This window comes from Mycobacterium sp. IDUB_5 (genome assembly GCF_055419565.1).
Genome location: NZ_JBVAXX010000003.1, coordinates 56,442 through 114,112, shown reverse-complemented (window position 1 = coordinate 114,112; position 57,671 = coordinate 56,442). Strand labels below are relative to the sequence as shown.

The window sequence follows — 57,671 nt, the reverse complement described above, 5'->3', positions numbered from 1 at the left end:
ACGACGGTGGCCCGGTTGCTGGCACTGTTGGCCGAGCAAGCCGCACTCGAGGGGCGGCCGCAGCTGCGTATCGCGCTCGCGGCACCCACGGGGAAGGCGGCGGCGCGCCTGCTCGAGGCGGTGCGTTCAGAGCTCTCGGCTCTGGATGCGTCCGACCGCGACCGGCTGCCTGCCCTGACGGCGTCGACGCTGCACCGACTGCTGCGGCCGCGACCCGACAGCGCCTCGCGGTTTCGGCATCACCGGGAGAACCGGTTGCCTCACGACGTGATCGTCGTCGACGAGACGTCGATGGTGTCGCTGACGCTGATGGCGCGCCTTCTGGAGGCGGTGCGTCCCGACAGCCGCCTGGTACTCGCCGGGGACCCGGATCAGCTCGCCTCGGTGGAGGCGGGTGCGGTGCTCGCCGATCTGGTCGACGGTCTCGGTGCGCGCACCGACGTGCGGATCGCGGCGCTGCACACGTCGCACCGATTCGGTGTCCGCATCGGAGCGCTGGCGGCGGCGATCCGCGACGGCGACGCCGACGGCGTGCTGGAGGTGCTGCGCGACGGCGGTGAGCACGTGGAGTGGATCGATCACGAGGAGCCGGGTGATCAGCTGCGGCCGGTCCTGCTTCCCCCGGCACTGCGGCTGCGCGAGGCGGCGATCCTCGGTGATGCGCGGGCTGCGCTCCAGACGCTCGACGAGCATCGCCTGCTGTGCGCTCACCGCCGCGGACCGTTCGGCATCGCGCACTGGAACCGTCAGGTCGAGCGGTGGCTGACCGACGCGACCGGTGAGCCGATCTGGGCGGATTGGTATGCCGGGCGGCCGGTCCTGGTGACCGCCAACGACTACGGCCGCAAGCTCTACAACGGCGACACCGGCGTCGCGATCATGCGCGGAGACGGCTTGCGCGTGGTGATCGGCGAGCAGGAGTTCGCCGCCGGCCGCCTCGCCGAGGTCGACACCATGCACGCGATGACGATCCACAAGAGCCAGGGCAGCCAGGCCGACGAGGTCACGGTGATGCTGCCGCCGCAGGAGTCGCGGCTGCTGACCCGCGAGCTGTTCTACACCGCCGTGACGCGGGCCAAGAAGCGGGTGCGGGTGGTGGGCACCGAGGCGTCGGTGCGCGCCGCGGTCGGCCGGCGCGCTGCGCGCGCATCGGGCCTCGCCCGCCGCCTCGCCTGACGTTCGGCGAGCGCGGCGTTTGCACGCCGCCGCGCCGCCACGACCGTGCATCGGCGCGCGCTCGCACCCCGCCAGCGCGCGCTTTCTGCCACCAACCGGGCAATTTCTGCCAGGTGAAATGAACCCCGCCTCACAGCCGTTTGACAGGTCAGATCACCAAGATCACCACAAACGAAGAAGGCCGGAAATGAAGAAGTTCACCGTCACCACAGCCGCCGTAGCCGCGCTCACTGCCGGCATCCTCGGACTGGCCTCGCCCGCGCAGGCCGCTCCGACCGGTGGCAACGCCGCCGACACCATCAGTTCGTTGGAGGCTCAGGGGCTTCGGGTCGTCGTGACCCGCCAATCCAGCACACCGCTGGACAAGGCGTCGGTCGTGTCCGTCACCCGCGGTCCCGCCATCCCGCAGAGCGTGCCGTTCGCCACCTCTCAGGGCGACAACAGCCGCACGGTCCGCAGCCAGACCGTCTACGTCACGGTCAAGTAGTGCGAATCAGAAAGGGGCGCCTCTCGAACCAGAGGCGCCCCTTTCTCGTGTAGAGGGTGGCACGAATCCGCAATGCACGAACCACCTGAAAAGAGCACTCTGATGATCCGACCTTCTTTCTTGGCCGCCGGGACCGCTGCAGTCGCAGCGGCACTGAGCCTCGCCGCACCAGCCGTCGCCGCACCGACCGGAGCAGGCCACGCTGACACCGCAATCACAGCACTCGAGGGCCAAGGCAACCGCGTGATCGTCACCCGCCTGTCGAACGCACCCCTCGACGAGGCGTCGATCGTGTCGATCACCCACGGCCCCGTCGTGCGCCAAGGCGTTCCGTTCGCGACGTCGCAGGGCGACAACTTCCGCTCGATCGCCAACCAGACCGTCTACGTCACCGTCAGGTGATCGGCCAGCCGCTATGATCGGTGGGCCATGCGCGTCGACGGGCGGGACATCGTTGTCTCGGGAGATCTGCTCCAACCACTGACCCGGCGTACCAACGACATTCTGCGGCTCCTGTCGGCCGGGCTCTTCCTGGTGATCGTGGTGACCAGCTCGCTGATCACCCGCTACGAATGGGAAGCGCTGGAACGCTCGATCTCCGAGATCGTCGGCGTCCTGAGCCCCACGCAGTCCAACACCGTCTACCTGGTCTACGGCATCGCGATCGTGGCGCTGCCCTTCATGATCCTGATCGGCCTCGTTCTCGCCCGTCAGTGGAAGCTGCTCGGCGCGTACGCCGCCGCGGGCATCATCGCGATTCTGTCGCTGTCGATCACCGGCAACGGCATCGCCGCGCCGCGTTGGCATTTCGACCTCACCGACCGTCTCGACACCGTGGCGTCGCAATTCCTCGACGACCCACGGTGGATCGCGATGCTGGCCGCCGTGCTGACGGTGTCCGGGCCGTGGTTGCCGGCCCGGTGGCGACGCTGGTGGTGGACGCTGCTGTTGGCGTTCGTACCGATCCACCTCGTGGTCAGCGCGGTGGTGCCGGCCCGGTCACTGCTCGGGTTGTCGGTCGGCTGGTTCGTCGGCGCCCTCGTCGTGCTCGTGGTCGGCACGCCGGCGCTCGAGGTTCCGCTCGACGGTGCGGCACGGGCGATGGCGCGCCGCGGTTTCCGGGTGGCAGCGCTGCGCGTGGTGCGGCCGGCGGGCCGCGGGCCGATGCTGCTGCACGCGACGCAGGACCGCGGCGCCGATCACGCCGACCCCGACGAAGGCATGGCGATCGTCGAGCTCTACGGACCGCATCAGCGCGGCGGCGGCTTCCTGCGGCAGTTCTGGCGCAAGCTGCGGCTGCGCGACAGCGAGACAGCGCCGCTGCAGACGTCGATGCGCCGCGCGATCGAGCATCGGGCGCTGATGGCGATCGCGGTCGGCGATGTCGGGCTGGCCAACACCGCCCCGATCGCGGTGTCGGCACTGGAGCGGGGCTGGACGCTGTATGCGCATCGGCCCGCTCAGGGCACGTCCATCGACGACTGTGCCGACCAGACCCCGGTCGCCCGGTTGTGGGATGCGTTGGCGGTGCTGCACAGTCAGCAGATCTCGCATGGCGATCTGCGGAGCAAGGAAATCACCGTCGCCGATGGCGCGCCCCTGTTCGGCGGGTTCGGCCTCGCCGAGTACGGCGCGTCAGAAGCTCACCTGCACAACGACATCGCCCAACTCCTGGTCACCACCACCGATCTCTACGGCGCCGACAAGGCAGTGGCCGCGGCGATCACGGTTTTCGGCAACGACGCCGTCCTGGCGGCCTCCCGTCGACTCACCAAAGCTGCCATGCACCAACGTATTCGGCAGTCGGTGCGCGATCCGGCGCAGGCGATGGCGAGCGCGCGCGACGAGGTGAAGCGCCAGACCGGAGCCGATCAGATCACCACGGCGACGATCACCCGCTTCACCCGCAGTCAGCTGATCCAGACCGTGCTGCTGGTCGCCCTCGTCTATGTCGCCTACCCGTTCATCAGCTCCGTGCCGGTGTTCTTCGCCGAACTCAGTACGGCGAATTGGTGGTGGGCGGTGCTCGGGCTGACGGTCTCGGCCCTGAAGTACCTCGGAGCGGGAGCGGCTCTCTGGGCCTGCGCCGATGGTCTGGTCAGCTTCCGCAATCTGGCCATCATGCAGGTCGCGAACACGTTCGCGGCGACGACGACTCCCGCCGGTGTGGGTGGGTTGGCGCTGAGCACCCGGTTCCTGCAGAAGGGCGGTCTGGGCGCACTGCGGGCGACGACAGCGGTGGCGCTGCAGCAGTCGGTGCAGGTGCTGACCCATGTGGCTCTGCTGATCGCGTTCAGCGCGGCGGCCGGGGCATCGGCGAATCTGTCCCGGTTCGTGCCCGGCGCCACGGTGCTGTATTTGATCGCGGGGGCGGCGCTCGGGGCGGTCGGAGTGTTCCTGTTCGTGCCGAAGCTCCGGCGCTGGCTGGCCACGGCGGTGCGGCCGCGCCTCAAGGAGGTCGTCGACGATCTCATCGAGTTGGCCCGCGAACCCAAACGGCTCGGACTCATCATCCTCGGTTGTTCCGCAACCACTTTGGGAGCCGCACTGGCGCTGTGGGCGAGCATCGAGGCGTTCGGCGGTGACGCCAGCTTCGTCACTGTCACGATCGTCACGATGGTCGGCGGCACGCTGGCCTCAGCGGCGCCCACCCCCGGTGGTGTCGGCGCTGTCGAGGCGGCCCTGATCGGTGGCCTCGCGGCATTCGGCGTGCCGGCCGCGGTCGCGGTGCCTTCGGTGCTGCTCTACCGCATCCTGACGTGCTGGCTGCCGGTGTTCGTCGGCTGGCCGATCATGCGCTGGCTCACCCGCCGCGACATGATCTGAGCCCACCGACCCCGCGGAACAGCAGCAAGCCACCGCAGAGTCAGAATCGCGATGAGACAAACTGGTGCCCCCGGCGCGCACACCCGGCACCCTTTCGCGGTGACCCGTGTGATCCGCTTCAACGCCTTCGACATGAACTGCGTCGCCCATCAGTCCCCTGGCCTGTGGAAACACCCGGAAGACCAGTCGTGGCGATACAAGGACCTGACCTACTGGACCGAGCTCGCCCGCCTCCTCGAGCGCGGCCGCTTCGACGGGCTGTTCATCGCCGACGTGCTGGGCACCTATGACGTGTACGGCGCCAGTGACGAGGCCGCGATCCGCCAGGCCGCCCAGGTTCCGGTGAACGACCCGCTGCTGCTGGTCTCCGCGATGGCCTACGTCACCGAACACCTCGGCTTCGGCGTCACCACGGGCACCGGCTTCGAGCACCCCTATCCGTTCGCCCGACGCCTGTCCACGCTCGATCACCTCACCGGCGGTCGGGTCGGCTGGAACGTGGTGACGGGGTATCTGCCCGCGGCGGCCCGCAACATGGGTCAGACCGATCAGCCTGCCCACGACGCCCGCTACGACCACGCCGATGAATACCTCGAAGTGCTCTACAAGCTGTGGGAAGGCTCCTGGGAGGACGACGCCGTGGTGCGCGACGCCGCGCGCGGGGTGTTCACCGATCCGGACAAGGTGCACCACATCGGCCATGACGGTGCGCATTTCCGCGTGCCCGGTATCCATCTCAGTGAGCCGTCACCGCAGCGCACGCCGGTCATCTACCAGGCCGGGGCGTCCCCGCGCGGGGTGCGGTTCGCCGCCGAGAACGCCGAAGCGATCTTCACCGCCGCACCCACCAAGGCGATCCTGCGCGACACGGTGTCGACCATCCGGCGTGAACTCGAGATCGCGGGTCGCGACCCGTACTCGGTGAAGATCTTCAACCTGTCGACGATCGTCACCGCCGGCACGGACGAGGAGGCCAACGCGCGCCACGCCGAGTACCTGTCCTACGGCGATCCCGAAGGCGCACTGGTGTTCATGTCGGGGTGGATGGGTGTGGACCTGGCGCGCTACGGGCTCGACGAGCCGGTGGGCAACGTCGACTCGAACGCCATCCTCTCCGCGGTCAAGGCGTTTCAGTCCGCCGATCCCGACGGTCGCGAGTGGGCCGTTCGCGACATCGCGGAGTGGGGCAAGATCGGCGGTATCGGTCCCCGGTTCGTGGGATCGGGCGCACACGTGGCGGATTCACTACAGGAGTGGGTGGAGGAGACCGACGTCGACGGGTTCAACCTGGCCTACGCCGTCACTCCGGGATCGTTCTCCCAGTTCATCGACCACGTCGTACCCATACTGACCGCTCGGGGCGCCTACCAATCGGCGTACACACCGGGGACGCTGCGCCACAAGCTCAACGGCGCCGGTGATCGACTGCCCGCCGAGCACCGCGGCGCCTCTTACCGCGTGGGCGGCGCCCGCTCCACGATCGTCGACCGGCCGTCCACGGTTCCCTCGTCCTCGGCTTCTGTTGCGGCCCAACCCGCACGCGGCCGCTGAAAGGATTCACACCATGTCTCTTCGTCTGCACTGGTTCCTGCCCACCTACGGCGACAGCCGCTTGATCGTCGGCGGCGGCCACGGCACGCCGGCCGGTGCCGCGCACAGCGACCGTGACGCCTCGATCGACTACCTCGCCTCGATCGTGCGGGCCGCCGAATCGTTCGGCTTCACAGGCGCGTTGATCCCGACCGGCGCCTGGTGCGAGGACGCGTTCGTCACCGCGGCATTGCTGGCCCGGGAGACCACGTCGCTGGCGTTCCTGGTCGCGTTCCGGCCGGGGTTGGTCAGTCCGACGTTGTCGGCGCAGATGGCGGCCACGTTCGCCCGCCACGCCCCGGGGCGTCTGTTGCTCAACGTCGTCGTCGGCGGCGAAGCCCACGAGCAGCGGTCGTTCGGCGACTTCCTCGACAAAGACGCCCGCTATCAGCGTTGTGACGAGTTCTTGGAGGTGGTTCGTCGCCTGTGGACCGGGGAGAGGGTGACGTTGGAGGGCGAACACATCCGCGTCGACGATGCCGCGTTGGCGACGCTGCCGGATCCGGTGCCGCCGTTGTACTTCGGGGGCAGCTCCGCGGCGGCGGGTCCCGTGGCCGCCAAGCACGCAGATGTCTACCTCACCTGGGGCGAGCCGCCGGCCGCGGTCGCCGAGAAGATCGACTGGATTCGCAAGCTCGCCGCGGACGAGGGCCGCCCGGTGCGCTTCGGTATCCGCCTGCACACCATCTCGCGCGACACCGCCGACGAGGCGTGGCAGCAGGCCGACCGGTTGGTGGCCGCGCTCGACGAAGAGACGGTGCGCAAGGCTCAGGATGGCCTGCATCGCAGCCAGTCCGAGGGGCAGAAGCGGATGCTGGCGTTGCACGAACAGCGTCGCAGCGACGGAAGCTGGCACGACGCACGGTCTCTGGAAGTGGCGCCGAACCTGTGGGCGGGCGTCGGCCTGGTCCGCGGCGGCGCGGGCACCGCGTTGGTGGGTAGCCACCAGGAGGTCGCCGACCGCATCGCCGAGTACGCGGAGGTGGGGATCGACGAGTTCATCTTCTCGGGTTATCCGCATCTGGAAGAGCTGTACTGGTTCGGCGAGGGCGTGGTGCCGATCCTGCGTGATCGGGGTTTGTTCACGGCAGAAACGAGAAGCACTGCTGCGCCGTCGATTCCGTTCGTAGGGTCGAGCCGGTGATCACCTCCGTCGACGATGTCCTGCCCGTTGCGCGATCGGTGGCCCAGGATGTCGCCGCCGGTGCGGCCGACCGTGACGTTCATCGCCTCCTACCGCACACCGAAATCAAGGCGTTGAAAGATTCCGGTCTGCTGGCCATCACGGTGCCCGAGCGCTGCGGCGGCATCGCAGCCCCGGCGACGGTAGTCGCCGAGGTGTTCCGGATACTCGCCCACGCCGATCCGTCACTGGCTCAGATTCCGCACTCGCACTTCACCTTTCTCGAAGCACTGAGGCTCCAGGGCACCGTCGAACAGCATGAGTTGTTCTTCGGTGAGGTCCTCGCCGGCGCGCTGGTGGCCAACGCACAGAGTGAACGGGGTCCCCATCCCATCGACGTGGATGCGACGACACTGACACCTCGCGCGGATGGGGACTACGTGCTGACGGGCCGCAAGTTCTACAGCACGGGGGCATTGTTCGCCGACTGGGTGGTCGTCCGCGCGTCGTGCAGCGACGGCTCCGGCGAGGTCCCGGTGGCGTCCACGCCGAAGGCGGTCGCGTTCGTGCCGCGCGACGCAACGGGACTGGAGGTCGTCGACGACTGGGACGGCATGGGTCAGCGCACCACGGCATCCGGGACGGTGACGCTCGACGACGTCGTGGTGCCGGCAGCCCACGTCGTACCGTTCAGTGCGATCTTCTCGAAGCCGACGGTGTACGGGGCGCGCGCCCAGTTGTGGCACAGCGCCATCGACGTCGGTATTGCGACCGGCGCACTCGCAGCCGGCGTGCATCAGGCAGGTCGCGCGAGGGCGCATTTCGAGGCGCGGGTACCTGCGGCTGTCGAGGATCCGACGGTGATCAACGCAGCAGGTGAACTCGCCGTCACCGTGCGTTCGGCCCAGGCCTTGCTGTCCGAGGCGGCTCGCCGCGTCGACGAGGCCACGGCGCATCTGACCGAGGAGTCGGCTGCCGAAGCGTCGGTGGCGGTGGCGGCTGCCAAGGTGGGCGCAGTGCGCGCGGCCCTGGCTGCGTCCAACGGTCTGTTCGAATTGGGCGGCACGCGAAGCGCATCCGCATCGGACAACCTGTCGCGGTTCTGGCGCGATGCTCGCACACACACGCTGCATGATCCGACGCGGTGGAAGCTGCAGCACATCGGCCGGTACACCCTGTCGGGCACCCTGCCGCCGCGGCACGGGCAGATCTGAGTCGTTCAGGTGTAGAGCGTGATCGGCTGCACGTCGCCGGTCAAGTAGTGGGCGCCGACTTCGAGCTTCTTGTAGTCGACGGGGTCGTGCAATGAGTGGGTGCGAATGTTGCGCCAGTACAGGTCCAGCCCGACCGAACTGAGCGTCGAGCTGGCGCCAGTGAGCTCGTAGACCCGATGAGCCACCTCGAGCGCGGTCTCGGTCGCCACCACCTTCAGTGCGGCGATGCCGATTTCGACCTCGGTGCGGTCGGCGGCGGTGACGTCGGCGCCGCGCGCGAGCACGGCGTCGAACGCGGTGTTCCACCGGTCGGCGAGTGCCTCGACGGCGGCGGTGCGGGCCAGGAGTTCGCCGAACGTGCGCTGCACGAACGGGTCTCGTGAGTAATGCGGGGCAGAGCTGAGCAGCCATGCGCCGCGGCGCTGCAGAGTGAGCTCGCGGGCCCGCGCGAGGGATCCCTCGGCGATCCCGAGGTACAGGTTGGCGAAGCCGAGCTGCACCCCCGGCGTGACGAGCGTCGAGTACGGTTCCTCCCCCACCTCGCCGAGTACGTCATCCGGGTCGATTCTGACGTCGCTGTACTCGACGCTGCCGCTGGCGGACAGCCGCTGCCCCAGTGCGTCCCAGTCGTCGACGAAGCACACCCCTGGTCGGTCGTGATCGACGACGGATGCCAGCACGGCCGCCCCGGTCGAGGCCATCACCAGTGTGACGTCACCGGTGGCTGCTCCGGTGGCGAATCGCTTGCGGCCGTTGAGGCGGTACCCGTCACCATCGGGGGTGAGAAGCAGGTCGGGGTCGACGGGGTTGACCGCGTCGCCCCACAGCCAACTGTCTCGCGCCGACGCGGTGAACCAGTGGTCCCACCGCGCCGCGTCCCCGAAGAACACGATGCTGGCCTGATTGCAGTAGTGGTAGCTCAAGAGCTGTGCGATCGAACCGTCAGTGCGGGCGAGGCGCCGCACCGCGCGCAGCCCGGTCGACCAGTGCCCTCCTGCCCCACCGAACGAGACCGGGATCAACAGATCAGCCAGGCCTGATTCCTTCAGTAGCTTCAGTTCCGCATCGGGCGGCCGGTTGGCGCGGTCTCGCTCGAGGACGTCGTGAGAAAGGGCCGCCGCAACGTCGTCGGAGACAGCGTCCCAGCGCTCGGTTTCGGCGGGCGACAGCGGTTCGATCCAGGGCGTGCGGGGCATCGCCGACACTGTACGGACATGTGTCGCGATGGTACCGACTTCTGTTCTGGCGGAGTGAAATCGGTGCGCTGCGGTGTAGATGTGTTCGACTGTGCGGTCGTGACAGATATCGCCACCCGCCCCAGGCTCGCGCAGGCCCGCGCCCACTTCGCCGACGTGTTCGCTGAGATCGCCGCGGGGACGCGGGACCGGGAACTGTCCGGCGCTCTGCCGTTCGAGGCCGTTACCCTGCTCAAACACGCCGGATTCGGAACCTTGCGGGTGCCGGTCGAGTTCGGCGGGTGGGGGCTGGACTGGACCGAGATCACGGCACTGTGGATCGACCTCGCCGCGGCCGACGCCAATCTGGCGCAGGCATTGCGCGGTCACTTCGTGCTGGTCGAGGACACCGTGTTCCGGCACCGCCGCGGTGAGGACCAGTCCCGGTGGTTCGCCCGGTTCGTCGAGGGCGAGATCGCGGGGAACGCATGGACGGAGACCGGTCCGACGGCCATGGGCGATGCGCAGACCACGGTCACGCACCGCGACGGCCGTCGCGTGGTGAACGGCCGCAAGTTCTACACGACGGGAACGATCTTCGCGGAATGGGCTGATGTCTACGTCAAGGACGGCGACGGCTGGGCGACCGCGGTCGTGGACACCCGCCAACCCGGCGTGGTGGTCCACGACGACTGGGACGGCTTCGGTCAGCGCGGTACGGGGACCGGCACCACCGAGTTCACCGACGCCGTCGCCGACGACGTCATTCCCTTCGACCGCAGGCATCCCTACCAGACCGGGCTGTATCAACTGAATCTGGTGGCAACGCTGGCCGGCATCACCCGCGCGGTTCTCACTGACGTGACGTTCGAGGTCCAGCAGCGTGATCGCAACTACTCCCACGCCAACGCCGCCCGGGTGCGGGACGACGGGCAGATCCTGGGCAGGGTGGGCGACATCTGGACCGCGGCGTACACCACCGAGGCGGTCGCCCTGAAGCTGGCGGAGGCGATCGACGCAGCCGCGACCGCCGACGACGAGGCGCTGCCTGCGGCCGCCGAACGAACCGAACTCGAGGCGGCCGCTGCGCAATTGACGGCGTCGCGGCTGGCGGTCGAGGCGGCGTCCGACCTCTTCGACACCCTCGGTGCGTCGGCGGCATCGCGCGCCCGCGGGCTGGATCGGCACTGGCGCAACGCCCGCACGGTGGCCTCGCACAACCCGCGGTTGTTCAAGGCGAAGGTGCTGGGCGCCCACGCCGTCAACGGCACTCCCCCGCCATACGCGTGGGGTATCGGCCGCACCCAGCGCGACAGCTAGCCGAGCCGGTCGCCGCTTGCTGTGTCGAACAGATGCACGCGGTCGGCTCGGACGTCCACCGCAACAGTGTCCCCGGGTGCTGGCGCGCCGGGCCACTGCGCCACCGCGGCGGCCTCGACCACCGCTGTCAGGCGGTGCTCTCCCACCCGGACGATCAGAACGTAACGGGGACCGAGTAATTCGACGATTTCCAGCGTTCCGTTGCCGGTTGCGTCCGGGGTGACGGTGAGGTCCTCGGGACGGACGCCGAGTGTGACGGCGGTGTGGTCGGCGCCGGCGACGCGCACGCGCAACCCACCGCCGTCGAAGACACCGTCGCGTACCGCTCCGGGGATGAGGTTGGTGCTCGGCGACCCGATGAAGCCTGCGACGAAGGTGTTGGCCGGCCGCCGGTACAGCTCGGCCGGAGTGCCCGCCTGGACGATACGTCCTGCCCGCAGGACCACGAGCTGGTCGGCGATGGTCATCGCCTCTTCCTGGTCGTGGGTCACGTAGAGCGCGGTGATCCCGGAGTCCTGTTGCAGCCGCCGGATTTCGGACCGCAGCTCGACGCGCAGCTTGGCGTCGAGATTGCTCAGCGGCTCGTCGAACAGGAACAGGGCCGGGGTGCGCACCAGCGCGCGGGCGATCGCCACCCGCTGCTGTTGACCACCGGAGAGCTGGCGGGGTTTGCGCTCGAGCAGCGCGGTGATCCCCACCCGCTTCGCGGCGTGCCGAACACGCTCAGCGGTGGCGTCTTTGGGCACCCCGCTGTTGCGCAGCGGGAAGGCGATGTTGCGCTCGACGCTCAAATGCGGATAGAGCGCATAGTTCTGGAAGACCATCGCCACGTCCCGCTGGGACGGGGATGCGGCGGTGACGTCACGCCCGTCGATGTGCACGGCCCCGGCGTCGGCGGACTCGAGGCCGGCGACGATCCGTAGGGTGGTGGATTTCCCGCATCCCGACGGTCCCACCAGAACGGTCATCGACCCGTCGGGAAGAGACAGGGTGAGCCTGTCGACGACCGTGGTCCGTCCCGACGATGTGTCGAATGTCTTGGTGATGTCGTGGAGTTCGACGGTACTCACTTGGTGGCTCCTGTCGTCAGCCCGCCGACCAGATGACGCTGGGCGGCGAGCGCGAGCACGTAGACCGGCAGGATGCCGAGAAGGCCGGCCGCGGCCTGCTGCCCGAATTGCACGTTTCGGTCGCCCTGGAACAGTGACAGCCCGACGGTCAGGGTCTGACTCTCCTTGGTCACGGCGAGGTACACCGCGAACAGGAAGTCGTTGTAGCTGAGGAAGAACACGACGAGCAGCGCCGCGACCACGCCGGGCAGAAGAAGCGGCACAACGACTTTGCCGAAGGTGGCCGTCGGCCCCAACCCGTCGATCGCGGCGGCCTCGTCGATCTCGACGGGGATGCGGCGCACGAAGCCGTCCAACAACCACGCCGCGACGGGCACTCCGGCGATACCGTTGACCAGGATCAGGCCCCCGACGCTGTTGACCAGACCGACCCAGCGCAGCAGGAAGAACAGCGGGATGATCGCCACGATCGGCGGCGCGCAATAGCTGGCCAGCAAGACGGTGAGCAAGCGCTCGCCGTGCACATGGCGGGCGGTGAAATATGCGGCCGGGGCTGCGATCACGACTGCGAGCAGGGCAGCTCCCACGGCTGAGGACCACGAGTTCTGCAGCATGCTGCCCAGTTCGATGGTGTCGAAGACTTTCACGACGTTGCTCATCGTCCACGCATCCGGCAGCAGGCTCGAATTCAGCACGTCACCGGCAGGTCGCACGGCCAGCGACAGCAGGTAGGCGATGGGCAGCAGTGCAACGATCACGGCGCAGGCCAGCGCGATCCGACGGCTCACCCGTCGGCCTTCACTGCGCGTGCCCGCAGCGTGGTGACCACCGTCGCCACGGCACCGACCACCAGGCCGAACACCAGTGTCTGCGCGGCAGCGGTGCCCATGTCGAAGCTGCCCCGCAGACCGGTCTGGTAGATGACGAACGGAGAGAGCGCGGTGGAGAATCCGGGCCCGCCCGAGGTGATGACGACGATCGAGTCGAACACTTTGTAGCCGATCACGAGTTCGAGCACCGCGACGGCCCACACCGTCGGGCCGATCGCCGGCCAGGTCACGGTCGTGAACGTCCGCCAGCATCCGGCGTTGTCGATGCGGGCCGACTCCAGGAGCTCGGGTCGCACGACACCGAGGGCGGCGAACGAGATGAGGGTCGCGAATGGGGTCCACTGCCAGATGTGGATGACCATCAGCACGATCAGTGCGCCCGCACCGGAGCCCAGCGGGTTGATCCCACCCAGACCGACGGCGGCGAAGATCCCGGCCAATCCTCCACCGACGGGTGCCAGCAACAGCTTCCACGCGACCCCGACCAGCACGGGTGCGGTCACCAGAGGGAGCAGCAGCAGCGCCCCGGTGATCCCGAAGCCGCCGCCGCGGTGGCGCAGCAGCAGCGCAAGGGCAAGTCCGAGGGCGGTGGTGGCTGCGGCGACGACGAGAGCGAACAGCGTCGACTTCCACAGGGACGGGACGAAGGCCGGTGACGCGAACGCCGTCGCGAAGTTGTCCGCACCGGTGAAGCTGCGCAGCGGATGTGCCAGAGACGATTTCGTCAGGGCCAGCCCGATGAGATAGACCGTGGGGTAGACCAGGAACAGCGTCAGTCCGGCGATCGCGGGCGCGGCCAGCCACAGCGGAACGCGCCGTGTCATGTCGCGGCGCTCTCCCATCCACGCTGCGCATTGTCCAGCGACTGCTCGACGGTCTGACTGCCGCTGATCGCCAGCGCGAGCTGATCGACCAGGTCCTGCAACAGTTTCGGCGCACCGGCTTGCTTCGGCCACACCAGCGGATCACCGCCGAGACCCTGCCGGATGGGGGCGATCGCCTTGGTGACGACCTTGGCGTAGCCGTCGGAGTCGAGCACTTCGGTGCGCACGGGATCGATCCCGGCGCCCGCCGTGGAGGACACCACGAGGTTCTGCGGGGCTGCGGTCGCCCAGTTGACGAATGCGGCTGCCGCGTCGGCGTTCTTGGTCGCGGTGGAGATGCCCAGCCCGAAGCCGGCGTCCAACGCGGTGCGGGGCGTGGTGTTGGTGCCTCCGACGGGTAGCGAGACCGCACCCCACTTGCCGGCGATCTTGGAGGCAGTGGGATCCTCGGCCCGCAATGCCATGTCGGTCCAGGTGTCGAGCAGCGCTCCCTGGCCCGTGAGGAACGCGGTGTTGGCCTGGTCGAAGCCGATCTGAAGCGGGGTCGGCAGGGCAGACGGCGCCACGTCGACGAGATGCTTGAGGGCGGCGATCGAGGCGTCGGAGGTCAACGTGGGTTTTCCGTCGGCGTCGACCAGGTTTCCGCCGTAGCCCGTGAGCCGGTTGATGTAGGAGCAGCCGAGGATCATCGGAACCTGTTGGCCAGAAACGATGGCGCCGTATGCCGCACCGCGTGCGTCGGTGGTGATCTTCGCGGCGACCTCGTCGTACTCGTCCCAGGTCGTGGGCGGGGTGACCCCGTAACGATCCAGCAGTTCGGCGTTGTAGAAGAGGATGTGGATGTCACCGTCGTACGGCAGTCCGTACCGTTTGCCGTCGAGCAACGTGTAGGGGTCGTACACCGAGCGCAGGTACCCGTCGACGCCGATCTGTGCCGCGTTGGCGTCGATCCACGGGGTCAGCTCGGTCAGCGCTCCCGCGTCGACGAGATCCCCGAGGCCGAAGTAGAAATAGTCGAAGACATCGAATTCACCGGTGCCGCTTTGTACGTCGAGAATCTGTTTACTGGTCAGCTGATCGTAGGGCGATGCGGTCACCTCGAGCTTTCCACCGGTGGCCGCTGCCCACTTCGGGGCGAGGACGTCCCGGAACGACGTCACGTGCGGTTGGTTGACGAGCAGTTTGAGCGTGACGCCCTCGAAGCGGCCCGACAGCGGCGCGGTGGACGGCAGCGCAGAGCTGGTGCTCGACGATCCGCACGCGGCCAGGGCCGGGGCGAGCACAGCCGCACCGCCGGCGAGGCCGAGCAGTTGCAGCGCACGACGGCGCGAGAAGGCAGGAACGGTCACACCGCGAGACGCTACGAAGACTCGCAGGATCTACGTAAGAGAAAAACTCAGCCCGAATCTTGCCTGCGCAGACTCCAGCGGCGGTTCCTCAGCAGAGGGATCCGGCGAACACCGCTCCGGTCACCAGCGCGACGACGATCGCGACATTGGGCAATCCGCCCGCCAGTGCGAGGACCACTCCCGCGATCCCGGCGATCAACACCGTCGCCATCACGAACCCGATCAGCCAGTTGACGGGGTGAGAGCCGCGCGCAGGCGTCATCTCCTGCGGGACCATTGCGCCCTCGCCGATTCCGGCCATGTTCGTCCTCCTTGTGATGGCAGACACAAATATAACTCCGGAATGACACAAATCACAGCAAGACTGCGCAAACGGCACTATCGAAAGCTGCACTAACAAAAGCGATTAGGCGGCCTAAGCGAGGACGGGCGGTTCGGTAGGTTCGCAGGGGTGCGCCTGCGCAGGCTCGTCCCGATGGCGGCCCTGGCGGCCGTCCTCGTGCAGTGCGCGCCTGCGCCGGCGCCGACGACACCGACACCGACACCGACGACGTCCCGGACCGCCACGACCACACCGACGCCGCAGCCTCAACCGGCGACCGTCACCCCCGTCACCGCCACCGACCTCGGGGCGACCTGGCGCCCGGGCTGCCCGGTGTCTCCCGACCAGCTACGACGCGTCGAGCTCGACCACTGGGGGTCCGACGGCCGCCTCCATCGCGGAGAGCTGGTGGTCGACGCCGCGATCACCGATGCCGTCATCGACGTGTTCGCCCGCCTCGCGGCGCTGCGCTTCCCGATCGAGAAGATGCACAGCCCCAACCGCTATCCCGGCGCCGAGGACGAACTGTCGATGCGTGACAACAACACCTCGGCGTTCAACTGTCGCGGCATTCCCGGGTCCACCAGCTGGTCCTGGCACGCGTATGGCCGGGCGGTCGACATCAATCCGCTCGTCAATCCCTACGTCGATGCCCGCGGCGGTGTCGGTGGCGGTGTCGAACCCGCCACCGGCACACCATGGCTCGATCGCACCCGCCGCGACGCCGGCATGCTCCACGACGGCGACCCGGTCGTCGACGCTTTCGTGACCAGGGGTTGGCGCTGGGGCGGGCACTGGCGCACACCGATCGACTACCAGCACTTCGAGCTCCCACGATGACTCCCCCGCCATGACTTAGGTCACACCTGACCCAGACGGTGAACCCAACCGGCGGCCCCGTCGTGTCCCGTTCAGGCCTTCGATCGGACAGGAGACGACACTGCTGAACCGAATCGCGTCGCTCGCCCTCACCGCCCCGCGCCGGATCGTGGCCGCCGCGGCGGTCCTCACCGCACTGCTCGCACTCGTCGGTGTGCCGGTCGCCGCCCACCTGTCCCCCAGCGGCTTCGCCGACCCGGGTTCCGAGTCGGCTCGGGCGTCGCAGACCCTTGCGGACACCTTTGGTCAGGGCGATGTCGCCATGGTCATCGTGGTGTCCTCGCCCGACGGCATCGACAGCCCGGCCGCACGCCGGACCGGTGAACGCATCGCCGAGGAGGTGAGCCGCGAACCCCACGTCGCGACGGTGTCGTCGGCCTGGAGCGCACCGACCGCCCCGCCGTCGGCTGTGCCGAACGATCAGGCCGGCCTCGTCAACCGCGATCGGACAGCCGGGCTCGTCGTGGTCGGCATCAGCGGGACCGAAGCCGAACAGCAGACCTACGCCACCCAGATCGACAAACAGGTCACCCGCGACGTGCCCGACGGCGTCAGCGTGCGGACCGGCGGCACCGCGATGGTCAACGTCCAGATCACCGAGCATTCACAGCGCGACCTGCTGCTGATGGAGGGGTTGGCGATCCCGCTGAGCTTCCTCGTCCTGGTGTGGGTGTTCGGCGGACTGCTGGCCGCGGCCCTGCCCGTGGCGATCGGGGTGATGGCGATCGTCGGCGCCCTCGCGGTGCTGCGGGCGGTCACCGTCTTCACCGACGTGTCGATCTTCGCGCTGAACCTCGCCACCGCGATGGGCTTGGCGCTCGCCATCGACTACACGCTGCTGATCCTGAGCCGCTACCGCGACGAGCTCGCGACGGGCGCAGATCGGCGGCAGGCCATCCGCACGACGATGGGCACCGCTGGGCGCACGGTGATCTTCTCGGCGACGACGGTCGCGTTGTCGATGTCGGTGATGGTCCTGTTCCCGATGCACTTCCTCAAGTCCTTCGCTTACGCAGGCGTGGCGACGGTTGCGTTCGCCGCGGCATCGGCGGTGATCGTCACCCCGGCCGCGCTGGTGCTGCTCGGCGATCGGCACACCGCCCTGGACGTACGCCGCCTCGTGCGCCGCGTACTGCGCCGCCCAGAGCCTGAGCCCGTCACCGTGGAGCAGCGCTTCTGGTACCGCTGCGCGAAAGCCGTGATGCGCCGCGCCGTGCCTCTCGGACTCGCCGTCGTCCTGCTGCTGGTCGTCGCGGGCCTGCCGTTCCTCGGCGTCCGGTGGGGCTTCCCCGACGACCGCGTGCTCCCCCGGTCCGCGTCGGCCCACCAGGTCGGCGACCAGTTGCGGGACGAATTCGCCGAGAACACCGACACCGCAGTCACGATCGTGCTGCCCGACACTCGCGGACTGGACCCCGCCGAGCTGTCGACGTATGCCACCGACCTGTCCCGCGTGACCGACGTCGTCGCGGTCTCGGCACCCACGGGCACCTACGTCGACGGCCGCCTCGCCGGCCCGCCGTCGGCTCCGACCGGTGAGCGCGACGGAGCCTCCTATCTCACCGTGGCCAGCAGCGCGCCGCTGTTCTCCGACGCCTCGGAGACCCAACTGAACCGGCTGGAAGCGGTACCCGGCCCGGGCGGGCGCGCGGTGGAGATGACCGGTACCGCCGCGGCCAACCGGGACAGTGTCGCCGCCATCACGTCCACCCTGCCGCTGGTGCTCGGCCTCATCGGCGCGATCATGTTCGTGCTGCTGTTCCTGCTCACCGGCAGTCTGGTCGTTCCGCTGAAAGCCCTTGTGCTCAACGTTCTCTCGCTCAGCGCCGCGTTCGGCGCGCTGGTTTGGGTGTTCCAGGACGGTCATCTCGGCGGGCTCGGAACCACGCCGACGGGAACGCTGATCGCGAACATGCCCGTGCTGCTGTTCTGCATCGCATTCGGCCTGTCCATGGACTACGAGGTGTTCCTGGTCGCTCGAATCCGCGAATTCTGGCTGCGCACAGGAGATTCCGATGAATCGGTAGCACTGGGCATCGCCCACACCGGGCGCATCATCACCGCCGCGGCGCTGATCATGTCCATCTCTTTCGCGGCGCTGATCGCCGCAAGCACTTCGGTCATGCGGATGTTCGGTCTCGGACTGACGCTGGCGGTGCTGGCCGACGCGACGCTCGTGCGCATGGTGGCGGTACCCGCCTTCATGCGGTTGATGGGGGGCAGGAACTGGTGGGCCCCACAGTGGCTCAACCGGATTCATCGCCGCCTCGGGTTCACCGAGGCACCGGCGATGCCTTCTCGAGAACACACGGAACGGATATCCCCATGAGCCCTGTCAGTGTCATCGCCGGCGTCGCCGGCGCCCTCCCCGAACACCGCTACAGCCAGCAGGAAGTCACCGAGACCTTCCTCGCGATGCCCGCGTTCGCCGGCTTCGCCGATGTCATCACCGCTCTGCATGAGCACGCCAAGGTGGCCAGCCGGCATTTCGTCCTGCCACTCGAGAGGTACCACGCGCTGCAGGACTTCGGCGAGGCCAATGACATGTACCTCGAGCACGCCGCCGATCTCGCCTGCGAGGCGCTGACCGCAGCGCTCGACGAGGCAGGGCTGCACGCCGCCGATCTGGACATGATCATGACCACCACCGTCACCGGCATCGCGGTGCCCTCCCTGGACGCCCGCATCGCGACGCGGATGGGACTGCGGGCCGATGTGCGCCGTATTCCACTGTTCGGATTGGGTTGCGTCGCAGGGGCGGCCGGCATCGCTCGCATGCACGACTATCTACGCGGCGCGCCCGGCCACACGGCCGCGCTGATCTCCGTCGAGTTGTGCTCCCTGACGTTCCCAGCCGTCGAACCGACGATGGCCAGCCTGGTGGGCAGTGCGCTGTTCGGCGACGGGGCGGCCGCCGTGGTCGCCGTCGGCGAGGAGCGCGCCCGTCGTCTGGACCCGCACGGTCCGGCGGTGATCGACTCGCGCAGCCGGCTGTACCCCGACACGTTGGACACCATGGGCTGGCGGGTGGGAGGAAGCGGGTTGTCGCTCGTGTTGTCGGCGAACCTGCCCGAGCTCATCGACCGCTACCTGGCCGACGATGTGACCGCGTTTCTCGGTGCCCACGATCTCGAGGTCGACGACATCGCGGCGTGGGTGTCACATCCCGGCGGCCCCAAGGTGATCGAAGCCATCACGGACGCTCTCGATCTCGGGCCCGATGCGTTGGAGCTGACGTGGCGCTCGCTGGCCGAGGTGGGCAACCTGTCCTCGTCGTCGGTGCTGCACGTGCTGCGAGACACCATCGCCAAGAAGCCGCCCGCCGGTCGGCCCGGTCTGCTGATGGCGATGGGGCCTGGCTTCTGCGCGGAGTTCGTGCTGCTGGGTTGGCGGTGAGCCGTGCTGGCTTACACCGTTCTGATCGCCGCGGTCGCCCTCGAGCGGATCGCCGAACTGGTTGTTTCACAACGTAATCTGCGGTGGAGCCAGGAACGCGGCGGCGTGGAGTTCGGGGCCCGGCACTACCCGGTGATGGTGGTGTTGCACACCGCTCTGCTTGCCGCCTGCCTCCTCGAGGCGGCGCATCGGGCGTTCCTGCCCGCACTGGGGTGGCCGATGTTCGGCGTGGTGCTGGCCGCGCAGGGGTTGCGATGGTGGTGCATCAGCACCCTCGGTCACCAGTGGAACACCCGGGTGATCGTGGTGCCCGGAGCGGGCCGGGTCACCGGCGGCCCCTACCGGTACCTGTCTCATCCGAACTACGTCGCCGTCGTCGCCGAGGGCATCGCGCTGCCGCTGGTCCACACCGCCTGGCTCACCGCTGTCGTGTTCACCGCGCTGAACGCGGCCCTGCTCCACGCCCGAATCATTTGTGAGAACCAGGCTTTGGAGCGCCTCCCGTGATCGATCTGGCCGTAGTCGGCGGCGGACCCGCGGGGCTGGCCACCGCGCTGGCCGCCGCCCGCCTCGGTCTGGAGACGGTGGTGATGGAACGGCGGCAGGCACCGATCGACAAGGCATGCGGCGAGGGGCTGATGCCGCACACCGTCCGCCATCTCGCCGCGCTCGGTGTCCACCCCGACGGGGTGCCGTTTCGCGGTGTCACCTACCTCGACCCGAATCGTGCGGTAACCGCCACGTTCGCCGCCGGCCCCGGCCTCGGGGTGCGGCGCACGGTGCTGCAGCAGGCGATGCTGGACGCCGCCGTGTCGGCAGGGGTACGGGTCGTCAGCACGACCGCGGACACCATCGAGCAGCACCGAGACAGCGTGTCGGTGAACGGGATTCGAGCCCGCTACCTGGCGGCGGCAGATGGTCTGCACTCGCCGATCCGGGCTCAGCTGGGTCTGCGGCGTCCCGGAGGCGTGCGACGCCGATGGGGACTGACCCGTCATGTCGGCATCGCGCCCTGGACCGACCGCGTCGAGGTGTACTGGGCCGCCGATCCCGACGCCGGGGAGGCCTACGTGACACCGGTCGCCGACGACTGCGTCGGCATCGCGATCCTCACCTCTCGTCGTGGCGGATTCGACGATCACCTCGCGGCGTTTCCTGCTCTGCGCGAACGTGTCTCGGGATCGCCGCACGGTCCCGACCGCGCTGCCGGGCCTCTTCGACAGCGCGTGACCCGCAGAGTGGCCGGCCGGGTGATGCTCGTCGGCGACGCCGCCGGCTACGTCGACGCGCTGACCGGCGAGGGGCTGGGCGTGTCGTTCGCCGCGGCCCGCGCGCTGGCCGGGTGCGTGGCCGCCGACGAACCCGACGCCTATGAACAGCTCTGGCGCCGATCCACCCGCCGCTACCGCCTGATGACGTCGGTGGTGGTGCGGTCGAGCGCATCACCGGTGCGGCGCGCGATCGTGCCGGCGGCGAAGGCGTTGCCGTCGGTGTTCGGCCGGGCGGTCAACCTACTCGCCGAGTAGGACCCCGGCCTCCCGGTACATCGACACCGCGTCGCGTCCGTTGCTCTTGGCGGCATAGAGCGCCTTGTCCGCACGGTCGAGCAGGTCCCGTATCGCCAGGTCTGCATCGGGGTCGGTCTGTCGCCACGGCCGCAGCGTCGCCACCCCGACGCTGATCGTCACGGTGCCCGTCGCAGCTCCGGCATGCGGAATCGCCAGGGAGCGGATGGCCGTCACCAGCCCTTTGGCGAACCCGGCCGGGTCGTCGCACCCCGAGAGCACGACCGCGAATTCCTCGCCCCCGTATCGCGCAGCGACGCACACGCTGGGGTCGGCGAGGTGCGCCAGCACCCCGGCGATGTGCCGCAGGCATTCATCACCGGCCTGGTGACCGTAGAGGTCGTTGAAGGATTTGAAGTGGTCGATGTCGACGAACAACGCCGTCACCTGCTCGCCGGCGGCACTGGCCCGCAGCCAGATCTCACCGGCGCGAACGTCCAACCCCCGGCGATTGGCCAGCCCGGTCAGCGGATCGGTGTTCACCATGTCGGTCAACGACTCCTGCACCTCGCGCTCCAGCGTCACGTCGCGCATGATCGCGGCGGTCAAGCCGTCCGCGGTGCGCCGACTGTGCAAGATGTACCAGCCCCATGATCCGTCGGTGCGCCGGACGCGGAAGGGCTCCGAGGCACTCTGGATCACGGCCGGGAAACCGGCGAGGGCCGCGCGGTCGTCGGGATGGATCTGGCCGAGCCATGCGGACTTGGAAACGGGACCGTCGGGGATCGCGAGGATCTCGTGCCCCTTGCTGGCGCGGTGCAGCACGGCGCCGTCGGAGTCGACGAGGATCACCACGTCGCCGGTCAGGTCGGCGATCAGTTCGTAGGCCTTGTGGCTGACGTCTTCGAGGGCGACCAGCCGCATCCGATCCTCGAGGGCGGCGGCGACGAGCACCAGCATCGTGAACGCGCCGAGGACGAACACCTGCACCGAGATCAACGCCTGACCGGGAGTCTCGATGGACAGCGCGAACGGGCCGTAGCCGGCGAACGTGCCCCCCAGCGCCATCGCCGAACCGACGGCCATCGCGGCGAACGCGGCCGCGATGCCGGATCGGATCAGCACCAGCAGCGCGGGCAGACCGGACAGGAACACCAGCACGAAGCTCGTCATCCTCGCAGACGCCGCGCACAGCCCCACGGTGACCGCGTTCATCGTCGCGAACCATGCCGCGTCGCGCCAGGTGTGCCGGCGTACGTAATGCCGCCACCGGAGCATCAGGGGTACGAGGAACGCGATGCCGACGGCCTCGGTCAGGTACCACGCCATCGCGGCGTGGAGCAGCTGCCCCGGTCCGGTACCGACTTCGCCGTTGATCACCAGCCCGGCCACGCCGATCGGGCTGGCCAGCGCCGGCGCGAGGTAGACGCCGTAGAGCAGGAACCGCTGCCAGCTGCGCAGCGAGTCGCTGTGGCCGGACACCCAGTCCTGGTCGCGATGGAGCATCGCGGCGGCGAACACGACCGCAGCGAGTGTGGACACGACTCCGATCTCCGGGGCGAGCCCGAGTACGAGCCGTGCCGGGATGATCTGGATCGCCAGGAACGCGACCACATAGACCGGCCACTGCCTGCGCGGCGAGGTGAGCAGGGCGACCAGCTGCGGTGCGACCGCGGGCCACACCATCGCGTAGGACCAGCTATCCAGGAAGACCAGCCCGCGGACCGCGAAGCAGGCGACACCGACGGCCAGGGTCCAGCCGATCAGCCGCGGTAACGGGGGCACAGCGGCGGCAGCACGGCGCGTCACCACGGGGTGCGCGCCCATCGCCATCGGAACAGTCAACCGCGTCAATTCCCGGCGCGGCAACGTTTGCGCACAACCTGTTACAGGTCGCGTTCACGATCAGGATTCATTTCCGAAACATGGACCCGCCAGAATGGCGCGGTGACCGACCTCGTGAACGTTCCCACCGATCAATCCGGCCAGGTCAGCGGCGGAGGGCCCGGGCCGACCGGGCAGACCAGGACGGGAATGACCGCTGATGCGCTGCGTGCGGCGGTCACCGACCACCTGGTGTACTCGATCGCCCGCCCGCCGGCGGTGCTGCAGGCCGAGCATTACTACCGTGCGCTGTCGCTGGCTGTGCGCGACCGGATGCAGAAGCGCTGGATGGCGACCACGCAGGACTGGCTGGACCTGTCTTCCAAGGTCACCTGCTACCTGTCGGCAGAGTTCCTGATGGGACCGCAGCTGGGCAACAACCTGCTGAACCTGGGCATCGAGGGTGAGGCGCGACAGGCCATGGCCGACCTCGGCCAGGATCTCGACGAGATCCTCGACTGCGAGGGCGAGCCGGGGCTCGGCAACGGCGGGCTGGGCCGGCTGGCCGCCTGCTATCTGGATTCGCTGGCCACGCTGGAGCGCCCGTCGATCGGCTACGGCATCCGCTACGAGTTCGGCATCTTCACCCAGGAGATCCAGGACGGCTGGCAGATCGAGAAGACCGACAACTGGCTGGTGCACGGCAACCCGTGGGAGATCGACAAGCCGGACGCCAGCTACTTCGTCAACTGGGGTGGACACACGGAGACCTACGAGGATCTGGCCGGCAGGCTGCGGGTGCGGTGGATTCCGCAGCGGGTCCTCAAGGGCGTCTCGTACGACACACCGGTGCAGGGCTACGGGGTCAACACCTGCAACACGTTGACGCTGTGGAGTGCCCGGGCGGTCGAATCGTTCGCCCTCGACGCCTTCAACAGTGGCGACTTCTACAAGGCCGTCGACCAGGAGGTCGTCTCCGAGACGGTCTCCAAGGTGCTCTACCCCAATGACGAGCCGGAGGCCGGTAAGCGGCTGCGCCTGCTGCAGCAGTACTTCTTCGTGACGTGTTCGCTGCAGGACATCCTCAACATCCACCTCGAACGGGCGGGCCTGCCGCTGTCGGCGCTGCCGGACAAGTGGGCGATCCAGCTCAACGACACTCACCCCTCCATCGCGGTGGCCGAGCTGATGCGGCTGCTGATCGACGAGCACCACCTGTCGTGGGAGGACGCGTGGGACCTGACGGTGCGCACATTCGGCTACACCAACCACACCTTGCTGCCCGAGGCGCTGGAGACGTGGTCGCTGCATCTGTTCGGCGAGGCGCTGCCGCGCCACCTCGAGCTGATCTACGAGATCAACGACCGCTTCCTCGCGGAGGTGCGTGACAAGTTCCCCGGTGACGACGAGCGGGTGCGCCGGATGTCGCTGATCGGGGAGGACGGCGGCAAGTCGGTGCGGATGGCACACCTGGCCACCGTCGGCAGCCACGCGATCAACGGCGTTGCCGCGCTGCACTCAGAACTACTGAAAGCCAGTGTGCTGAAAGACTTCTACGAGATGTGGCCGGAGCGCTTCGGCAACGTCACCAACGGCGTCACCCCCAGGCGGTTCCTCGCCCTGTCCAACCCCGGGCTGCGGGGACTGCTCGACGAGGCGATCGGGCCCGGGTGGCTGACGGATCTGGATCGCCTGCACGGCCTGGAGTCGTTCATCGACGATTCGAGCTTCCGGGAACGGTGGCGAGAGGTCAAGCGCGCCAACAAGTCCCGGCTCGCCGAGTACGTGCACTCGACCACGGGCATCGAGCTGGACCCGATGTGGATGTTCGACGTGCAGGTCAAGCGCATCCACGAGTACAAGCGACAGCACTTGATGGTGCTGCACATCGTGGCGCTCTACCACCGGCTGAAGACGAATCCGGGACTGACGATCCCGCCGCGGGTGTTCCTGTTCGGCGGCAAGGCCGCACCCGGCTATTACATGGCCAAGCGGATCATCAAGCTGATCACCGCGGTGGGGGCGACCATCAACAACGATCCCGACGTCAATCGCTACATGAAGGTCGTGTTCCTGCCGAACTTCAACGTCAAGAGCGCGCATCTGGTGTACCCCGCGGCCAACCTGTCCGAGCAGATCTCGACCGCAGGCAAGGAAGCCTCGGGCACAGGCAACATGAAGTTCATGATCAACGGCGCGTTGACCATCGGGACGCTCGACGGCGCGAACGTCGAGATCCGCCAGGAGGCCGGCTCGGAGAACTTTTTCTGCTTCGGGCTCACCGAGGATCAGGTCGTGGCGGTCAAGGCCGAAGGGTATCGGCCGCAGAGCTACGTCGAGCGCGACCCGGAGCTGGCCGCGGTGCTGGAACTGATCGCGGCGGGCACGTTCACCCACGGTGACACCGAGGTGTTGCGCCCCGTCGTCGACAACCTGATCGCCCATGATCCGTTCCTGGTGCTCGCCGACTACCGGGCGTACGTCGACAAGCAGGCCGAGGTGTCGCGCGCATGGCTCGATGACGAGGTGTGGACGCGGATGTCGATTCGCAACACCGCCCGCAGCGGGATGTTCTCCTCCGACCGGGCGATCCGCGAGTACTGCGACGAGATCTGGGGCGTGGGCCCGATGTCGGTCGATCTCTAGCGATTTCGGCGTGTTTGTCGTCGCTCAGCGATCGCAACCACGCCGAAATCACGGCGCGGCGGCCACCCAGCTGTGCGTTCGGCTGCGCGCCACCACGGCACCGTCGTGGATCACGATGCGATCGGCCGGGGCGGTGGCGATCACATCGGGGACGCTCGTGCCGCGCACCGCGAGAAGCTCGGCACGCTTGCCCACCGCAGGACCTGCCTCGGGCAACCCGAGCACCGCGCGCGCCTCGTCGGTCACCATCGTGATCGCCACGTCGGGGTGCACGTGCCCCGCGATGACGGTGAGCATCGCCGTTTCCAGCGCATCGCTTCGTCCCAGCGGATTGAACGGATCGCGCACGTTGTCCGCACCCGCCGCCACCGGGATGCCCGCGTCGCGCAACGCGGCGATCGCGGTGATCCCGCGGGGCGTCGCCGCAGGGTTGTCACGGCCCTGCAGGTACAGATTGGTGATCGGGTTGGCTACGACTCCCAAACCGCTGCAGGCGATCTGCGGAAGCAGGCCGGCGAGCTCGTCGGCAGGCATGGTCCCCAGCCGCGTGCAATGACTCGCGGTCCTGATGCGGTCGGCAGGCCACGTCGCGGCGCGTCGTGCGTAGTCCGCGATGGTGTGATGATCGCCGAACAGGAACTCGTCGGTGTGCAGGTCCGTCCCGACGCCGCGGACCTCGGCGACACCGAGCAGACGGTCCAACTCCGCGTTCGGGTCGGGGGCGCTGTGCGGTGACCCACCGACGAGGTCAGCGCCCGCGTCGAGCGCGCCGTGCAGCAGCTCGACATCCGAGTAGGCCTTGATCAGAGCGACGATCTCAATGTCCATCACCCCGGCCAGCTCGCGCCGCACTGCGTCGACGGCGCGGACGCCCCGCAGCGGATCGTCACCGGCGAGGACGTCGACGTGGGTGCGTACCGCGGTGGTGCCGTTGCGCAGCAGCGCCAGCGCCGCATCCCGGGCGCGCTGCCGAAACGATACTTCGTCGAAGCGCAGCGACCCCTCCTTCCACGTCGCGATCGCGTCGTGCAGATCACCGAGTCTTGGTTGCAACGCATCCCATGAGTGCGCCTTGTCCAGATGCGCATGCGGTTCAGCCGGTGCGGTCATCAGGACGTACCCCCGCAGATCCAGACCGTCGTCGACCCACGGCTCCGCCGGGGTGACGGACGTGACGACGGCGTGCCCGTCGTCTGTGGTTCCGATCCGGACGTCCACCACGGCGCCGTCGACCAGCGTGGCCCCCCGTAGCAGTGAAACAGGTTGTGCGGCAGCGGTCACCGTTCAGATCCGCCGGGTCCGCACGTACAGTCCGGCCACGTGCGCGCACGCCGCGGCCCTCGCGCCTTCGGCGTCACCGGCCTCGATCGCAGCGACGATCCGTTCGTGTTCGCCGACCGCGAGGCGGCGGTTCACATCGGTGGTCCACATGTCGGACCGGTACAGGTGCGACTGCCCGTCGAGGCGAGCGAGGGCGTCGCTGAGCGGTCGGTTGCGTGCGGTGTCCCTGATCAGGGTGTGGAATTCCAGGTCCAGTCTGGCGTCGCGGTGCCTGTCGGGCGCTTCGTCGAGCAGTTCACGCTGCACCTGCACCATCTTGCGAAGCTGCTCGACGACGGCACGGCTGGCGATCAGCGTGGCGTTGCGCGCCGCCAGCCCGTCGAGGACTTCCCGGACATCGAAGACGGACTTGACCGTCTCGTCGTCCAGCAGCGTCACCCGTGCCCCGGCGTTGCGGGTGTGGGTGGCCAGGCCTTCGTAGATCAGCTGTTGCACCGCTTCCCTGACCGGCGTGCGGCTGACGTTGAGCCGGACCGCAAGAGCGGGCACCGATAGCGGGCTACCCGGTTCGAGCTCGCCGCTGAAGATCATCTCCTGCAGAGAGTGGTGCACCGACTCGGTCAGCAGCGCACCGTCGGAGGACGTCATGGTCGTACCCTCCCTACGTCGTCGCGGCGGACACCCGGGCCGCTTCCCGCAGCACCGCGGTGGGTGCCACCCCCGTCCGCAGCCCGGCGACCTTCATCGCGATGTTCTCGGCAACGGTAATCGGTTCGTATCCGATCTCGCCGTCGGCCAGGGTGCCGGGCAGCGCTTCCAGCACCGCGTCGTAGTTGCCGTCGAAGAAGAACGCGGCCGAGCGCCTGCGCTGAATCTGCCCGTCGACCACCGGCGGGTCGACGCGGTGCACCGTCGACATCCACCGGTCGTTGGTCCAGCGGGCCATTGCGTCGCCGAGGTTGATCAGCAGCGCGCCGTCGGCGGGTTGCACGTCGTGCCAGTGGCCGTCGCGGTCGAGTACCTGCAGCCCGGGCACCTGGTCGGCCCACAGGATGGTGAGGATCCCGAAAAAAGTCGGTGTGCGCGCCCATCCCCTGCAACTCACCGGCGACCTCGCTATCGCCCTCGGGGAGTGCGAAGTTGTTCATCTTCAGCACTTCGATCGAGTGGTCGATCATCGGGTCGAAATATCGTGGCGGCAGTGCCAGCGCGTCGGTGAAGGCGGTCATCAACGTCCGGGCCAGCTGTTGCGCCTCGGCGAAGTATCTTTCGATCCGGGGCCGGAATCCGGCAGCGGCGTCCGGCCAGTTGTTGCGCGCGTAGCTGGTTTCGGGCAGATCCAGAGGCAGGAACGCCTCCGCCTCGGCGCCGATCGTGAACGCTTCGTAGTAGTCGTTCATCTGGTTGACCGACACCCCGATGCTCATGCCCAGCGATTCGCTCTTGGGCGGCGAGTATCCGCGGTTGGCCGACGGGTCGCGCCGGTAAGAACTCTTGACCGCCAGCGGCAGTCCGAAGAACTCGTCCAGGGCGGCGGTCAGGCCCTCGATCGCGGCCGCGTCGATGCCGTGTCCGACGATCTGGATGAACCCGACCTCGCGGCATGCGGCGTCCAGCGCGGCGGCCACCGCTGCACAGTCGTGGTCGGTCGCGGCGTCGCCGCCGGCGACGTAGCAGCTGACGTCCAGTACGGGAACGTCGAACATGTTGTCTCCCTTGATTGTCACAGTTGACGGCCGGATTCGTGCCAGCGCCCGACGGCCAGCCGGGTCACCAGGCCCATGGCGGAGAACACGATCACTCCGAACAGCGATGCCAGCACGATCGCCGCGATCAGGTCATCCGACTGCAGTCGGCCGCGGTAGACGTCCAGGAGTGTGCCGATACCGGGCTGTCCTTTCGCGAAGAACATGTCGCCGATGATGGCGCCGACGACCACGAGCCCCGCCGCGGTGCGCACCCCGGTGAGGATGGCGGGCAACGCCGCGCGCAGTTCGAGTTTGACCAGCCGGTCCCAGCGTGACGCCTTCGAGATGGTGAACAGCTCGTGCATCCCCTGATCCACGGATCGAATGCCGAAGTGGGTGTTGGTGATGATCGGGAACACCGCGATCAGGACGCACACCAGCGTGCGCGCCGACATGCCGTAGCCCAGCCAGAGTCCGATGAGCGGGACGATGGCGAGAATCGGAATCACCTGGATGACTACGGCGTACGGGTAGATGATCTTCTCCAGCCATCGCGCCTGGCACATCAGGACGCCGGTGGCGACACCGACGACGACGGCGACGACGAAGCCGACGAGCGTCACCTGCGCGGTGACCGACAGCGCGGCGAGCATGGGTTCGAGGCGGTTCCAGTCGAGCAGCGAGTGGCGCACGACGTCGATGGGTGGCGGCAGCATGAACCGCCGATTCGGTTCCAGCACCAGATAGCTGACTGCCGACCAGGCCGCGAGCCCGACGGCCAGCGACAGCAGCGGATAGAGAACGGCGCTGCGAATGCTGCTGCTGCGCCCAGCGTTTCGGGGAGCAGCAGGCGCGTCTCCGGATGCGCGCCTGGCCGTCAGACGGGCCGGGATGTCGAGTGCTGAGCCCAGGACTGTCACGCCGCCCCCCGGTGCAGGAGTGTCGACACGTCGGCGACGTAGTCGGTGTACCGGGATTCGAACCGCAGGTCCTTCGACCGCGGGTACGGGAAATCGACGTCGACGATGCCGGCGACGCGACCCGGGCGCGGGGTCATCACCACGACTCGGCTGGCCAGATAGACCGCCTCGGAGACCGAGTGGGTGACGATCATCGACGTGAAGCCACGGTGCGCGTACAGACGTTGCAGTTCCACCTGCATGTCGAGGCGTGTCATCTCGTCGAGAGCGCCGAACGGCTCGTCGAAGAGCAGCACGTCCGGCGAGAGCGTCAGCGCACGCGCGATCGAGACACGCATCTTCATGCCGCCGGAGAGGGTTTTCGGCAGTTGGTCGGCGAACTGCTCCAGCCCGACAGCCGAAATGGACTCCATTGCAATCTCTTTCGTCTGGCTGCGATCGGCTCCACCCAGTTCGGCGCACAGCTCGACGTTGGCGCGCACCGAGCGCCATGGCAACAGCGTCGGTTCCTGGAAGATGAAACCGACCGACTCGGTGTTCACGACGACCGATCCGGACGTCGGGTCTTCCAGCCCGGCGGCCATCCGCAGGAGCGTCGACTTGCCGCACCCAGACGGCCCGACGACCGCGACGAACTCGCCGTCGCCGATCGTCAGGTCGGCGTGTTCGATCGCCACGGTGCCGGTGTCGAAACGCTTTGAGACGCCGGCGAAAACGATCGGTGGCGACGGTTGGGCGACGTCCGCCCCGTCACGGGGCAAGGTCTGGGTCGGTTCCACGAGGACTCCCGGGTTGGCCATTCATCTCGACTACATGTAGCAAGAACGTTTTATATGCCGCCTAAGAGTCGATTACATGTATTACGACGACGTTTCGTCGCGTGAACCACGTGTAAGAACTTTTCGAAGTTCTCGGCAAATGTCCAGTTGAGCGCCCCGAGAGCACCGATCTTTGCGGGATCGTCAGGACCGCGGGCGCAGTTTTGTGATTGCATGTAATCACTCAACCGCCGCCCGACGCTCCACGCGGATTGGCGACGCCCGTCCACCCCACGCTATCGAGGAGCCCCATGTTTTCGTCACCCCTGCGGAAGGCGGTCGCCGCCGCAACCTGTGCCGTGGCGCTGAGCGCCTGCGCCTATGGCACCGAGGACACCCGGCCCGAATCCACGCTGGAATCGGCGCCGGAGGGTCAGCAGCTGGCCGGTGTGTGCCCGGCGAACGTCGGCATCCAGCTGCAGTGGCAACCGCAGTCCGACATGGGTGCGCTGTTCACCATGCTGGGCCCGGGATACCGGGTGGACACCGAGGAGAAATCGGTCACCGGGCCGCTGGTGGCGGGCGGTAAGGACACCGGCGTCGACCTCACACTAAAGTCAGGCGGTCCGGCGATCGGATTCCAGTCGGTGCCCTCACAGCTCTACGTCGACGACTCGCTGACCATGGGCGTCGTGCACGGCGACCAGTTGATCGCCGCCGCCGCCGACCAGCCTGTCGTCGGTGTCACCCCGCTGCTGAAGTACAGCCCGGCGATCCTGATGTGGGATCCAGCCAGTCATCCCGAGTGGCAGACGGTCGCCGACATCGGCAAGACCGACGCCACCGTGGTCGTGTCCAAGGACCAGATCTTCCCGCAGTGGATGGTGGCCAAGGGCATGCTGAAGGCCACCCAGATCGACACCAGTTACGACGGCGCGCCGGCGCGGTTCGTCGGCGATCCGACGTTGGCGCAGCAGGGATTCGCCAACTCCGAGCCCTACACCTATGAGCACGACACCCCCGCCTGGAACAAGCCGGTGGCCTACGGATTGATCAAAGACGTCGGCTACGACATCTATGCGTCGAACATGTCGGTGCGCGCCGACAAGCTCGACAGCCTGTCGCCGTGCCTGAAGAAGCTGGTGCCGATCATCCAGCAGGCCGGCGTCGACTACGCGGCGTCACCGGAAGCGGCGAACGCGACGATCGTCGACGTGGTCTCCAAGGACGACACCTACTCGCCGTACTCGGCGGGCGAGGCGGCGTTCAGCGCCGCACTGCTGGTGGAGAAAGGCCTCCTGGCCGCCGAGGACAACGGCGCATTCGGCGTGTACGACGAGGCCCGCGTCGAGCGCAACGTCGAAGACCTCCGTGCAGTGCTGGCGAAGACGGGCAATGTCGTCCCCGCGGGCATGACCGGAGCTGACCTGTTCACCAACCGATTCAGCGATCCGTCGATCGCTGCCAACTGACCGGAGGATCACCGATGTCACACACTGTGGAGTCACACGACACCGCCGCCGACATGACCGAACTGCAGCGGGAACGGGCGATGGGGGCGATGGGCACCGAGAGCGACCGGGAGGTGCGGCGCATATCTCTATCAGACCTGGAATCACGCCGGGACGCTATCGCGGACGAAATATGGAGCGCCGCAACCGATATCGGGTTCTTCCAGGTCGTCGACCACGGCATCGACCTCGAGGTGGTGCGCAGTGCGTTCGCGATGGCCGAGAGGTTCTTCGCACTTCCGGAGGGCGTCAAGGCCCGCAGACCGAAGCGGTTCAACTCGGGCTGGGAACAGCTCACTCAGATCCGGCCGTCGGTGGGGGTGCCCGACCAGAAGGAGTCCTATCAGGTGACGCTGTCCAACATGGACGACCTGTGGCCCACCGACCAGGAGTTGGCCGGCTTCCGGTCCACGATGCTCGATTTCGAGCATCGGTGCTGGAAGCTCGCGATGGAACTCCTGTCGTTGTTCGCGGGCAAGTTGGGTTTCGATCGCGAGTTCTTCACCCGCGCGCATGACCCGGCGTCGCCGACCTACCAGAGCACGCTGCGGCTGCTGCACTACTTCGCGTTGCCGGCCGAGGCGGATCTGACCGGGGTGTGGCGCGCGGGAGCACACACCGACTTCGACTGCCTGACACTGCTCTTCCAGCGCGAGGGGCAGGGCGGGCTGCAGGTCTGCCCCGGCAAGGAGCGCGACGCCCAGCAGTGGACGTCGGTGCATCCGTCCGAGGACGCGATCACCTGCAACATCGGCGACATGCTGATGCGCTGGAGCGACGACCTGCTGCCGTCGAACTTCCACCGCGTCAAGAGTCCCGGCCCGTTTGATGACCGAGCCGCGCGATACAGCATCGCGTTCTTCGCCCAGGCCAACAGCGAAGTGACCATCGAAGGCCCCCGCGCGAAGTATCCGGCAATCAGCGCGAAAGACTATCTGCAGCAGCGGATCAACGCGAATTTTCGCGCATAGTCCGACGAAGCCATCGTCGACGGTCGTCGGCGACCGCGGCGACCGCGGCGACCGGTTGTGCCTCGAGCCGGCACAGCACCCCGAAGTGGTCTGACGGGAAGATCCTCAGCAACGAGGGCGCGATCGGGTCGCGGCCGAGCAGGCCGATGTCGACGGCCTGCCAGGCCGGCCCCGTGAGCAGGACCCGGTCGAACCGCACCTGGCGGTGCTTGTTCTTCATGTCGTAGCGCATGTGATTGATCGCGGTGTCTTCGGTGAACCCCGGGTCGTCCGGCCGCAGGTGCGGCCACACGTCTCGATACCGCGGGTCCAGCGCACGGCTCTCGTCGTCACGCATGTTGAAGTCGCCCAGCATCACGACGTCGCGGTCGTCACCGAATGCGCGCCACAGCTTCGACATCTGGTGCGCGCGCAATTGCGCAGCCGTCTTACCGCTTTCGAGGTGTACGGACACGATCGTCAGATCGCTTCCGTTGACGGTGAATTCACCCGCCAGGTAGCCCCGGGACAGGCGACTGGGCAACCGTGTGTAGGTGCATCGGCGCACCGGGAGCCGCGAGAGCATGAGCATCCCGTAGTTGTGGTCGCCGACCACCGCGGCGCGACGATAGCCTTCCCGGATCCACGGCTGGGCAAGGAATACAGCGAGCGCCGAGCGGGTCACCTCCTGGAACACCATCACGTCGGGGGTTTCTGCGGAGAGCAGGTCGGCGATCGCGCGGTAGCGCTGCTCACGGTGAAGCTCGTTGAACCAGATGTTGAACGTCGCGACCGTCAGCTGATGAGATGCGATCGATCCGTGGTCGTCCACACCGCGCCAACGGTCGGCGTCGGCATCGAAACGGGCGACAGGAACGCTGATTCGCCGGCGGCGGAATGGGTTCATCGCGCGAGCGCGTCGAGTTCGCGTTCCAGCGCACGCAGGAGCGTCAGCGCCGCGGGGACGTCGTACTCCTGCCCCGTCGCATCGAGCGCATCGCCGACGAGGCGCGCCCAGATCGAGCGGAGCCGGGCCAGGTTCTCCTCGGCGCGGCGGGTCGACCGCAAGACGACCTGTCTGCTGTCGGTCGGGTCAGCCGATCGACGCACCAGCTCCTTGGCCTCGAGGTCGCGCAATGCCCGACTCAGGTTGCTGCGTTGCAAGCCCGTTCCGGCGGCGACGGCGCCGGCGCTGACGTCGGGGTGGTGGTCGATGTAGCGCAGGACCGTGATTTCGGTGGCCGACAGTTCGACGACGTCGGGGTGCGCGGAGGCCTGTGACCTGACCGCGCGCGCGACGGCCATGACGACATCGGCGAGGTCTGCGAGTTGCTCGGCGCGGGGCGGGCTGGCTTGCACGAATCCACCCTACCTGATACTTATTAAATGATAACTATCTTCTGATAACTACTTGGAGAACCCCATGACCTCCACCGTCGACACGACGGCGCGCCGCCAGACCCCGCCACAGATCACCGTCGGGCTGCTCGTCACGCTCGCCCTGCTGTCGGCCGTCGCGCCGTTCGCCACCGACCTCTACCTGCCGGCCTTCCCCCAGATGGTCGACGACCTGCACACCTCTCCGACGAACGTGCAGCTCACGCTGACCGCGTTTCTCGTCGGCCTTGCTGCGGGCCAGCTGGTGTTCGGTCCGCTCTCGGATCGCTACGGGCGCGTCAAGCCTCTGGTGCTGGGCGCCGCGGTGTGCGTGCTGGCCAGTGTCGTCGCTGTCCTCGCCCCCACCATCGAGGTACTGGTCGCGGCGCGGCTCGCGCAGGGCCTGACGGGTGCGGCAGGCATGGTGATCGGCCGGGCGATCATCTCGGATCTGGCCACGGGACGTGCCGCGGCTCGCGCATTCAGCCTGATGATGATCGTGGGCGGCATCGCCCCGATCGCCGCCCCGCTGGCGGGCGGCTTCCTGGTACAGCCGCTGGGGTGGCGCGGAGCGCTCGCGGTGATCCTGGCCCTCGTCGTCGCCATGCTCGTCGCCGCGCTGGTGGTGATCCGCGAGACCCACACCGAGGAACGTCGCGCCGCGCTGCAGGCGAACAAGGCCACCCAAGGCTCCCCGCTGCGGGACCTGACCCGCCGCGAATACCTCGGGCATCTGGTGACATTCGGCTTCGCGTTCGCGGCGATGATGGCCTACATCTCGGCCTCACCGTTCGTCTACCAGACGATGATGGGGCTCAGCTCGGCGCAGTACGGAGCGATGTTCGGGGTGAACGCGCTGGGCCTGTTGCTGATGAGCGCCACGAGCGCACGGCTGGCCGCGCGCGTCGAGCCGCGCACGCTCGCCGGTGCCGGCCTCGCCGTCATCTCGACCGCCAGCGTCGCGGTGCTGGCGATCGCGATCTCCGGCGTTGCCGCGGGCTGGCTGTCGCTGCCGCTGTTCTTTGCCGTCGCGGGCATGGGCCTGGTGTTCGGCAACACCACCGCGTTGGCGTTGTCCGCCGCGCCCAGGGCCGCGGGCACCGCGTCAGCGCTGCTCGGTGCCGCGCAGTTCGGGCTCGCGGCCGTGGTGTCGCCGCTCGTGGGACTCGGCGGTGAGCACACTGCGACACCGCTGGGTATCGCGATGGTGTGCGCCGCGGCGGTGGCGCTCGTCGGGTTCCTCAGCGCACGCCGCTGAGCGGAAAACCGATGGCAGGCCGCGTGGAACCTGTGCCATTCTCCCGGAATGGCCGATCTCGACACCTTCACTGCGGACGGCTACCTCAGACTCGAGCAGGCCGCGCCCCGCGCAGCCGCCGACGCCGCGCGGGAGCTCCTGTGGCAACGGCTCGGCGTCACACGGGAACCCGCGGACTGGACCCAACCGGTGGTGTGGACCGCCGACCTGACCGGCGAGGGGCCCTTCGGTGAACTGGTCCGCAGCGCCCGCCTGGCCACCGCGCTCGATGCGATCTGCGGTGAGGGTGGGTGGCTCCCCCGCGGCGCGCTCGGCAACATCCCCGTTCGCTTCCCGGTGCACCCGCCCGCCGAAGACCGTGGCTGGCACATCGACCTGAACACCCCCGGCGAGGACGGTGTCTGGTGCGTGACCAGCCGGCCGCGCACGCTGCTGGTGCTGACGTTGCTGTCCGAGGTCTCGATCGACGACGCGCCGACGCGCATCCGGGTCGGGTCCCACCACGACACGGCACGCGTGCTCGGGGACGAGCCGCTCGACGCGGTGACGGCCGGCGCCCTCGTCGACGCCGCGAGCGCGTCACGGCCCGTGCGGTACGCCACCGGTGAGCCCGGCGACATGTACGTCCTGCATCCGTTCACCGTGCATGCCGCCGACGAACACCGCGGCCACACACCGCGTTTCATGGCACAAGGCCCGGTGGCGATTTCGGCGTGCTTGTCGTCGCTGAGCGGCGACGAACACGCCGAAATCGCGGATCGATAACAACCCGGTCACTGCCGAGCGCGCCCCCGGGTGCCGCGCCGAGATCGCGAATAGGTTCGCGCGCGTGATCTCCTTGGGCCAGCGACTGCGTCGCGTCGCCGTGGCGGCGCTGCTCGCGGCGACCGCATTGACCATCACCCCACCGACCATCACCCCGCAGGCGCACGCGTTCTCCCGCGAGGGCCTGCCGATCGAACAGCTCGACGTGCCGTCGCCGTCGATGGGCCGCACGATCCGCGTCGAATTCCAGGGTGGCGGGCCGCATTCGGTGCTGCTTCTCGACGGGCTCCGCGCCCAGGACGACTTCAACGGCTGGGACATCAACACCGCCGCATTCGAGTGGTTCTACCAGTCCGGGGTGTCGGTCATCATGCCCGTCGGCGGACAGTCAAGCTTCTACGCCGACTGGTACCGGCCGGCCAAGAACCGCAACGGGACGCTGACCTACAAGTGGGAGACGTTCCTGACCAACGAGCTGCCGACGTGGCTCGCCGCCAACCGCGGTCAGGATCCGTTCGGCAATGCGGTTGTCGGGCTGTCGATGTCAGGTGGTGCGGCGTTGACGATGGCGGCCTACTACCCGCGTCAGTTCAAGTTCGCGGCCTCGCTGTCGGGATATCTGGCGCCGTCACAGAAGTTCTGGCCGCCGCTGATCGACATCGCGATGCAGGACGCCGGCGGCTTCGATTCGTACGACATGTGGGGTCCGTCCGGCTCGCCGGCCTGGCTGCGGGCCGATCCGATGCTCAACATCAACCGGCTCGTCGCCAACCGCACCGCGCTGTGGATCTACTGCGGCAACGGTGTCGCTTCCGACCTCGACACCGGAACGGATCTGGGCATCAACCTCAGCGCAGGTTCTCTGGAGACGATCACGATCGCGACCAACAAAGAGTTCCGCGACAAGTACCTCGCGGCCGGCGGGCGCAACGCGATCTTCAACTTTCCGCCCAACGGCACCCACAGCTGGGGGTACTGGGGTGCGCAGCTGCAGGCGATGAAGCCTGACATCGTGCGCCTGCTGGCCCCGCCGCCTCCGCCTCCGCCGCCGGCACCCCTGCCGCCGCCCCCGCCGGCACCGGCGCCGCGCTGATCACTCGAGGTGCGGGACCAGCTCGAAGATCGGGATGACGCGCTCGGTCTGCTTCTCGTAGTCGCCGAACCCGGGCGCCTGCTCGACCACCCGAGGGTAGAGGCGATCGCGCTCCTCGCGCGGCAGCTCGCGCGCCCTCACCGGCCGCGGCGGATCGGAACCGATCTCGACCTGCGCCTCCGGGTGCGCGCGAATATTGAACGCCCACGAGGGATCTCGATCGCGGCCGGCCGCGGATCCGACGATGTACAGCGCCCCGTCGAACTCGAAGTACGCCACCGGGTTCACGCGTTGCTCGCCACTCTTGGCGCCGGAAGAGGTCAGTAGCAGCAGCGGAAAACCCTCGAACTGGCCGCCCACCTTGCCGGCGTTGGCTCGGAACTCGTCGATGGTTCGCTGGTTGAAGCTGCGTTCACCGCTCATGTCCTCGGCCATGCCTCGATCGTATGGCGGGACGCGGTGCGCCGGACGAGTATGGCGGGCATGGATCACGTCACTTTCATCCCGACCGCCGACCAGATGGCGTACACGTTCGGCGGCGCGGCACCCGTCCTGCGGCTCACGCCTCCGACGGTGCTGACGCTGTGGACCGAGGACGCCTACGGGGGCCGCATCACGAGCGCAGCGGATGTCGCGACCACCGCTCTGGACACCGAAGACCTCAACCCGCAGACAGGACCCTTCTGGATCGAGGGCGCCGAACCCGGAGACACGCTCGTCGTCCACCTCGTCGACCTGACGCCCGCGCGCACCTGGGGTGCGTCGACGCTGATCCCGTTCTTCGGCGGGCTGACCAGCGTTCCGGCCAGCCCGACGCTGCAGGACCCGCTGCCCGAGCGCACGTACATCTACGAGTACGACTCCGCCGCAGGCACGGTCGGGTTCTCCGCGCAGGGCAGCGACTTCGATCTCGCGCTGCCCGCCAACCCGATGCTGGGCACCGTCGGTGTCGCACCGGCCCGCCGCGAGGTCCGAACCTCGCTGGTGCCCGACGTGTTCGGCGGCAACATGGACACCCCGGAGATGGCGGCGGGCGCCACCTGTTACCTGCGGGTCAACGTGCCCGGCGCCTTGTTCTCCCTCGGCGACGGGCACTACCGACAGGGCGAGGGCGAGTCCTGCGGAACGGCGGTCGAGGGCGCGATGAACGTGACCGCGATCGTCGGGCTGGTGAAGGGCGGCGGACCGGTGTGGCCGCGCATCGAGACCGACACGCATCTGATGTGCGTGGGCTCGGGCCGCCCACTGGAGGAGGCGTGGCGCGCCGGCCAGGTGGAGATGATCACCTGGCTCGGGGAGCTCTATGACCTCGACCGTCTCGACGCCTACCAGCTGCTGACCCAGATATCGCTCGCACCGATCGCCAACGTCGTCGACACGAACTACAGTTCGGTCACCAAGATCGACAAGCGACTGTTGCCCGGCGCGGCGGCCTTCGGCGGCGTACACAACGAAATGCGCTCGGCTGCCAACGGTTTAGGGACCGTCAACTACTAGGAGGACACCGCATGGATCTCGGGCTGGCGGGGAAGCGCTTCGCGGTCACCGGCGGAACCCGCGGCATCGGCCGTGCGGTCGTGGAGGGTCTGCTCACCGAGGGCGCCAGCGTCGCCTACTGCGCACGCACACCCGAAGCCGTCGCCGACACACAGCAGGAATTCGGCGAGAGCGCTGTGGGTTCGGTCGTGGACGTGGGTGACACAGCGGCGTTGACGACGTGGGTGAACGCGACGGCCGAGTCGTTCGGCGGTCTTGACGGGGTGGTCGCGAACGTCAGCGCGCTGGCGATCGGTGAGTCGGCGGAGAACTGGCGCACGACATTCGAGGTCGATCTCATGGGTACGATCGGTCTGGTCGACGCGGCGCTGCCGCACCTGCTGAAAGCCGAATCCGGTTCCGTCGTCACGATTTCCAGCGTGTCGGGCCGCGAGGTCGATTTCGCGGCCGGGCCGTACGGGACCATGAAGGCGGCGATCATCCACTACACGCAGGGGGTGGCGCACAAGCTGGCCGCCCAGGGCGTGCGCGCGAATTCCGTCAGCCCCGGCAACACCTACTTTCCCGGCGGGGTGTGGCCGACGATCGAGGCGGAGAATCCCGCGTTGTTCGCCGAGGCGCTCGCGCTGAACCCGACTGGCCGAATGGCCACGCCGCAGGAGGTCGCCAACGCGGTGGTGTTCCTGAGCAGCTCGGCCGCCAGCTTCATCACCGGCACCAATCTCGTGGTGGACGGAGCGCTGACGCGCGGCGTGCAGTTCTGATCGCAGTCAATGCTGTTGATCGGTACTGTCGAGCCGGAATCCGACCTTCAATGCCACCTGGACGTGGGCAACAGCGCCGTCGGCGAGATGACCTCGGATGGTGGTCACCTCGAACCAATCGAGGCCGTGCAACGTCTCCGACGCCCTGGCGATGGCGTTGGTGATCGCGTCATCGATGCCCGTCGATGACGTGCCCACGATCTCGACGACCCGATAGATGTTGTCGCTCATACGAACTCCTTTCGGCGGCGAAAGCCGCACGCGACCAATCTGCTACCCCTGACATCGGTGCGCACCCCATCGACGCACGCAGATTCGATCAGTCGAAGTATTCGCGCGCGGCGGAGTCGACAGCGCCCCGCACCGCCTCGGCCAGTTCACCGGCACGCTCGGCCGGCAGTTGCAGGATCGAGAAGCGAAGCAGACCGTCCCCATCACTGAGGAACGACTTCGATCCGGCGGCTGCCACAATGCCCTGCCTGGCGAGGTTGATCAGGGCAGTGGTCTCGTCCGGCACGCGAACCCACACCACGAAACCGTCGCTGCTCGCCGAGGCGTGCAGCCCGACGTCGGCGAAAGCCTTCAGCAATGCCCGTCGTTGCGCACGATAGCGGCCACGGGCACGGGTGACGAGCAGCTCGGTCGCCGAATCCTCGAGCAGATGCGCCAGCGCGTTCTGCATGATGCGGCTGTTGGACGCCATGCCGAAGCTACGCAACCGGACTGTTCGGTCGATCAGCTCGGCGCTGCCCCCCAGGACGGCGCTGCGCAGATCGATCCCGAAGGCCTTGCAGTAGCTGCGAATCCGAAGGACGCGATCGGGTAGGTGGGCGCCCACGGACGCCGGCACGGACGTCGCGAGCGGTCCGGCGCTGTCGTCCTCGACGATCCACGTGTTCGGAGCGACCGACGCGACGGCCGACGCCACGTCCCCCGCACGGCGAATGCTGAGCGCTCCACCGACGGCGTAGGCGCCGCTGGGTTGCAGGATCAGCGCGGCCGCGCCGCGACGGACAGCATCGACGACCGACTCGACGGTAGGTCCTTCTGCGTCAGCTTCGATGCCGTGGGCGTCGATCCCGAGCTGGCGCAGAATGTCGAGATAACCGGGGCTGACCGGTTCCTCCACGCCCACGGGTCCGCCCCCGGCGGCGGCGGCGGTCGCCAGCACCACCGCTTCGGTGCCGCCGCCCACGCAGTTCCACGCCTCGGCGGTGAACGGCCAGTCGCACTCGACCATGGCTCTCAGGCGCTCGGTGATGTAGGCCCGCTCCGGCCGGTGAAGGTCGCCGGTGGTGGCCAGAGCGGCCGCGAAAGCTGCGCCGAGGTCGGGTTGCACTGCGGGATCTGGTGTCACCATCGACATCTCGATGGACGACCACGCCACGGGCGGTGTCGGTGCGGTGGCGCGGAAGAGATCGGCGACGACGGTGCCCCCGCGCCGGTGTGTGTGCAGGCGACCGGTGTCACGCACTCGGCTCCACGCGGACACCACGGTGCCGGGGCTGACGCCAGCCGCTCGGGCGAAGTCGCGGATCGTCGGGAGGTGTACGCCCGGCGCGAGTTCGCCCCCGTCGATCAGCCGCGTCAGGCCGTGGCCGATGTCTTTCGACGATGTGGCTCGCAGCTTGTCGGCCAGCCACACCGCATCGACTTGCTGTGTTACCACCGTCGCCCCCGATCAGGATGCGTAGGCATGGTTCGGGTTCGCAGCGCGTTCCGGTTCCAAGACGTACGACACCGTCCGCGCGAGACTGTCCCGCCACTGGCCGAGCGTCAGTTTGGCCGGCGCGACCTGGAGCAGCACCTCGTCGACGTGCTCGAGTTCGGCGTCGTTGCGGAGCAGCGTCCGCACGTGGTCAGCGTCGCCATACCAGGGATCGCCGTTTCCGTTCCGACGATGCAGGTCGATGGCGGCCTGTCCGGCCAGTGCACGGGCGGCGGCGGTCGTCTCCGCCACGATCACGGTGCGGGTGGCGGCGATCCGCTGCTGTGGGCCCGCACCCTCTCGGAACGCGTCGATGGCTTCGCTGTGCCGATGTAGATTCCCCTCGTAGTCGAGCGCTTTCGACGATCTCAGCAGCAGGTTGTCCCCGGCACGTCCGATCTCGCCCGCGTGCGCGGGGTCGCTGGCGACGCGCCACAATCGCTGGCGCAAACCCTGCTCCGGCGGATAGAGCCGCCGGCCGCCGCCGAGATCTGCGCCGGCGAGCACCTCCCGGAAGCGCGCGACCTTGTCGGCGTAGACCGTCAACCGGTCCTCCCAGTCGACACCGAACGGACCGAACGCCCAGTCCTCGAGTCCCGAGCCGAGACCGAGCTGCAGCCTCCCCCGCGACAGCGCGTCGGCGATCACCGCGTCTTCGGCCACCCGGATCGGATTCTCGAGCGTGATGACGACGACCCCGGCACCGAGTTTGATGCGACGCGTTCGCTGACTGGCCGCCGCCAGGAACACCAGCGGCGAGGCGATCGTCCCCTTGTCGGATCTGAAGTGGTGGGAGGTGATCCATGCCGTCGACAACCCGAGATCCTCGGCGTAGGAGATCAGGTCCAAGCCGTCGTGGTACTGCTGGACCGGATCGGCCTCGGTGTCGTTGAGCCGGAAAAAGATTCCGAATTCCGGCAGTCTCGTCACTGATCTTTCCACGTGTCGTAGGCCCAGAAGTTCACCATGCCGCGGGGCGGGTCCAGCCAGCGTTCGATCTCATGGACCTGACTGGTGGCCGCGGCGTTGTAGCGTTCGGTGTACAACGGCAGCGTGGTGACCTGGTCGATCAATGCGTACTGAGCCACCTTGTTGTAGGCGTCCTTGCGCGCGGTGTCGTCGAGGGCGCCACGCCCGTCAGCCAGCCATCCGTCGACCACCGGATCCTCGAGTTTGGGCCCGTTGATGGCGCCGCCGGTCTCGTAGATCTTCTCCAGCACGACCCCGATGTCGACGCCGCCCACGGCGCGGGGGAAGGCTTCGTAGGCGTTGGCCTCGCGGACTACGTCGACGGTTCCCTCGTCGCGGAACTGAAGGTCCAGTGCAACGCCGGCGTTGGTCCGCAGCTCTGCTTGGTAGGCCTCGAGAACGGTGGACAGCGGCGGCTTCGGCTCGGTGGCGATCAGCCGAACGACGAGGCGTTGCCCCGCAGCGTTGGTCCGATAGCCGTCGCTGTCCCGGCCCGTCCATCCGGCCTGATCGAGCAACTGGTTGGCCAGGTCCACGTTGCCGCCGTAGGCATTCTCGTATTTGGCGTCGTAGTACGGGCTCTGCGGGCCGACGATGCTCCAGGCCCGCTCCGAACTCCCCTGCAGCACTGTGTCGATGATCGGGTTGAGGTCGACGGCTTCGCGCAGCGCGCGCCGGACTCGCACGTCTTTGGTGTTGTCCCCGGTGACGTTGAAGTACAGCGACCAGGGAGACACGTTGGACGGCTTGGACTCGAATTGGAAGCCGTCTACACCGTCGAACGAGGCGATGTCGGCGGGAGCCACCTGGGCGACGCCGTCCACCTCGCCGGAGGTGAGTAGTCCCGCGCGGACGTTGGGCTCCGGCACGATCTTGACCACCAGTGCGTCGAGGTAGGCGGGCCCCTGATGGGCTGCCAGTGCCGGCGCCGAGGTGTAGTTGTCATTCCGCGTGAAGCGGAGTTCGGAGCCGGGGACCACTTCGGTGAGGACGAACGGGCCGGTACCTGCGACCCCGACACCGCCCGCGGCGACGTCGGGTTTACTCAGGGACTTCGGCGAGATCTGCGCGCCCTGCAGGGATGCCAACGTGTTCAGCCAGTTCGCTGTCGGTTCCGAGAGCACGGTGCGCACCGTGTAGTCGTCGACGACTTCGGTGGACTTCAGCGTCTGGAACGTACTCTTGGCCGTCGACGGCGCATACTCCTTGTCGCCGGTGATCTTGTCGAAGTTGGCCTTGACGGCGGCGGCGTTGAACGGCTCACCGTCGGTGAACGTGACTCCCCGCTTCAGGGTGAACGTGTAGACCAGCCCGTCGGGAGAACGCTCCCACTTCTCGGCAAGCCACGGGTGGATGGTCTCGTCGTAGTCGATGGCCACCAGGCTGTCGTAGACATTGCGCAGCACTTGCACTTCGGTGCAGCACCCGCGGACGTGGGGGTTCAGGCCTTCTTCGGGGAAGTCGGACTGTGCCACGGTCAGCGTGCCGCCGCGCACGGGTTCGCCGCCGGCGGATCCGCCGCCGGAGTCGCTGCCGCACGCGGACAGCGTCAGGAGTGCGGCCAGCGCCAAGGCGGCCCAGCGCAGGACGACGGTTCGTGACGGTCGTTGGTGTCTCATCTCAGTGTTTCCATCTCGTGGGAGCCGCGCAGCGTGCGCGGCCCGCGGGGCGGGTGGGGGGTTGGTCAGGAACGTGGACAGGTCACAGGGCGGGCACCGCCGCGAGAAGCGCGCGGGTGTAGGAGTCACGCGGGGCGTCGAACACCTCGTCGGCGGTGCCCTCTTCCACTACGCGACCCCGGTACATCACGAGCACGCGGTCGGCGACGTGATGTACGACGCCGATGTCGTGGGAGATGAACAGCAGAGCGGTCTTTCGCGAAGCGCGAATCTCGAGCAATAGGTCGAGGATCTGCGCTTGGATGGAGACATCGAGCGCGGATACAGCTTCGTCGCACACCAGCAGTTCCGGATCCGATCCGAGGGCCCGCGCGATCGACACGCGTTGGCGCTGGCCGCCGGAAAGTGATCGCGGATGCCGGTCGATCACCGTTTCGGGCAGATGGACCAGGTCGAGAAGTTCCCGAATCCGCGCCTCGCGCTTGTCTTTCGACGGCTGCACCACGGCGACGGTCTCGTCGATGATCTCCCGCACGGTGAAGCGAGGATCGAAGGATGCGATCGAGTCTTGCGCGACGAGTTGCACGGCGCCCAGCCGTGGGGGTTGATGGCCGCGGCGTCCCGTCCAGCGCCGTCCGCCGATCTCCAGATAGCCGGTGTCCGTGGGGGTGAGTCCGGTCACGATGCGCGCGATCGTCGACTTGCCCGAACCGGATTCTCCGACCAGACCCACGATCTCGGCCCGCTGGATCGTGAAGCTGACATCGGCGGCGGCGGCGAACTCTTCTCGGCGGTGGCGCCGGTAGTACTTGCCTAACCCGACGGCCGCGACGACGGTGTCCGGGCCGACCGCCACCGGAGGCGGGGCCGGCGTGTCCGGGTCGCTGAGGCGGCGGCCGCGCGTCGCGCGCCCGGGAACCGCGGCCACCAGAGCGCGGGTGTAGTCGTGGCGCGGGGTACCGATCACCTCGCCGACGGGGCCCTGTTCGACGATGCTGCCCCGGTGCATGACCAGCACGTCGTCGGCAATCTCGGACACGACCGCGAGATCGTGACTGATCAGCAGGATGCCTCTGCCGTCATCGGCGAGTTCGCGCAGTAGGGCCAGAATTCTCGCCTGCACGGTGACATCGAGCGCGGTCGTCGGCTCGTCGGCGATGAGCACGTCGGGCTGCCCGGCGAGCGCCGACGCGATCAGCGCGCGTTGACGCAGGCCGCCCGACAGCTGGTGCGAATAGTTGCGCCGCCGGTACGACGGGTCGGGGATACCGACCGAGGCCAGGAGCGACTCGACGGCGTCGGTGCGCGTCTTGCGCGGGACGTTCAGCGCCTCGCTCACCTCCGCCTGCACGGTGCGCAGCGGGTCGAGCGACGTCAACGCGTCCTGGAGCACGAACCCGACCTGGGCGCCACGGACCGCACGCCACTCGGGCTCGGTGTAGGACCGGGCGTCGACCCCGAGGATGTTCAGAGTCGTTGCGGTGGTTCGGCTTCCGTCGCCGGCGAGACCGACGAGGCTGCGGGCGGTCACCGACTTCCCAGAACCGGATTCGCCGACGATCGCCGTGATGCGGCCTCGGTGGATGTGTAGGTCGATGTCAGCCACCACCTCCAGCGGCGACCCGTCGTCGTTCCGGACGCTGTCGAAAGCCACCGTCAGGCCCGTGACGTCCACTAGGAGATCGTCCGCGGAGGTCGTCACGCCTGGGCCCTTCGTTCGAAGCGGCGTTGCAGATGACGACCGGCGACCGAGACGCTCACGACGGTGAGGGTGATGAACGCCCCGGGGAAGAACCCGACCCACCACGCCAGGCGCAGGTCCTGCCGCGCGTCGGAGAGCATCGAGCCCCATTCGGGTAGCGGCGGGGTGGGTCCGAAACCCAGGAAGCTCAGTCCCGCAGCACCGATGATCGCGGTACCCACACCCAGCGTCGCGAGAACAGGAACGGTGCCGAGCGCATTGGGAAACACATGGCGGACTGTGCGCCGCATCGCCGACGAGATGGCGAGCCGAGACTGCGCCACATAGTCGGACTCGCGCACCCGCAGCGTTTCGGCGCGGACGACGCGTCCGTACCGCGGAGCCGACGCGATCGCGATCGCGGCGATGACGTTCGTCGTGCCGGGCCCGATCAGCGTGATCAGCATCAGCGCGAACAACAGGTCGGGGAAGGCACCCAGGGCATCGAAGACCCGCGAGATCGCCTCGTCGACGCGCCGGTGGGAAACTCCGGCGATCAGTCCGAGAACCACACCGATCACCACACCGATGGCGGTGGAGGCCACCCCGATGAGGATGGAGTAGCGCGCTCCGTGCACGACGCGGGACCACACGTCGCGCCCTAGGTGATCGGTTCCGAAGACGTGTTCCAGACTCGGCGCGGCAAGGGCGTTGGACATGTCGCTGGCCAGCGGGTCCCGCCCGGTGAACAACCCCGGAACGGCAACGGCGAGCAGGAGTAGAGCGAGAACGGCGACGGCGACGAGCACGCCGGGACGCCGGAATCGGGTCAACCCCGAGGACAGGGATCGGCCCGGAAATGCGAAAGTGGTTGCCATCGAGCTCATCCCACTCGTAACCGGGGGTCGATCCACAGATAGAGGATGTCGACGACGGTGTTGACCGCCACGTACAGCGCAACTGCGAGCAGCGTGATGCCCAGCACCACGGGTACGTCCTGGCGGGTGACGGCGACGACGGTGGCCTGCCCGATGCCGGGCCGGCCGAACACCTGCTCGACGATGACGGTGCCGGTGAGCATGCCGCCGACCGACCAGCCGGCAAGGGTTGCAGCCGGAATCAGCGCATGCCGCAGACCGTGACGCACCTTCAGGCGCCACGGTGAGATGCCGCGCGCCACCGCGCTCACGGCGTAAGGCTGTTCCAGCGACCGTTCGATGCCTTCGCGAAGAACCTGCGATAGCACCGCGGCCAGCGGCAGACCCAGGGTGAGGCTGGGCAGGATCAGCTTCGCGGCCGTGCTGCCTCCCACCACCGGGAAGAGCCCGAGTTGGAACGACAGCACCGTGATGAACACGATTCCCAGCCAGAACGTCGGGATGGACGCGAACGTCAACTCACCCAGGTAGGTGATCCGAGCACCCACGCCGCGCCGTCCCGCGGTGGACAGGGCGACCAGCAGCGCCACCGTGACGGCGATCAACGTGGCCGTGCAGGTGAGTTGTGCACTGGCGATCAGACGATGCCCGAACAGGATGTCGCTGACCGGCACTCGTTGCACATAGGACGTCCCGAAGTCGCCGTGGAGCAGGCGAACCAGGAAGTCGAGATACTGGACCATCAAAGGCTTGTCGAGGCCCCATTGGGCTTCGATGGCCGCGCGGAGTGCGGGGGTGTCGAATTCACCCATCAGCAGCGTGACGGGGTCCCCGGGAGACAGGTGGACGGCCAGAAAGGCTGCGGACGCGGCCAACCACAACACGACTGCCGCGGCGAAGATTTTCTCGCCGATGTAGCGCAATTGGAAAGCCAGTCCTGACAAACGGCCGGTGTGTCGCACATGTGGCGCGGGAAGAGCCGTGGGATCCGGCAGGCCTGCGTGTGTGGTCTCGAGGAGCGTCATCGTGATCGCGTCAGGCGGTCAGCCGAACGCGGCCTCCCCCACCGTGTGCAAGCTCTTACCGGAAGCGACGTGACCGTCGAAGCCGTCGTCGGGGCGCTCCAGACCCAGAGTGTCGCGCAGCGTGGACCCTGGATACTCGGTGCGGAACACACCTCGTTGTTGCAGCAGTGGCACCACGTGATCCACGAACTCGGTTGCCACGTCGGGTAATTGCGCGGCCATGATGTTGAAGCCGTCGGCGGCACCGGCCTTCACCCAGGTCTCGATCTGGTCGGCGACCTGTTCGGGCGCACCGATCGCGGTGACATGGGTCAACCCACCACCCTGACGGGCCAGGATCTGCCGCACGGTGTATCGCTCGCGCCGCGCCGTGCCGATCAGTGCGGCGAAATGCCCTCCCTGCGCGCCGAGTTCACCGTCGGCCGGAACCAGATCCCATGGCAATTCCCGGTCCAGATCGAGCACCTCGACGGGAACGCCGATCTGCAGTGCCAGCGCGTTGATCGCGAAATGTTCGGTGTGCAGTTCGCGCAGTTCGATCTCGCGCGCACGGGCCTCGGCCTCGGTGGGAGCGACGAGGGTGATCAGACCGGGAAGCACACGGATCGTGTCGGGGTCGCGGCCCCAGCCCCGGGCCCGATCCCGCACGGTGTCGCGGAACGCGATGGCCGATTCGATCGTCGGCTGCACGGTGTACACGGCGTCGGCGAACCTCGATGCCAGGCCGATTCCGTCCGGCGAGGAACCGGCCTGGACCAGGACCGGATGTCCCTGGGGAGAACGCGGCAAGGGCAGCGGTCCGGCGGCATTGATGAATTCGCCGGTGTAATCGACTGCCCTGATCCGCTTTTCGTCGACATACGTGCCGGTGGCGCGGTCGGCGACCCAGGCGTCGTCGGCCCAGCCGTCCCAGAGTGCCAGCACGACCTCGACGAACTCGTGCGCCCGGCGGTATCGGGCGTCGTGATCGAGCCCCTGGTCCCGGCCGAAGTTGCGTGCCACGTCGTCACCGTTGGTGGCAACGATATTCCAGGCCGCACGGCCGCTGCTGATGTGGTCGAGTGTGGAGATGCGCCGCGCGAGGTTGTAGGCAGAGTTGTAGGAACTGGAACCGGTGGCGACCAGACCGATGTGGGATGTGTGCTGGGCCACGGCGGCGAAAGCCAGTGTCGGATCCAGTCCGCGGAAAGGGCGGTACTCACCTCGGTAGCGCCATACCGGGGTGTCGGCGAGGAACACGGCGTCGAACAGCCCGCGTTCGGCGATTTTGGCGACCTCGATGTAGTGCTCGAGGCTCGAGTACTGGTGGGCGTCGCCGTCTCCTGCGCGCCATGCTCCGGGGAACACACCGCCGGGAATCAGGTTGAGATTGAGGGTGATCGAATCGTGAGGAAAGCTCATGTGGTTCTTTCGTTGTCGCGCCGCTATTTTTCGATGGGGAAGCCGACGATGCTGCCCCACTCGGTCCAGGAGCCGTCGTAGACACGGACGTTGTCGATGCCGAGCACCTCGGACAGCGCGATCCAACCCAGTGTCGAGCGGTGCGAAAGTCGGCAGTAGTTGATCACGAGATTGTCTGTGGCACCGATCTTCTCGCTGACAATGCGCTGCAGTTCAGCACGGTCCCGCAGCCGCCCGTGGGCGTCGAGCAGGTCGCGGAAGAACAGGTGCCGGGCGCCGGGAATCCGACCGTGCCGTTCGGCGCCGTGGTCGAGAGGGGCGTTCGGTCCGCTGACCCGTGCGCCGCTGTACTCCTCGGGGGTGCGGTAATCCACGATCACGACGTCGTCGCGATCCAGCAGCGCGCGCACGTCGTCGCGGCCGATGCGCAGCCTCACGTGCTCGGCGGTGGGTTCGGGAACCGGCAGAGGTGAGCGGGGGGCGACCCGTTCCACGGTGCGGTCGGAGTCGGCACCCGATGCCCGCCATGCCTCCAACCCCCCGTCCAGATAGGCGATGTCGTCGTATCCGCGGACGCGCAGCGCCCACAGCACGTAGGCGGCGAACTGCGTCGGGTCGCCGGCCAGAACGATGCGCGACCCTTCGCCGGCGCCGAGACGGAACAGCCGCGCGGACAGCTCAGCTCCGGTGGCGAGCTCCCGCTCGAGCGGATGCCAGGCGAGGTCCTTCCAGTACACAGGCCGCGCGCCGGGAATGAGTGCGCGCTCGGGAGCGGTGGCATGGACCTCGATGACGGCCAGGTTCGGGTCGCCGAGGCCGGCATCGAGCTCCTCGACCGAGACGATGCTGCGGGTGATGAGAGCCATCACGCTCCTTTTGTGTCACTTCGCAATTGATACAAAACCATTGCTGTGCAAGCACATTAAGGAGCTTTGCGGGCGACCGTCCATAATTTCCCTTGCCACGAGAATAAGTCGGGCGAGTTTGCGTCAGGCGTAGTTTTTCCCGACCCCGCGTGCCGCTCGCAATGTTATGAAACATAACTCGGGAACAGGCACGTTCAGAGTGAGGAGAAAACTGATGGGTGACACGGCGCGCTCGGCTCACCTGATCGACGCCGAGGAACTCGCCCGCCGGCCGCAGACCGTGGTGCTGGACGTTCGCTTCGTCGCCGAGGAGGACCGGCCCGACCCTGAGGCCTACCGGGCTGCGCACATCGCCGGCGCCGTCTTCGTTGATGTGGACCGCGATCTCGCCGGAACGAGCACGGGCCGTAATGGCAAGCGTCCGCTGCCTGACCCCGCAGACTTCGAGAAGACGGTCCGACGGTGGGGAATCGACTCCGACACCGAGGTCGTCGTCTATGGAACGCCGCGCTCTGCCGCACCGGCACGGGCGTGGTGGCTGCTGAGGTGGGCCGGCATCGACTCGGTCCGTGTGCTCGACGGCGGCTTCGACGCGTGGCGCGGCGAGATCGCTGTCGGCGAATCGGAGACGGGCAGGCCGGAATCCGCGTTCACCATCCGGCCGGGTGGTCTGCCGGTCGTGGAGATCGATGAGGTGCCCGGATTCGCCGACCAGGGATTGTTGTTCGACGCCCGCCCCGCCGCCAAATTCTCACACCCGTTCGACGCGGCTGCGGGACACATACCCGGCGCTCGCAGTGCTCCGATCGTCGAATACTTCGACGCAGCAGGGTATCTACTGCCCGATGACGCTCTGCGCGCCACCGCGGCCGCGTTCGGCATCGCGGCGGGCACCGAACCGGCGGCGTATTGCGGCAGCGGGGTCGCCGCGTCATCGGAGGTGTTCGTGCTGTCAATTCTGGGCGTGCGGGCGCGCCTCTACGTGGGGTCGGCATCGGAGTGGACCGCCGATCCGTCCCGCAGCCTCGCGCGGTGAGCCCGCCCGGCACGCGCCGCAGGCTCCTGCTCGACCTCTCCCCGTTCCGGGAAAGCCGCGCCTTCGGCCGATTGTGGGCGGGCACCGCACTGGGCAGCATCGGGCAGGAGATGACGGTCGTCACCGTCGCCCTGCAGGTGTACTCCATCACCTCGTCGACGTTCGCGGTGTCGCTGATCGCCGGTATCGCTCTGGCTCCCATGGTCGTCATCGGCCTGTACGGAGGCACTCTGGCCGACAGGTTCGACCGACGTCGCGTCGCGATGGTCGCCTCCGTGGTGTCATGGATGGCGATCCTCGTGCTGACCGGCCACGCCTGGCTGGGCGGCACGTCGCTGTGGATCCTCTACGCCGCGGCCACGGTCAATTCGGTGGCGAACACGGTCGGAGGCATCACTCGCCGCGCCATCGTGCCGCGATTACTGCCCCGCGAACTGCTGCCGGCGGCCGCCGCACTCAACGGCATCAACATGGGTCTGATGGCGACGATCGGTCCCCTGCTGGGTGCCGCGGCGGTCGGGGCCGGCGGATTCCAGACCGCATTCCTGGTGGACGCGGTATTGCACACCGCAGCGTTCATAGGGGTGTGGTCCCTGCCGGCCCTGCGGCCGCTGGACCGGGTGCGGCAGCTCGGCGCGCTGCGGGCGGTACGGGACGGCCTGGGCTATCTGCGGCGCGCCGACAACATCCGATTCGCGCTGACACTCGATCTCGTCGCGATGGCCTTGGTCCAGCCGCGGGTGCTGTTCCCCGCACTCGGGGCGGTGACGTTGGGCGGCGGCGTCACGACCGTGGGCGTGCTGTCCGCGGCGTCGGCGGCGGGCGCCATGGTCAACGCACTGTTCTCCGGCTGGACCGGCACAGTGCGTCGGCAGGGCGTCGCCATCCTGGTGGTGTCCTATCTTTACGCGGCGTCCATCGTCGCCGGCGGTGTCGTGATCCTGATCGCGCTGGCGCGACCGGCACACGGAACGGCGACTGCCGCGATCGCGGCGCTGGCAGCGACTCTGGCGGTCGGAGGCGCGGCCGACGGGGTGTCGGCGATCTTCCGCGGGGCGATTCTGCAGGCCGCGGTGCCCGATGAGTTGCGAGGCCGAGTGCAGAGCATCTTCTCGATCATCGTGACAGGGGGACCGCGGGTCGGCGATGTGGTGACCGGCGCGGTGGCCAGCGCATTCGCGATCTGGAGTCCGCTGACAGCAGGCGGCCTCGCCATGCTTCTGGTGGTCTGGCTGCTGAGCCGCCGGGTCTCTTCCTTCCGGGACTACGACCGCGACGATCCGAAGCCCTGAGCGTTCACGCCATGTCCGGCTGAATGGCGTTGCGCGCACCCAGAGTTCGCCCCTTGCCCCACCCCAGCGCACTCCGATACGAGCCGAGCAGGCCAGCGCTCTCGACGTGTTCGAGGCTGCGCAGTGGTGAGCTGACAGGCGCCGGTTCGACGATCGGGGCGACGAAGAGGGCGTCGACAGGGCAGTAGGCCTCGCACTGGAAGCATGTCTGGCAGTCGAGGTGGCGCGCGATCACCGGCACTCCGTCGGCGCCACGGTCGAAAACCCTGGTGGGACAGATGTCGATGCAGCGGTCACACCCGATACACCGATCACTGTCGACGATCTCGATCATGCGGCGTGTCTCCGGTCATCCAACCATCGCGGCTCGGGAACTGACCACAGCTCCTCGAGCCCACCGGTGATCAATCGGTGGGACTGCGCCGGGTCGGGTTCGGGATGGTCGAATCGGCGATGCATCCCGCGGCTTTCCGTGCGCGCCAACGCCGCGTGGTACATCCACCGGCCGTGGGCCAGCATGGCAGCCGCCTCGCGAGCGCGGAACCGGTCTTCGCCCGTCGCTCGCGGTGACGTCCGAGTCGAGTTCCATAGATCGTTCAACACGGCCAACGCGGGTCCGAGCCGGTCGCCGTGGCGGAGGCAGTTGATGTCGTAGGGCAACACCTGACTCTTCACGTCGTCGACGACGCCGCGGTGTGCGGTGATCTCGGAACCCTCGGTGGCGACGGCCTCGGGCGCGGGCCGACCCCGATGCCTCGCGAAGTCCGCCGCCCCGGTGCCTGCCCATCCCCCGGAGCAGGCTGCCCAGGACGCGTTGTGCGCCCCGCCGCCCGTCCACGCGCCCGTGATCAGTTCGCGGGTGGCCGTGTCGCCGGCCGCATAGAGTCCGGGAACATCTGTGGCGCAGTCGATTCCGGCGATACGGACACCGCCGGTGCCGCGCACGGTGCCTTCGGTCACGAGGGTGATCTCGAAGGGCTCGGTGAACGGGTCGATGCCGAGCCGGTCGAAGCCGAGGAAGAAGTTGGGCTGCGCGGTGCGCATCATCGCCTGCTGTGCGGGTGCTGCGCGGTCGATGCAGGCCAGAACCGGTTCGCTGAGCAACGTCTGCGCGAGCACCGTGCGGTCTTTGGAGCGCGGGATGTCGAGAACAGATCCGTCGGCACGGTAGAACGTCGCCCAGTTGTAGAAGGCGTTCTTGGTGATACCGGTGCCCTTGGGGGCGATCGCATACGCGTTGGAGAATTCCATCCCCGAGAGCACTGCGCCCGCCTCGACGGCCATCAGGGCACCGTCACCGGTGTCGACGTCACACCCCAGCGTCTTCGACCGGAATGCGCACCCTCCGGCGGCCATCACCACGGCGCCCGCGTCGATCCGTACGCCTCGACCGGTGCTGCGTTCGACGGCCTCGGCTCCAGACACGACACCGTCGTGGAGGAGTAGACACAGCGCCGGCGTGTGATCGAGGATGCGCACGCCCAGCCTCTGCACCCGTAACCGTTGGCGGCGCATGTACTCGGGCCCTTGGAGGTCGTCTTTGACGAGGCAGCCGTCAGGGCCGATCGGAAACGGGTAGCGCTGCACCCGCGCGAGTTCGTCCATCCGCGAGTAGGTTTCGTCGAGCACGCGCATCATCCAGGTGCGATCGGTCAGGCCCGCGCCGAGCTTCTCGCGGGAGAGGACAGCCGCCTCACGCTGGTCGCGCTCGACGTACCAGACTCCTGTGCCTGCTGACGCTGTCGCGCCGCTCGTGCCGGTGTAGCCCTTGTCGACCAGCACGACGTCGACGCCGGCCTCCGCCGCTCGGATCGCGGCCCACGTTCCCGCGGGCCCACCCCCGATCACCAGCACGTCGGTCTGCAGGCACACGTCATTGCGCGAGGTGCTCACTCCTGGCGATGCTGCCGCAGTCAGGTGCGGCGACGAAACCCTTTGAATCCGGGTGATTTCACCCCAGCCCGCGCAACAGCACCGCGAGACCGAACTCGAACGCGTCGTCGGCGCGTTGTGGTTTGGGTGCTCCGGTCTCCAGTGCGGCGGCCAATTCCGGCCCGACTTCTTCGCGGTGGCGCCACGGCTGGTCCGGCGCGGCGACATCCAACGCGGAGCCGAGCACGTAGGAATCCACCAGTGTGATGGACCGCAGCGTGTCCGCCGGGTCAAAGCCCGCACGAGTGAGCGTGGCCGCCAACGCGTTGTACATCGTGATGGCCTGCGGGCTGTTGACGGCGTACTCGGTGAGCAGCGGGATGAGCTGCGGGTAGCGGGCGAAGCTGCGCCGGTAGGAGCGTGCGATGTCGGCGACCACATCGCGCCACGGTCGCTCGGGGTCGTCGACGGGCAGCTCGACGTCGGACATCGCGCGCTCGCGCAGGAGTTCGACCACGTCGTCGCGGCCGCCGACGTGGTTGTACAAAGACGACGGGCGCACCCGCAGCTTGCGGGCGACCCCGGCGATCGTGAAGCCACCGGTGCTGATCACCAGGTCCAGGGCGGCCTCGGCGATCCGGTCGTGCGACAGCAGAGGCGTACGGGGTCGGCCCACGTCGTGCTCCCCTCTTGCACGGTCGGGTGAGTGAGTCCACAATAAACGAACTTCATTCGTTTTAGGAGTTCGATGACCTTCACTCTGGTGCTCGCGTGAGCGCGACGCTGTTCGCAGGCGGCGTGGTGTGGGCGGGCGAGACGGAGACCGACGCCGTCCTCGTCGTCGACGGTGTCGTCGCCGCCCTCGGTGAGGACGCGAAAGCAAGCGCCGCGCAGGCAGAGACGATCGATCTCGACGGCGGCTTCCTGATGCCGTCGTTCGGCGACGGACACGCCCATCCGCTCTACGGCGGCCTGGAGTCCGTCGGGCCGGCCGTGCGGCCGTGCACATCGGTCGACGAGATCGTGCTGACCGTCAAGCAGTACGCGGAAGATCATCCCGACGAGGACTGGATCGTCGGCGCCTCCTATGACGGCAGCCTCGCCCCCGGCGGGCTGTTCGACGCGCGCTGGCTCGACGCGGCGGTGCCGGATCGGCCAGTGGTGTTGCGCGCGTGGGATTACCACACGGTGTGGTGCAACAGCGTGGCGCTGCAGCGCGCGGGCATCACCGCCGACACTCCCGACCCGGCGCTCGGCGAGATCCCGCACCGCGACGACGGATCGGTGCTCGGCACGCTGCGCGAGTGGGGCGCAACCGATCTCGTGATGAACGTGATGCCCCCGCGCGACGAGGACGTCCGCATCGGGGCTCTCGGTACCGCCGCCGACTACTACCTCTCCCGCGGCGTGACGTGGGTGCAGGACGCCTGGGTCGAACCGGCCGATGTCGCCACGTACGTCGAGGCGGCCCGCCGCGGTGCCTTGCGCATGCGTTTCAACCTCGCTCTCTACGGCGATCCGCGCCACTTCGACAGCCAGGTCACCCATTTCGCCGAGCAGGAGCGCGCGGTGGCCGACGCCGCGAACCCCCTGCTCACCGCGAACACGGTGAAGTTCTTCGCCGACGGAGTCGTGGAGAACGAGACCGGTGCGCTGCTGGCGCCCTACTGCACAGGAATGCACGCGCACGAGAACCGCGGGATGCGGAACTGGGAAGGCGACTCGCTGGCGCACGCCGCCCAACGCGTCGACGAGCTCGGACTGCAGATCCACATCCACGCGATCGGTGACGCCGCGGTGCGCCAGGCCCTCGACGCCATCGAATACGTTGTCGCACAGAACGGTCCTCGCGATCGTCGGCCGGTGATCGCACACTGCCAACTCATCGACGAGGCCGACCTGTCGCGGTTCGCCGCGCTGGGCGTGATCCCGAACATGCAGCCGCTGTGGGCGCAGCTCGACGCGCTGATGACGGTCCTCACGGTCCCCCGGCTCGGCACCGAACGCTCGGACCGTCAGTATCCGATCCGCACGCTGGACACCTCCGGCGCGCCGCTGGGCTTCGGCTCGGATTGGCCGGTGTCCTCCGGCGCCCCGCTCGACGGGATCGCCGTGGCGGCCTCACGACGCACCGCCGCGGGCGAGCCGGAGGGCGGCTGGACGCCGCACGAGATCCTGCCTGTGGAGCGCGCACTGTCGGCATATACCGCCGGCGTTGCGAATCAGGCGTTCGCTGATAACGATTGGGGCGTTATCGCCCCGGGGGCGAGCGCCGACCTGGTATGGCTAGACCGCGACCCACGGGCCGTGCCGCCGCTGGATCTTCCCGGTATCGGCATCCGCGCCACCTACCTGCGCGGCGCACCGGCCTACCGGGCCGAGAACGGAGAGAACTGACATGAGCACAGATTCGGGCGCGTTCCTCGCCGACCCCAACGAGGGTCATCTGAAACGGGCACTGGGCCTGCCGTCGCTGGTGCTCTTCGGCCTCGTCTACATGGTGCCGCTGACGGTGTTCACCACCTACGGCATCGTCACCGAGACTTCCGGCGGCCGGGTGCCGACGTCCTACGTCGTCACCACGATCGCGATGGTGTTCACCGCGCTGTCCTACGCCCGGATGGCGGCCGCCATCCCGGTGGCGGGTTCCGCCTACACGTATACACAGCGGACGTTCGGTGCGCCCGTGGGCTTCCTCGCCGGCTGGTCACTGCTGCTCGACTATCTGTTCCTGCCGATGCTGAACTACCTGGTGATCGGGCTGTATCTGAACGCCGCCGTCCCCGCGCTTCCCGCGTGGGTGATCGTGCTCGTCTCGATCGCGATCGTCACGGTGCTCAACATCGTCGGCATCGTGTCGGTGGCGCGGGCCAACTTCCTGATCATCGCGATCCAGGCGATCTTCATCGTGGTGTTCATCGCGCTGGCGCTGTCGAAGATCTCCGGCTACGGCACCGTCGATCTGATGGCACCCTTCACCGGCGACGGCAGCGCGGGCGGCATGAGCCCGGTTCTGGCCGGTGCCGCGATCCTGTGCCTGTCGTTCCTGGGTTTCGACGCCGTGTCGACGCTGTCCGAGGAGGCCCGCGACGCCAAACGCACCGTGCCGCAGGCGATCATGATCGCGACCATTGTGTCCGGCATCATCTTCATCGTGCTGTCGTATGTCTCGCAGCTGGTGTTCCCGTCCAACCAGTTCGAATCCGTCGACACCGGCTCGACGGACGTGATGCTCGCCGCGGGCGGGTCGTTCGCCAACGTGTTCTTCACGGCCGCCTACGTCGCCGGCGCGCTCGGTTCGGCGCTCACCTCACAGGCGTCGGTCGCGCGCATCCTGTTCGCCATGGGCCGTGACGGCATCCTGCCGCGCAAGGTGTTCGGCCACGTCTCGATCAAGTTCAGCACCCCGGTGTACGCCATCATCACGGTCAGCGTCATCTCGCTGCTCGCACTGGTGATCGATCTCGCGATCCTGGCATCGGTGGTCAGTTTCGGTGCGCTGGTGGCGTTCTCGGTGGTCAACCTGTCGGTGATCAAGCACTACTTCGTCGATCAGCGGCAGCGCAACGTCGTGCTGAACGTGGTGCTGCCGGCCATCGGCTTCCTGTTGACGGTATGGCTGTGGACCAGCCTGTCCGGGGAGGCCCTGACCATCGGATTGATCTGGCTGGCCATCGGTTTCGTCTGGCTGGCCGTCGTGACGCGCGGCTTCCAGCGGCCCACCCCCGTCCTCGATCTCGAGGAGACGGGGTCACTCGCCGAGAGCGACCGGGCGCACTGACTCGGCGCTGTACTGCGACCACGAGCCCGGGAACAGTGCCGCGTCCACCCCGACCGACGCGAGGGCGGCCACGACAAGGGACGCCGTGACACCCGACCCGCAGTAGACGGCGGGGTGTGCGCCGA

Annotated in this window: 52 protein-coding genes and 1 pseudogene (2 of these 53 cut by a window edge); 25 read left to right on the top strand and 28 right to left on the bottom strand. The window is 68.0% G+C overall.

Translation table 11 applies throughout. The annotated features are described in order from the left end of the window. The 7 genes from recD to ACZY1G_RS09785 all read left to right on the top strand — a co-directional run. Positions 1 to 1,176: the 3' portion of an exodeoxyribonuclease V subunit alpha gene (gene recD, locus ACZY1G_RS09815; protein ID WP_463822295.1), read on the top strand. 501 nt of this gene lie to the left of the window's left edge; the window shows 1,176 of its 1,677 coding nt (coding positions 502-1,677); its start codon lies beyond the left edge, outside the window; its stop codon occupies positions 1,174 to 1,176. Positions 1,177 to 1,363: 187 nt separating this feature from the next. Then, positions 1,364 to 1,663: a hypothetical protein gene (locus ACZY1G_RS09810; RefSeq protein ID WP_463822294.1), complete on the top strand. Its 300-nt coding sequence runs from the start codon at positions 1,364 to 1,366 to the stop codon at positions 1,661 to 1,663. A gap of 102 nt (positions 1,664 to 1,765) precedes the next feature. Further along, positions 1,766 to 2,065: a hypothetical protein gene (locus ACZY1G_RS09805; protein WP_463814097.1), complete on the top strand. Its 300-nt coding sequence runs from the start codon at positions 1,766 to 1,768 to the stop codon at positions 2,063 to 2,065. A 27-nt stretch (positions 2,066 to 2,092) separates the two neighbouring features. Next, a complete protein-coding gene (locus ACZY1G_RS09800) occupies positions 2,093 to 4,489 on the top strand; it encodes a lysylphosphatidylglycerol synthase domain-containing protein (RefSeq protein WP_463814096.1) in 2,397 nt (798 codons plus the stop codon). A gap of 99 nt (positions 4,490 to 4,588) precedes the next feature. Beyond that, entirely contained in the window at positions 4,589 to 6,040 is a 1,452-nt protein-coding gene (locus ACZY1G_RS09795; protein ID WP_463822293.1) for an LLM class flavin-dependent oxidoreductase, read from the top strand. 13 nt (positions 6,041 to 6,053) lie between these two features. Then, positions 6,054 to 7,223, top strand: a complete 1,170-nt coding sequence (locus ACZY1G_RS09790) for an LLM class flavin-dependent oxidoreductase (RefSeq protein WP_463814094.1) — start codon at positions 6,054 to 6,056, stop codon at positions 7,221 to 7,223. Beyond that, a complete protein-coding gene (locus tag ACZY1G_RS09785) occupies positions 7,220 to 8,416 on the top strand; it encodes an SfnB family sulfur acquisition oxidoreductase (RefSeq protein ID WP_463814093.1) in 1,197 nt (398 codons plus the stop codon). Before ACZY1G_RS09790 ends, ACZY1G_RS09785 begins: the two co-directional genes overlap by 4 nt. Positions 8,417 to 8,421: 5 nt before the next feature. On the opposite strand, the gene ACZY1G_RS09780 is transcribed toward ACZY1G_RS09785, so the two are convergent. Further along, positions 8,422 to 9,612, bottom strand: coding sequence for an acyl-CoA dehydrogenase family protein (locus tag ACZY1G_RS09780; protein ID WP_463822292.1), 1,191 nt, complete (start codon positions 9,610 to 9,612; stop codon positions 8,422 to 8,424). A gap of 99 nt (positions 9,613 to 9,711) precedes the next feature. Here ACZY1G_RS09780 and ACZY1G_RS09775 point away from each other — a divergent pair, with 99 nt between their 5' ends. Then, entirely contained in the window at positions 9,712 to 10,911 is a 1,200-nt protein-coding gene (locus ACZY1G_RS09775; protein WP_463814091.1) for an acyl-CoA dehydrogenase family protein, read from the top strand. Here ACZY1G_RS09775 and ACZY1G_RS09770 read toward each other — a convergent pair. The 5 genes from ACZY1G_RS09770 to ACZY1G_RS09750 all read right to left on the bottom strand — a co-directional run bounded on the left by ACZY1G_RS09770 (position 10,908) and on the right by ACZY1G_RS09750 (position 15,285). Continuing rightward, positions 10,908 to 11,981, bottom strand: coding sequence for an ABC transporter ATP-binding protein (locus tag ACZY1G_RS09770; RefSeq protein WP_463822291.1), 1,074 nt, complete (start codon positions 11,979 to 11,981; stop codon positions 10,908 to 10,910). The two genes, ACZY1G_RS09775 and ACZY1G_RS09770, sit on opposite strands and share 4 nt — an antisense overlap. Continuing rightward, positions 11,978 to 12,769 carry a carbohydrate ABC transporter permease gene (locus tag ACZY1G_RS09765; protein WP_463814089.1) on the bottom strand — a complete coding sequence of 264 codons (792 nt, stop codon included), beginning with the start codon at positions 12,767 to 12,769 and terminating at the stop codon, positions 11,978 to 11,980. Before ACZY1G_RS09765 ends, ACZY1G_RS09770 begins: the two co-directional genes overlap by 4 nt. Next, entirely contained in the window at positions 12,766 to 13,635 is an 870-nt protein-coding gene (locus ACZY1G_RS09760) for a carbohydrate ABC transporter permease (RefSeq protein ID WP_463814088.1), read from the bottom strand. The genes ACZY1G_RS09765 and ACZY1G_RS09760 overlap by 4 nt, the downstream gene beginning before the upstream one ends. Beyond that, positions 13,632 to 14,984, bottom strand: coding sequence for an extracellular solute-binding protein (locus tag ACZY1G_RS09755; protein WP_463814087.1), 1,353 nt, complete (start codon positions 14,982 to 14,984; stop codon positions 13,632 to 13,634). Before ACZY1G_RS09755 ends, ACZY1G_RS09760 begins: the two co-directional genes overlap by 4 nt. A gap of 88 nt (positions 14,985 to 15,072) precedes the next feature. Next, positions 15,073 to 15,285, bottom strand: coding sequence for a hypothetical protein (locus ACZY1G_RS09750; protein ID WP_463814086.1), 213 nt, complete (start codon positions 15,283 to 15,285; stop codon positions 15,073 to 15,075). Positions 15,286 to 15,459: 174 nt separating this feature from the next. On the opposite strand from ACZY1G_RS09750, the gene ACZY1G_RS09745 reads away from it, so the two are divergent. From ACZY1G_RS09745 to ACZY1G_RS09725, 5 genes are all read left to right on the top strand, one after another. Continuing rightward, positions 15,460 to 16,146: a M15 family metallopeptidase gene (locus ACZY1G_RS09745; protein ID WP_463822610.1), complete on the top strand. Its 687-nt coding sequence runs from the start codon at positions 15,460 to 15,462 to the stop codon at positions 16,144 to 16,146. A gap of 100 nt (positions 16,147 to 16,246) precedes the next feature. Next, positions 16,247 to 18,514: an MMPL family transporter gene (locus ACZY1G_RS09740; RefSeq protein WP_463822609.1), complete on the top strand. Its 2,268-nt coding sequence runs from the start codon at positions 16,247 to 16,249 to the stop codon at positions 18,512 to 18,514. Further along, positions 18,511 to 19,581 (top strand): type III polyketide synthase, encoded by a 1,071-nt coding sequence (locus ACZY1G_RS09735; protein WP_463814085.1) that lies wholly within the window; start codon positions 18,511 to 18,513, stop codon positions 19,579 to 19,581. The genes ACZY1G_RS09740 and ACZY1G_RS09735 overlap by 4 nt, the downstream gene beginning before the upstream one ends. A gap of 3 nt (positions 19,582 to 19,584) precedes the next feature. Continuing rightward, positions 19,585 to 20,088 (top strand): isoprenylcysteine carboxyl methyltransferase family protein, encoded by a 504-nt coding sequence (locus tag ACZY1G_RS09730; protein ID WP_463822290.1) that lies wholly within the window; start codon positions 19,585 to 19,587, stop codon positions 20,086 to 20,088. Then, entirely contained in the window at positions 20,085 to 21,107 is a 1,023-nt protein-coding gene (locus tag ACZY1G_RS09725) for an NAD(P)/FAD-dependent oxidoreductase (protein WP_463814083.1), read from the top strand. The genes ACZY1G_RS09730 and ACZY1G_RS09725 overlap by 4 nt, the downstream gene beginning before the upstream one ends. On the opposite strand, the gene ACZY1G_RS09720 is transcribed toward ACZY1G_RS09725, so the two are convergent. Continuing rightward, positions 21,093 to 22,919, bottom strand: coding sequence for a sensor domain-containing diguanylate cyclase (locus ACZY1G_RS09720; RefSeq protein ID WP_463814082.1), 1,827 nt, complete (start codon positions 22,917 to 22,919; stop codon positions 21,093 to 21,095). The two genes, ACZY1G_RS09725 and ACZY1G_RS09720, sit on opposite strands and share 15 nt — an antisense overlap. 114 nt (positions 22,920 to 23,033) lie before the next feature. Here ACZY1G_RS09720 and ACZY1G_RS09715 point away from each other — a divergent pair, with 114 nt between their 5' ends. Beyond that, complete coding sequence (locus ACZY1G_RS09715) at positions 23,034 to 25,556, top strand: glycogen/starch/alpha-glucan phosphorylase (RefSeq protein WP_463814081.1); 2,523 nt, start codon at positions 23,034 to 23,036, stop codon at positions 25,554 to 25,556. Between the two features lie 48 nt (positions 25,557 to 25,604). Here ACZY1G_RS09715 and ACZY1G_RS09710 read toward each other — a convergent pair whose 3' ends face one another. The 5 genes and pseudogenes from ACZY1G_RS09710 to ACZY1G_RS09690 form a co-directional block, all read right to left on the bottom strand. Further along, positions 25,605 to 26,837, bottom strand: a complete 1,233-nt coding sequence (locus ACZY1G_RS09710; protein WP_463822289.1) for an amidohydrolase family protein — start codon at positions 26,835 to 26,837, stop codon at positions 25,605 to 25,607. 3 nt (positions 26,838 to 26,840) lie between these two features. Then, entirely contained in the window at positions 26,841 to 27,485 is a 645-nt protein-coding gene (locus ACZY1G_RS09705) for a GntR family transcriptional regulator (protein ID WP_463814079.1), read from the bottom strand. Positions 27,486 to 27,498: 13 nt separating this feature from the next. Then, positions 27,499 to 28,543 (bottom strand): annotated as a pseudogene (locus tag ACZY1G_RS09700) (isopenicillin N synthase family dioxygenase). A 17-nt stretch (positions 28,544 to 28,560) separates the two neighbouring features. Then, positions 28,561 to 29,340 (bottom strand): ABC transporter permease, encoded by a 780-nt coding sequence (locus tag ACZY1G_RS09695; protein ID WP_463814853.1) that lies wholly within the window; start codon positions 29,338 to 29,340, stop codon positions 28,561 to 28,563. Between the two features lie 101 nt (positions 29,341 to 29,441). Further along, complete coding sequence (locus ACZY1G_RS09690; RefSeq protein WP_463814077.1) at positions 29,442 to 30,224, bottom strand: ABC transporter ATP-binding protein; 783 nt, start codon at positions 30,222 to 30,224, stop codon at positions 29,442 to 29,444. Between the two features lie 290 nt (positions 30,225 to 30,514). Here ACZY1G_RS09690 and ACZY1G_RS09685 point away from each other — a divergent pair, with 290 nt between their 5' ends. Together ACZY1G_RS09685 and ACZY1G_RS09680 are read left to right on the top strand one after the other, a co-directional pair. Then, positions 30,515 to 31,675, top strand: coding sequence for a nitrate ABC transporter substrate-binding protein (locus tag ACZY1G_RS09685; RefSeq protein ID WP_463814076.1), 1,161 nt, complete (start codon positions 30,515 to 30,517; stop codon positions 31,673 to 31,675). Between the two features lie 14 nt (positions 31,676 to 31,689). Beyond that, on the top strand, positions 31,690 to 32,685 hold the full coding sequence (locus ACZY1G_RS09680; protein WP_463814075.1) for an isopenicillin N synthase family dioxygenase: 996 nt from the start codon (positions 31,690 to 31,692) through the stop codon (positions 32,683 to 32,685). On the opposite strand, the gene ACZY1G_RS09675 is transcribed toward ACZY1G_RS09680, so the two are convergent. Further along, positions 32,663 to 33,571 carry an endonuclease/exonuclease/phosphatase family protein gene (locus ACZY1G_RS09675; protein WP_463814074.1) on the bottom strand — a complete coding sequence of 303 codons (909 nt, stop codon included), beginning with the start codon at positions 33,569 to 33,571 and terminating at the stop codon, positions 32,663 to 32,665. The two genes, ACZY1G_RS09680 and ACZY1G_RS09675, sit on opposite strands and share 23 nt — an antisense overlap. Then, the gene (locus tag ACZY1G_RS09670) at positions 33,568 to 34,023 is read right to left on the bottom strand and encodes a MarR family winged helix-turn-helix transcriptional regulator (protein ID WP_463814073.1); all 456 of its coding nucleotides are present in this window, start codon (positions 34,021 to 34,023) and stop codon (positions 33,568 to 33,570) included. Before ACZY1G_RS09670 ends, ACZY1G_RS09675 begins: the two co-directional genes overlap by 4 nt. 64 nt (positions 34,024 to 34,087) lie before the next feature. Here ACZY1G_RS09670 and ACZY1G_RS09665 point away from each other — a divergent pair, with 64 nt between their 5' ends. The 3 genes from ACZY1G_RS09665 to ACZY1G_RS09655 all read left to right on the top strand — a co-directional run bounded on the left by ACZY1G_RS09665 (position 34,088) and on the right by ACZY1G_RS09655 (position 37,157). Continuing rightward, positions 34,088 to 35,299 carry a multidrug effflux MFS transporter gene (locus tag ACZY1G_RS09665; protein ID WP_463814072.1) on the top strand — a complete coding sequence of 404 codons (1,212 nt, stop codon included), beginning with the start codon at positions 34,088 to 34,090 and terminating at the stop codon, positions 35,297 to 35,299. A gap of 48 nt (positions 35,300 to 35,347) precedes the next feature. Next, positions 35,348 to 36,064, top strand: coding sequence for a phytanoyl-CoA dioxygenase family protein (locus ACZY1G_RS09660; RefSeq protein ID WP_463814071.1), 717 nt, complete (start codon positions 35,348 to 35,350; stop codon positions 36,062 to 36,064). Positions 36,065 to 36,149: 85 nt separating this feature from the next. Next, entirely contained in the window at positions 36,150 to 37,157 is a 1,008-nt protein-coding gene (locus ACZY1G_RS09655) for an esterase family protein (RefSeq protein WP_463822608.1), read from the top strand. Here the strand turns inward: ACZY1G_RS09655 and ACZY1G_RS09650 are convergent, their stop codons facing one another. Continuing rightward, positions 37,158 to 37,592 carry a nitroreductase family deazaflavin-dependent oxidoreductase gene (locus ACZY1G_RS09650; RefSeq protein WP_463822288.1) on the bottom strand — a complete coding sequence of 145 codons (435 nt, stop codon included), beginning with the start codon at positions 37,590 to 37,592 and terminating at the stop codon, positions 37,158 to 37,160. It abuts the gene before it with no gap. 48 nt (positions 37,593 to 37,640) lie between these two features. Here ACZY1G_RS09650 and ACZY1G_RS09645 point away from each other — a divergent pair, with 48 nt between their 5' ends. Then, on the top strand, positions 37,641 to 38,654 hold the full coding sequence (locus ACZY1G_RS09645; protein WP_463814069.1) for an acetamidase/formamidase family protein: 1,014 nt from the start codon (positions 37,641 to 37,643) through the stop codon (positions 38,652 to 38,654). A gap of 11 nt (positions 38,655 to 38,665) precedes the next feature. Continuing rightward, positions 38,666 to 39,418 (top strand): SDR family NAD(P)-dependent oxidoreductase, encoded by a 753-nt coding sequence (locus ACZY1G_RS09640; RefSeq protein ID WP_463814068.1) that lies wholly within the window; start codon positions 38,666 to 38,668, stop codon positions 39,416 to 39,418. Between the two features lie 6 nt (positions 39,419 to 39,424). Here ACZY1G_RS09640 and ACZY1G_RS09635 read toward each other — a convergent pair whose 3' ends face one another. From ACZY1G_RS09635 to ACZY1G_RS09595, 9 genes are all read right to left on the bottom strand, one after another. Continuing rightward, the gene (locus tag ACZY1G_RS09635) at positions 39,425 to 39,649 is read right to left on the bottom strand and encodes a dodecin (protein WP_463814067.1); all 225 of its coding nucleotides are present in this window, start codon (positions 39,647 to 39,649) and stop codon (positions 39,425 to 39,427) included. Positions 39,650 to 39,737: 88 nt separating this feature from the next. Further along, positions 39,738 to 41,087, bottom strand: coding sequence for an aminotransferase class I/II-fold pyridoxal phosphate-dependent enzyme (locus ACZY1G_RS09630; RefSeq protein WP_463814066.1), 1,350 nt, complete (start codon positions 41,085 to 41,087; stop codon positions 39,738 to 39,740). A gap of 12 nt (positions 41,088 to 41,099) precedes the next feature. After that, positions 41,100 to 42,056, bottom strand: coding sequence for an LLM class flavin-dependent oxidoreductase (locus tag ACZY1G_RS09625; RefSeq protein WP_463822287.1), 957 nt, complete (start codon positions 42,054 to 42,056; stop codon positions 41,100 to 41,102). Then, positions 42,053 to 43,714, bottom strand: coding sequence for an ABC transporter substrate-binding protein (locus ACZY1G_RS09620; RefSeq protein WP_463814064.1), 1,662 nt, complete (start codon positions 43,712 to 43,714; stop codon positions 42,053 to 42,055). Before ACZY1G_RS09620 ends, ACZY1G_RS09625 begins: the two co-directional genes overlap by 4 nt. An 82-nt stretch (positions 43,715 to 43,796) precedes the next feature. Beyond that, positions 43,797 to 45,416 (bottom strand): dipeptide ABC transporter ATP-binding protein, encoded by a 1,620-nt coding sequence (locus ACZY1G_RS09615; protein WP_463822286.1) that lies wholly within the window; start codon positions 45,414 to 45,416, stop codon positions 43,797 to 43,799. Beyond that, complete coding sequence (locus ACZY1G_RS09610; RefSeq protein ID WP_463814062.1) at positions 45,413 to 46,273, bottom strand: ABC transporter permease; 861 nt, start codon at positions 46,271 to 46,273, stop codon at positions 45,413 to 45,415. Before ACZY1G_RS09610 ends, ACZY1G_RS09615 begins: the two co-directional genes overlap by 4 nt. Before the next feature lie 5 nt (positions 46,274 to 46,278). Then, entirely contained in the window at positions 46,279 to 47,217 is a 939-nt protein-coding gene (locus ACZY1G_RS09605) for an ABC transporter permease (RefSeq protein WP_463822285.1), read from the bottom strand. A 99-nt stretch (positions 47,218 to 47,316) separates the two neighbouring features. After that, positions 47,317 to 48,699: an NtaA/DmoA family FMN-dependent monooxygenase gene (locus ACZY1G_RS09600; RefSeq protein WP_463822284.1), complete on the bottom strand. Its 1,383-nt coding sequence runs from the start codon at positions 48,697 to 48,699 to the stop codon at positions 47,317 to 47,319. A gap of 23 nt (positions 48,700 to 48,722) precedes the next feature. Continuing rightward, positions 48,723 to 49,565 (bottom strand): sulfurtransferase, encoded by an 843-nt coding sequence (locus tag ACZY1G_RS09595; protein ID WP_463822283.1) that lies wholly within the window; start codon positions 49,563 to 49,565, stop codon positions 48,723 to 48,725. Positions 49,566 to 49,779: 214 nt separating this feature from the next. Here ACZY1G_RS09595 and ACZY1G_RS09590 point away from each other — a divergent pair, with 214 nt between their 5' ends. Together ACZY1G_RS09590 and ACZY1G_RS09585 are read left to right on the top strand one after the other, a co-directional pair. Continuing rightward, the gene (locus ACZY1G_RS09590; RefSeq protein ID WP_463814058.1) at positions 49,780 to 50,601 is read left to right on the top strand and encodes a sulfurtransferase; all 822 of its coding nucleotides are present in this window, start codon (positions 49,780 to 49,782) and stop codon (positions 50,599 to 50,601) included. After that, on the top strand, positions 50,598 to 51,893 hold the full coding sequence (locus ACZY1G_RS09585) for an MFS transporter (protein WP_463822282.1): 1,296 nt from the start codon (positions 50,598 to 50,600) through the stop codon (positions 51,891 to 51,893). The genes ACZY1G_RS09590 and ACZY1G_RS09585 overlap by 4 nt, the downstream gene beginning before the upstream one ends. Positions 51,894 to 51,897: 4 nt before the next feature. Here ACZY1G_RS09585 and ACZY1G_RS09580 read toward each other — a convergent pair whose 3' ends face one another. From ACZY1G_RS09580 to ACZY1G_RS09570, 3 genes are read right to left on the bottom strand one after another with little or no spacing between them, the layout of a single operon-like run. Next, positions 51,898 to 52,227, bottom strand: coding sequence for a 4Fe-4S dicluster domain-containing protein (locus ACZY1G_RS09580; RefSeq protein ID WP_463822281.1), 330 nt, complete (start codon positions 52,225 to 52,227; stop codon positions 51,898 to 51,900). Beyond that, positions 52,224 to 53,786, bottom strand: a complete 1,563-nt coding sequence (locus ACZY1G_RS09575; RefSeq protein WP_463814055.1) for an FAD-dependent oxidoreductase — start codon at positions 53,784 to 53,786, stop codon at positions 52,224 to 52,226. The genes ACZY1G_RS09580 and ACZY1G_RS09575 overlap by 4 nt, the downstream gene beginning before the upstream one ends. Before the next feature lie 58 nt (positions 53,787 to 53,844). After that, on the bottom strand, positions 53,845 to 54,441 hold the full coding sequence (locus tag ACZY1G_RS09570; RefSeq protein WP_463822280.1) for a TetR/AcrR family transcriptional regulator: 597 nt from the start codon (positions 54,439 to 54,441) through the stop codon (positions 53,845 to 53,847). Between the two features lie 95 nt (positions 54,442 to 54,536). Here ACZY1G_RS09570 and ACZY1G_RS09565 point away from each other — a divergent pair, with 95 nt between their 5' ends. Both ACZY1G_RS09565 and ACZY1G_RS09560 read left to right on the top strand, forming a co-directional pair. Further along, positions 54,537 to 56,162, top strand: a complete 1,626-nt coding sequence (locus ACZY1G_RS09565) for an amidohydrolase (protein ID WP_463822279.1) — start codon at positions 54,537 to 54,539, stop codon at positions 56,160 to 56,162. Between the two features lies 1 nt (position 56,163). Then, complete coding sequence (locus ACZY1G_RS09560) at positions 56,164 to 57,546, top strand: APC family permease (protein WP_463814052.1); 1,383 nt, start codon at positions 56,164 to 56,166, stop codon at positions 57,544 to 57,546. Here the strand turns inward: ACZY1G_RS09560 and ACZY1G_RS09555 are convergent. Continuing rightward, a protein-coding gene (locus tag ACZY1G_RS09555) for a sulfurtransferase (protein WP_463814051.1) crosses the window boundary here: on the bottom strand, positions 57,517 to 57,671 show its end. The gene runs 664 nt beyond the window's last position; the window shows 155 of its 819 coding nt (coding positions 665-819); its start codon lies beyond the right edge, outside the window — the gene reads right to left on this strand; it ends in the stop codon at positions 57,517 to 57,519. The two genes, ACZY1G_RS09560 and ACZY1G_RS09555, sit on opposite strands and share 30 nt — an antisense overlap.

Bases quoted from the DNA above. Each gene is read 5' to 3' on its own strand.
- ACZY1G_RS09560 (WP_463814052.1), top strand. From the start codon at position 56,164: ATGAGCACAGATTCGGGCGCGTTCCTCGCCGACCCCAACGAGGGTCAT.
- ACZY1G_RS09660 (WP_463814071.1), top strand. From the start codon at position 35,348: ATGGCCGATCTCGACACCTTCACTGCGGACGGCTACCTCAGACTCGAG.
- ACZY1G_RS09645 (WP_463814069.1), top strand. From the start codon at position 37,641: ATGGATCACGTCACTTTCATCCCGACCGCCGACCAGATGGCGTACACG.
- ACZY1G_RS09760 (WP_463814088.1), bottom strand. From the start codon at position 13,635: ATGACACGGCGCGTTCCGCTGTGGCTGGCCGCGCCCGCGATCGCCGGA.
- ACZY1G_RS09750 (WP_463814086.1), bottom strand. From the start codon at position 15,285: ATGGCCGGAATCGGCGAGGGCGCAATGGTCCCGCAGGAGATGACGCCT.
- ACZY1G_RS09665 (WP_463814072.1), top strand. From the start codon at position 34,088: ATGACCTCCACCGTCGACACGACGGCGCGCCGCCAGACCCCGCCACAG.
- ACZY1G_RS09735 (WP_463814085.1), top strand. From the start codon at position 18,511: ATGAGCCCTGTCAGTGTCATCGCCGGCGTCGCCGGCGCCCTCCCCGAA.
- ACZY1G_RS09650 (WP_463822288.1), bottom strand. From the start codon at position 37,592: ATGGCCGAGGACATGAGCGGTGAACGCAGCTTCAACCAGCGAACCATC.
- ACZY1G_RS09640 (WP_463814068.1), top strand. From the start codon at position 38,666: ATGGATCTCGGGCTGGCGGGGAAGCGCTTCGCGGTCACCGGCGGAACC.
- ACZY1G_RS09705 (WP_463814079.1), bottom strand. From the start codon at position 27,485: ATGACGTCCTCCGACGGTGCGCTGCTGACCGAGTCGGTGCACCACTCT.
- ACZY1G_RS09600 (WP_463822284.1), bottom strand. From the start codon at position 48,699: ATGAGCTTTCCTCACGATTCGATCACCCTCAATCTCAACCTGATTCCC.
- ACZY1G_RS09680 (WP_463814075.1), top strand. From the start codon at position 31,690: ATGTCACACACTGTGGAGTCACACGACACCGCCGCCGACATGACCGAA.
- ACZY1G_RS09635 (WP_463814067.1), bottom strand. From the start codon at position 39,649: ATGAGCGACAACATCTATCGGGTCGTCGAGATCGTGGGCACGTCATCG.
- ACZY1G_RS09810 (WP_463822294.1), top strand. From the start codon at position 1,364: ATGAAGAAGTTCACCGTCACCACAGCCGCCGTAGCCGCGCTCACTGCC.
- ACZY1G_RS09580 (WP_463822281.1), bottom strand. From the start codon at position 52,227: ATGATCGAGATCGTCGACAGTGATCGGTGTATCGGGTGTGACCGCTGC.
- ACZY1G_RS09790 (WP_463814094.1), top strand. From the start codon at position 6,054: ATGTCTCTTCGTCTGCACTGGTTCCTGCCCACCTACGGCGACAGCCGC.
- ACZY1G_RS09590 (WP_463814058.1), top strand. From the start codon at position 49,780: ATGGGTGACACGGCGCGCTCGGCTCACCTGATCGACGCCGAGGAACTC.
- ACZY1G_RS09805 (WP_463814097.1), top strand. From the start codon at position 1,766: ATGATCCGACCTTCTTTCTTGGCCGCCGGGACCGCTGCAGTCGCAGCG.
- ACZY1G_RS09610 (WP_463814062.1), bottom strand. From the start codon at position 46,273: ATGGCAACCACTTTCGCATTTCCGGGCCGATCCCTGTCCTCGGGGTTG.
- ACZY1G_RS09800 (WP_463814096.1), top strand. From the start codon at position 2,093: ATGCGCGTCGACGGGCGGGACATCGTTGTCTCGGGAGATCTGCTCCAA.
- ACZY1G_RS09675 (WP_463814074.1), bottom strand. From the start codon at position 33,571: ATGAACCCATTCCGCCGCCGGCGAATCAGCGTTCCTGTCGCCCGTTTC.
- ACZY1G_RS09595 (WP_463822283.1), bottom strand. From the start codon at position 49,565: ATGGCTCTCATCACCCGCAGCATCGTCTCGGTCGAGGAGCTCGATGCC.
- ACZY1G_RS09780 (WP_463822292.1), bottom strand. From the start codon at position 9,612: ATGCCCCGCACGCCCTGGATCGAACCGCTGTCGCCCGCCGAAACCGAG.
- ACZY1G_RS09620 (WP_463814064.1), bottom strand. From the start codon at position 43,714: ATGAGACACCAACGACCGTCACGAACCGTCGTCCTGCGCTGGGCCGCC.
- ACZY1G_RS09720 (WP_463814082.1), bottom strand. From the start codon at position 22,919: ATGGCGATGGGCGCGCACCCCGTGGTGACGCGCCGTGCTGCCGCCGCT.
- ACZY1G_RS09685 (WP_463814076.1), top strand. From the start codon at position 30,515: ATGTTTTCGTCACCCCTGCGGAAGGCGGTCGCCGCCGCAACCTGTGCC.
- ACZY1G_RS09745 (WP_463822610.1), top strand. From the start codon at position 15,460: ATGGCGGCCCTGGCGGCCGTCCTCGTGCAGTGCGCGCCTGCGCCGGCG.